At 44.8% G+C, this 57335-nt stretch carries 63 protein-coding genes, 1 pseudogene and 1 riboswitch (1 of these 65 running past the window's edge); of the genes and pseudogenes, 46 read left to right on the plus strand and 18 right to left on the minus strand.

Translation table 11 applies throughout. The features are described 5' to 3' along the window. The first annotated feature begins 198 nt into the window (after positions 1-198). The 9 genes and pseudogenes from ERX40_RS00005 (at position 199) to ERX40_RS00045 (ending at position 7415) form a co-directional block, all read left to right on the plus strand. Positions 199-912 carry a YebC/PmpR family DNA-binding transcriptional regulator gene (locus ERX40_RS00005; protein WP_133416453.1) on the plus strand — a complete coding sequence of 238 codons (714 nt, stop codon included), beginning with the start codon at positions 199-201 and terminating at the stop codon, positions 910-912. 35 nt (positions 913-947) lie between these two features. Beyond that, positions 948-1454: a cupin domain-containing protein gene (locus tag ERX40_RS00010; RefSeq protein ID WP_208001634.1), complete on the plus strand. Its 507-nt coding sequence runs from the start codon at positions 948-950 to the stop codon at positions 1452-1454. A gap of 63 nt (positions 1455-1517) precedes the next feature. Continuing rightward, a complete protein-coding gene (locus tag ERX40_RS00015; RefSeq protein WP_133416454.1) occupies positions 1518-1922 on the plus strand; it encodes a VOC family protein in 405 nt (134 codons plus the stop codon). After that, positions 1919-2335 (plus strand): GNAT family N-acetyltransferase, encoded by a 417-nt coding sequence (locus tag ERX40_RS00020; protein WP_133416455.1) that lies wholly within the window; start codon positions 1919-1921, stop codon positions 2333-2335. The genes ERX40_RS00015 and ERX40_RS00020 overlap by 4 nt, the downstream gene beginning before the upstream one ends. 26 nt (positions 2336-2361) lie before the next feature. Beyond that, positions 2362-2463 (plus strand): annotated as a pseudogene (locus ERX40_RS00025) (SDR family oxidoreductase); the annotation flags it as partial. Positions 2464-2676: 213 nt separating this feature from the next. Continuing rightward, on the plus strand, positions 2677-3057 hold the full coding sequence (locus tag ERX40_RS00030) for a GntR family transcriptional regulator (protein WP_133416456.1): 381 nt from the start codon (positions 2677-2679) through the stop codon (positions 3055-3057). Beyond that, on the plus strand, positions 3047-3952 hold the full coding sequence (locus ERX40_RS00035) for an ABC transporter ATP-binding protein (protein WP_133416457.1): 906 nt from the start codon (positions 3047-3049) through the stop codon (positions 3950-3952). The genes ERX40_RS00030 and ERX40_RS00035 overlap by 11 nt, the downstream gene beginning before the upstream one ends. Continuing rightward, positions 3924-5816, plus strand: coding sequence for an ABC transporter permease (locus tag ERX40_RS00040; protein ID WP_133416458.1), 1893 nt, complete (start codon positions 3924-3926; stop codon positions 5814-5816). The genes ERX40_RS00035 and ERX40_RS00040 overlap by 29 nt, the downstream gene beginning before the upstream one ends. A 51-nt stretch (positions 5817-5867) precedes the next feature. After that, entirely contained in the window at positions 5868-7415 is a 1548-nt protein-coding gene (locus ERX40_RS00045) for a phospholipase D family protein (protein WP_133416459.1), read from the plus strand. Between the two features lie 32 nt (positions 7416-7447). On the opposite strand, the gene ERX40_RS00050 is transcribed toward ERX40_RS00045, so the two are convergent. Next, a complete protein-coding gene (locus tag ERX40_RS00050) occupies positions 7448-8773 on the minus strand; it encodes an N-acetylglucosaminidase (RefSeq protein WP_133416460.1) in 1326 nt (441 codons plus the stop codon). A 72-nt stretch (positions 8774-8845) separates the two neighbouring features. Beyond that, positions 8846-9388, minus strand: a complete 543-nt coding sequence (locus ERX40_RS00055; protein WP_133416461.1) for a TetR/AcrR family transcriptional regulator — start codon at positions 9386-9388, stop codon at positions 8846-8848. A gap of 122 nt (positions 9389-9510) precedes the next feature. Then, positions 9511-9615: riboswitch (SAM riboswitch) on the plus strand. Between the two features lie 67 nt (positions 9616-9682). Between ERX40_RS00055 and ERX40_RS00060 the strand changes: the two genes are divergently transcribed. From ERX40_RS00060 to ERX40_RS00085, 6 genes are all read left to right on the plus strand, one after another. Next, complete coding sequence (locus tag ERX40_RS00060) at positions 9683-10699, plus strand: methionine ABC transporter ATP-binding protein (protein ID WP_133417559.1); 1017 nt, start codon at positions 9683-9685, stop codon at positions 10697-10699. After that, complete coding sequence (locus ERX40_RS00065; RefSeq protein WP_133416462.1) at positions 10689-11354, plus strand: methionine ABC transporter permease; 666 nt, start codon at positions 10689-10691, stop codon at positions 11352-11354. Before ERX40_RS00060 ends, ERX40_RS00065 begins: the two co-directional genes overlap by 11 nt. A gap of 12 nt (positions 11355-11366) precedes the next feature. Further along, complete coding sequence (locus ERX40_RS00070; protein ID WP_133416463.1) at positions 11367-12209, plus strand: MetQ/NlpA family ABC transporter substrate-binding protein; 843 nt, start codon at positions 11367-11369, stop codon at positions 12207-12209. A 534-nt stretch (positions 12210-12743) separates the two neighbouring features. Then, the gene (locus tag ERX40_RS00075) at positions 12744-13394 is read left to right on the plus strand and encodes a biotin/lipoyl-containing protein (protein ID WP_133416464.1); all 651 of its coding nucleotides are present in this window, start codon (positions 12744-12746) and stop codon (positions 13392-13394) included. A 12-nt stretch (positions 13395-13406) separates the two neighbouring features. Beyond that, a complete protein-coding gene (locus tag ERX40_RS00080; RefSeq protein ID WP_133416465.1) occupies positions 13407-15284 on the plus strand; it encodes a DHA2 family efflux MFS transporter permease subunit in 1878 nt (625 codons plus the stop codon). A 79-nt stretch (positions 15285-15363) separates the two neighbouring features. Beyond that, positions 15364-15900: a ribonuclease FAU-1 family protein gene (locus tag ERX40_RS00085; RefSeq protein WP_133416466.1), complete on the plus strand. Its 537-nt coding sequence runs from the start codon at positions 15364-15366 to the stop codon at positions 15898-15900. An 86-nt stretch (positions 15901-15986) separates the two neighbouring features. On the opposite strand, the gene ERX40_RS11515 is transcribed toward ERX40_RS00085, so the two are convergent. Then, the gene (locus ERX40_RS11515) at positions 15987-16109 is read right to left on the minus strand and encodes a hypothetical protein (protein WP_279487612.1); all 123 of its coding nucleotides are present in this window, start codon (positions 16107-16109) and stop codon (positions 15987-15989) included. 95 nt (positions 16110-16204) lie between these two features. After that, positions 16205-17074, minus strand: a complete 870-nt coding sequence (locus tag ERX40_RS00090; protein WP_133416467.1) for an SDR family oxidoreductase — start codon at positions 17072-17074, stop codon at positions 16205-16207. A gap of 369 nt (positions 17075-17443) precedes the next feature. Between ERX40_RS00090 and ERX40_RS00095 the strand changes: the two genes are divergently transcribed. The 3 genes from ERX40_RS00095 to ERX40_RS00105 all read left to right on the plus strand — a co-directional run bounded on the left by ERX40_RS00095 (position 17444) and on the right by ERX40_RS00105 (position 19516). Further along, positions 17444-18295 (plus strand): LysR family transcriptional regulator, encoded by an 852-nt coding sequence (locus ERX40_RS00095; RefSeq protein ID WP_133416468.1) that lies wholly within the window; start codon positions 17444-17446, stop codon positions 18293-18295. Between the two features lie 11 nt (positions 18296-18306). After that, positions 18307-18963 carry a GTP pyrophosphokinase gene (locus tag ERX40_RS00100; RefSeq protein ID WP_133416469.1) on the plus strand — a complete coding sequence of 219 codons (657 nt, stop codon included), beginning with the start codon at positions 18307-18309 and terminating at the stop codon, positions 18961-18963. A 406-nt stretch (positions 18964-19369) separates the two neighbouring features. Beyond that, positions 19370-19516 (plus strand): hypothetical protein, encoded by a 147-nt coding sequence (locus tag ERX40_RS00105; RefSeq protein WP_165980604.1) that lies wholly within the window; start codon positions 19370-19372, stop codon positions 19514-19516. Here the strand turns inward: ERX40_RS00105 and ERX40_RS00110 are convergent. Next, complete coding sequence (locus ERX40_RS00110; RefSeq protein ID WP_133416471.1) at positions 19499-20152, minus strand: MOSC domain-containing protein; 654 nt, start codon at positions 20150-20152, stop codon at positions 19499-19501. The genes ERX40_RS00105 and ERX40_RS00110 overlap by 18 nt on opposite strands. A 57-nt stretch (positions 20153-20209) precedes the next feature. Here ERX40_RS00110 and ERX40_RS00115 point away from each other — a divergent pair, with 57 nt between their 5' ends. From ERX40_RS00115 to corA, 4 genes are all read left to right on the plus strand, one after another. Beyond that, positions 20210-21412, plus strand: coding sequence for a sugar efflux transporter (locus ERX40_RS00115; RefSeq protein ID WP_133416472.1), 1203 nt, complete (start codon positions 20210-20212; stop codon positions 21410-21412). Further along, the gene (locus ERX40_RS00120) at positions 21409-21894 is read left to right on the plus strand and encodes a DUF456 domain-containing protein (protein WP_133416473.1); all 486 of its coding nucleotides are present in this window, start codon (positions 21409-21411) and stop codon (positions 21892-21894) included. Before ERX40_RS00115 ends, ERX40_RS00120 begins: the two co-directional genes overlap by 4 nt. Before the next feature lie 309 nt (positions 21895-22203). After that, positions 22204-22632, plus strand: coding sequence for a GNAT family N-acetyltransferase (locus ERX40_RS00125; RefSeq protein ID WP_133416474.1), 429 nt, complete (start codon positions 22204-22206; stop codon positions 22630-22632). A 9-nt stretch (positions 22633-22641) separates the two neighbouring features. After that, positions 22642-23589 (plus strand): magnesium/cobalt transporter CorA, encoded by a 948-nt coding sequence (gene corA, locus ERX40_RS00130; RefSeq protein WP_133416475.1) that lies wholly within the window; start codon positions 22642-22644, stop codon positions 23587-23589. Between the two features lie 33 nt (positions 23590-23622). Here corA and ERX40_RS00135 read toward each other — a convergent pair whose 3' ends face one another. Further along, a complete protein-coding gene (locus tag ERX40_RS00135; RefSeq protein WP_133416476.1) occupies positions 23623-24129 on the minus strand; it encodes a cupin domain-containing protein in 507 nt (168 codons plus the stop codon). A gap of 76 nt (positions 24130-24205) precedes the next feature. Between ERX40_RS00135 and ERX40_RS00140 the strand changes: the two genes are divergently transcribed. The 6 genes from ERX40_RS00140 (at position 24206) to ERX40_RS00165 (ending at position 31953) form a co-directional block, all read left to right on the plus strand. Further along, positions 24206-26239 (plus strand): cation:proton antiporter, encoded by a 2034-nt coding sequence (locus ERX40_RS00140; RefSeq protein ID WP_133416477.1) that lies wholly within the window; start codon positions 24206-24208, stop codon positions 26237-26239. Between the two features lie 53 nt (positions 26240-26292). After that, positions 26293-26595 carry a hypothetical protein gene (locus ERX40_RS00145; RefSeq protein WP_133416478.1) on the plus strand — a complete coding sequence of 101 codons (303 nt, stop codon included), beginning with the start codon at positions 26293-26295 and terminating at the stop codon, positions 26593-26595. Positions 26596-26703: 108 nt separating this feature from the next. Next, positions 26704-28368 carry an immune inhibitor A domain-containing protein gene (locus ERX40_RS00150; RefSeq protein WP_133416479.1) on the plus strand — a complete coding sequence of 555 codons (1665 nt, stop codon included), beginning with the start codon at positions 26704-26706 and terminating at the stop codon, positions 28366-28368. 159 nt (positions 28369-28527) lie between these two features. Beyond that, on the plus strand, positions 28528-30888 hold the full coding sequence (locus ERX40_RS00155; protein WP_133416480.1) for an immune inhibitor A domain-containing protein: 2361 nt from the start codon (positions 28528-28530) through the stop codon (positions 30886-30888). Positions 30889-30947: 59 nt separating this feature from the next. Further along, on the plus strand, positions 30948-31496 hold the full coding sequence (locus ERX40_RS00160; RefSeq protein ID WP_133416481.1) for a GNAT family N-acetyltransferase: 549 nt from the start codon (positions 30948-30950) through the stop codon (positions 31494-31496). Beyond that, positions 31480-31953 (plus strand): 2-thiouracil desulfurase family protein, encoded by a 474-nt coding sequence (locus ERX40_RS00165; protein ID WP_133416482.1) that lies wholly within the window; start codon positions 31480-31482, stop codon positions 31951-31953. The genes ERX40_RS00160 and ERX40_RS00165 overlap by 17 nt, the downstream gene beginning before the upstream one ends. On the opposite strand, the gene ERX40_RS00170 is transcribed toward ERX40_RS00165, so the two are convergent. Further along, positions 31921-32460: an LOG family protein gene (locus ERX40_RS00170; protein WP_133416483.1), complete on the minus strand. Its 540-nt coding sequence runs from the start codon at positions 32458-32460 to the stop codon at positions 31921-31923. The two genes, ERX40_RS00165 and ERX40_RS00170, sit on opposite strands and share 33 nt — an antisense overlap. Positions 32461-32514: 54 nt before the next feature. Between ERX40_RS00170 and ERX40_RS00175 the strand changes: the two genes are divergently transcribed. Continuing rightward, positions 32515-32982, plus strand: coding sequence for a GNAT family N-acetyltransferase (locus ERX40_RS00175; RefSeq protein WP_133416484.1), 468 nt, complete (start codon positions 32515-32517; stop codon positions 32980-32982). On the opposite strand, the gene ERX40_RS00180 is transcribed toward ERX40_RS00175, so the two are convergent. From ERX40_RS00180 to ERX40_RS00195, 4 genes are all read right to left on the minus strand, one after another. Continuing rightward, positions 32976-33416, minus strand: a complete 441-nt coding sequence (locus ERX40_RS00180; RefSeq protein ID WP_133416485.1) for a YaiI/YqxD family protein — start codon at positions 33414-33416, stop codon at positions 32976-32978. The two genes, ERX40_RS00175 and ERX40_RS00180, sit on opposite strands and share 7 nt — an antisense overlap. Continuing rightward, positions 33417-34046 carry a hypothetical protein gene (locus ERX40_RS00185; protein ID WP_133416486.1) on the minus strand — a complete coding sequence of 210 codons (630 nt, stop codon included), beginning with the start codon at positions 34044-34046 and terminating at the stop codon, positions 33417-33419. An 87-nt stretch (positions 34047-34133) separates the two neighbouring features. Further along, the gene (locus tag ERX40_RS00190; RefSeq protein ID WP_133416487.1) at positions 34134-34553 is read right to left on the minus strand and encodes a MarR family winged helix-turn-helix transcriptional regulator; all 420 of its coding nucleotides are present in this window, start codon (positions 34551-34553) and stop codon (positions 34134-34136) included. Positions 34554-34580: 27 nt separating this feature from the next. Then, on the minus strand, positions 34581-35423 hold the full coding sequence (locus ERX40_RS00195; RefSeq protein WP_133416488.1) for an undecaprenyl-diphosphate phosphatase: 843 nt from the start codon (positions 35421-35423) through the stop codon (positions 34581-34583). Between the two features lie 136 nt (positions 35424-35559). Between ERX40_RS00195 and ERX40_RS00200 the strand changes: the two genes are divergently transcribed. The 3 genes from ERX40_RS00200 to ERX40_RS11150 all read left to right on the plus strand — a co-directional run bounded on the left by ERX40_RS00200 (position 35560) and on the right by ERX40_RS11150 (position 39148). Further along, positions 35560-37152, plus strand: coding sequence for an ABC transporter ATP-binding protein/permease (locus ERX40_RS00200; RefSeq protein ID WP_133416489.1), 1593 nt, complete (start codon positions 35560-35562; stop codon positions 37150-37152). Next, positions 37145-38770 carry an amino acid ABC transporter ATP-binding/permease protein gene (locus ERX40_RS00205; RefSeq protein WP_133416490.1) on the plus strand — a complete coding sequence of 542 codons (1626 nt, stop codon included), beginning with the start codon at positions 37145-37147 and terminating at the stop codon, positions 38768-38770. The genes ERX40_RS00200 and ERX40_RS00205 overlap by 8 nt, the downstream gene beginning before the upstream one ends. Positions 38771-38968: 198 nt before the next feature. Then, the gene (locus ERX40_RS11150; protein ID WP_133444689.1) at positions 38969-39148 is read left to right on the plus strand and encodes a hypothetical protein; all 180 of its coding nucleotides are present in this window, start codon (positions 38969-38971) and stop codon (positions 39146-39148) included. Between the two features lie 59 nt (positions 39149-39207). Here ERX40_RS11150 and ERX40_RS00210 read toward each other — a convergent pair whose 3' ends face one another. Further along, positions 39208-39648 carry a MarR family winged helix-turn-helix transcriptional regulator gene (locus tag ERX40_RS00210; protein ID WP_133416491.1) on the minus strand — a complete coding sequence of 147 codons (441 nt, stop codon included), beginning with the start codon at positions 39646-39648 and terminating at the stop codon, positions 39208-39210. 157 nt (positions 39649-39805) lie between these two features. Between ERX40_RS00210 and ERX40_RS00215 the strand changes: the two genes are divergently transcribed. The 8 genes from ERX40_RS00215 to ERX40_RS00250 all read left to right on the plus strand — a co-directional run bounded on the left by ERX40_RS00215 (position 39806) and on the right by ERX40_RS00250 (position 47804). Next, a complete protein-coding gene (locus ERX40_RS00215; RefSeq protein ID WP_243712872.1) occupies positions 39806-40705 on the plus strand; it encodes a CobW family GTP-binding protein in 900 nt (299 codons plus the stop codon). 135 nt (positions 40706-40840) lie between these two features. Further along, the gene (locus ERX40_RS00220; RefSeq protein ID WP_133416492.1) at positions 40841-41575 is read left to right on the plus strand and encodes a DeoR/GlpR family DNA-binding transcription regulator; all 735 of its coding nucleotides are present in this window, start codon (positions 40841-40843) and stop codon (positions 41573-41575) included. A gap of 1 nt (position 41576) precedes the next feature. Continuing rightward, a complete protein-coding gene (gene pfkB, locus ERX40_RS00225) occupies positions 41577-42476 on the plus strand; it encodes a 1-phosphofructokinase (RefSeq protein ID WP_133416493.1) in 900 nt (299 codons plus the stop codon). 18 nt (positions 42477-42494) lie between these two features. Continuing rightward, positions 42495-44393, plus strand: coding sequence for a PTS fructose transporter subunit IIABC (locus ERX40_RS00230; protein WP_133416494.1), 1899 nt, complete (start codon positions 42495-42497; stop codon positions 44391-44393). 116 nt (positions 44394-44509) lie between these two features. Continuing rightward, positions 44510-45283 (plus strand): alpha/beta fold hydrolase, encoded by a 774-nt coding sequence (locus ERX40_RS00235; RefSeq protein WP_133416495.1) that lies wholly within the window; start codon positions 44510-44512, stop codon positions 45281-45283. Between the two features lie 133 nt (positions 45284-45416). Further along, entirely contained in the window at positions 45417-46754 is a 1338-nt protein-coding gene (locus ERX40_RS00240; RefSeq protein WP_133416496.1) for a hemolysin family protein, read from the plus strand. After that, entirely contained in the window at positions 46754-47059 is a 306-nt protein-coding gene (locus ERX40_RS00245) for a DUF3817 domain-containing protein (protein WP_133416497.1), read from the plus strand. The genes ERX40_RS00240 and ERX40_RS00245 overlap by 1 nt, the downstream gene beginning before the upstream one ends. A 40-nt stretch (positions 47060-47099) precedes the next feature. Continuing rightward, on the plus strand, positions 47100-47804 hold the full coding sequence (locus ERX40_RS00250; protein ID WP_133416498.1) for a pseudouridine synthase: 705 nt from the start codon (positions 47100-47102) through the stop codon (positions 47802-47804). Positions 47805-47832: 28 nt separating this feature from the next. Here the strand turns inward: ERX40_RS00250 and ERX40_RS00255 are convergent, their stop codons facing one another. Further along, positions 47833-48618 (minus strand): TIGR00266 family protein, encoded by a 786-nt coding sequence (locus ERX40_RS00255; RefSeq protein WP_133416499.1) that lies wholly within the window; start codon positions 48616-48618, stop codon positions 47833-47835. Positions 48619-48717: 99 nt separating this feature from the next. On the opposite strand from ERX40_RS00255, the gene ERX40_RS00260 reads away from it, so the two are divergent. Next, positions 48718-49008 carry a hypothetical protein gene (locus tag ERX40_RS00260; protein ID WP_165980605.1) on the plus strand — a complete coding sequence of 97 codons (291 nt, stop codon included), beginning with the start codon at positions 48718-48720 and terminating at the stop codon, positions 49006-49008. A 20-nt stretch (positions 49009-49028) separates the two neighbouring features. Here ERX40_RS00260 and ERX40_RS00265 read toward each other — a convergent pair whose 3' ends face one another. The 5 genes from ERX40_RS00265 to queC all read right to left on the minus strand — a co-directional run bounded on the left by ERX40_RS00265 (position 49029) and on the right by queC (position 51686). Then, complete coding sequence (locus tag ERX40_RS00265; RefSeq protein WP_133416501.1) at positions 49029-49487, minus strand: DUF4385 domain-containing protein; 459 nt, start codon at positions 49485-49487, stop codon at positions 49029-49031. A gap of 54 nt (positions 49488-49541) precedes the next feature. Beyond that, positions 49542-49805 carry a GlsB/YeaQ/YmgE family stress response membrane protein gene (locus tag ERX40_RS00270; protein WP_133416502.1) on the minus strand — a complete coding sequence of 88 codons (264 nt, stop codon included), beginning with the start codon at positions 49803-49805 and terminating at the stop codon, positions 49542-49544. 101 nt (positions 49806-49906) lie between these two features. After that, a complete protein-coding gene (queE, locus tag ERX40_RS00275; RefSeq protein WP_133416503.1) occupies positions 49907-50614 on the minus strand; it encodes a 7-carboxy-7-deazaguanine synthase QueE in 708 nt (235 codons plus the stop codon). After that, positions 50611-51024 carry a 6-pyruvoyl trahydropterin synthase family protein gene (locus ERX40_RS00280; RefSeq protein WP_133416504.1) on the minus strand — a complete coding sequence of 138 codons (414 nt, stop codon included), beginning with the start codon at positions 51022-51024 and terminating at the stop codon, positions 50611-50613. The genes queE and ERX40_RS00280 overlap by 4 nt, the downstream gene beginning before the upstream one ends. Next, positions 51021-51686 (minus strand): 7-cyano-7-deazaguanine synthase QueC, encoded by a 666-nt coding sequence (gene queC, locus ERX40_RS00285; RefSeq protein ID WP_208001635.1) that lies wholly within the window; start codon positions 51684-51686, stop codon positions 51021-51023. Before queC ends, ERX40_RS00280 begins: the two co-directional genes overlap by 4 nt. Before the next feature lie 164 nt (positions 51687-51850). Here queC and ERX40_RS00290 point away from each other — a divergent pair, with 164 nt between their 5' ends. From ERX40_RS00290 to ltaS, 5 genes are all read left to right on the plus strand, one after another. Continuing rightward, positions 51851-52405: an anthranilate synthase component II gene (locus ERX40_RS00290; RefSeq protein WP_341777474.1), complete on the plus strand. Its 555-nt coding sequence runs from the start codon at positions 51851-51853 to the stop codon at positions 52403-52405. After that, entirely contained in the window at positions 52402-54075 is a 1674-nt protein-coding gene (gene pabB, locus ERX40_RS00295; protein ID WP_133416507.1) for an aminodeoxychorismate synthase component I, read from the plus strand. The genes ERX40_RS00290 and pabB overlap by 4 nt, the downstream gene beginning before the upstream one ends. Positions 54076-54130: 55 nt before the next feature. Further along, positions 54131-54343, plus strand: a complete 213-nt coding sequence (locus ERX40_RS00300) for a hypothetical protein (protein ID WP_133416508.1) — start codon at positions 54131-54133, stop codon at positions 54341-54343. Between the two features lie 71 nt (positions 54344-54414). Continuing rightward, positions 54415-55278 (plus strand): 5-oxoprolinase subunit C family protein, encoded by an 864-nt coding sequence (locus ERX40_RS00305; RefSeq protein ID WP_133416509.1) that lies wholly within the window; start codon positions 54415-54417, stop codon positions 55276-55278. 184 nt (positions 55279-55462) lie between these two features. Then, a protein-coding gene (gene ltaS / locus ERX40_RS00310; protein WP_133416510.1) for a polyglycerol-phosphate lipoteichoic acid synthase LtaS crosses the window boundary here: on the plus strand, positions 55463-57335 show its 5' portion. Its footprint extends 65 nt past the window's final position; only the first 1873 of its 1938 coding nucleotides appear in the window; it begins with the start codon at positions 55463-55465; its stop codon lies off the right edge, out of view.

The raw sequence follows: 57335 nt of genomic DNA on the forward strand, positions 1-57335 counted from the left end.
GTCTTATATCCTCCCGGACCATTGATATATTCATTTACTACTTTCATCTTGAATTCCAGATCATATTTAGCCAAATAAAAGCACCCCAAACGTTAGATTTTAGGTCTAACTTTTGGGGTGCAGTACATCAAGTCGCTCTTTTTTTTATGAGAAATAGTGTATAATATAGTTATCTTAATTCGAAAGAGAGATGTCATTATGGGTCGTAAATGGAATAATATTAAAGATAAAAAGGCAGCAAAAGATAAAAACACGAGCCGGATCTATGCGAAATTCGGTCGTGAGATATATGTAGCTGCGAAGTCTGGAGAACCGGACCCAGAATCCAACCAGAATCTGAAGTTCACCCTTGAACGTGCGAAGACATACTCAGTACCGAAACACATCATTGACCGGGCGATTGAGAAAGCAAAGGGTGGCGGCGAGGAGAACTACGACGAGCTGCGCTACGAAGGCTTCGGGCCGGCGGGTTCAATGCTGATTGTGGATGCACTGACGAATAACGTCAACCGTACAGCGAGTGATGTGCGTGCTGCATTCGGTAAGAACGGCGGTAACATGGGGGTCTCCGGTTCAGTTGCCTATATGTTCGATAATACTGCGGTATTCGGCTTTGAAGGCAAGTCAGCTGACGAGACTTTAGAGCTCTTGATGGAAGAGGACATCGACGTACGTGACGTGACTGAAGAAGAAGGACAGACTATTGTCTATGCAGAGCCCGATCAGTTCGCAGCTGTACAGCATGCGCTGAATGAAGCGGGAATCACTGAGTTCACAGTGGCTGAGTTATCGATGCTTGCCCAGAATGAACTGGAGTTATCTGAGGCGGATCTGGAGACATTCGAGAAATTAGTGGATGCCATTGAAGACCTGGAGGACGTGCAGAGCGTCTATCATAACGTAGAACTGTAAGCCGAGAGAAGCTTGGTTTTTGGTAGGAGGATTGTATGGAGAAAAAGATTCTGAAAGCGCAGCTGATTGAACGTCTGAAGCTGATGCCACACCCTGAAGGCGGCTATTATCACGAGACATATCGCTCTAAGCTGAAGGACAGGGAGGAGAAGGCTCTGTTCTCGAGTATTTATTTTCTGCTTGAGACCGGTAATATCTCACATTTCCACCGGATTGAATCAGATGAACTCTGGTATTTTCAGGGCGGGGATGCATTGACGATTCATATGATAGATGCTGCAGGCAGCTATCAGACGGTTAAGCTGGGACTTGACGTGGCGAACGGTGAAGTGCCGCAGTTCCTGGTGCCGAAGCAGACTATATTTGCTTCAAGTGTGGAAGGTGAAAGTGAATGGAGTCTTGTGGGGTGCATGGTGTCACCGGCATTTACATTTGAAGAATTCAAGCTGTTCAGTCAGGATGAGCTGCTGAGCAAGTATCCGGAACACGAAGAAGTCATCAGGAAATATGCACTGTCATCGGTAGAGCGTCCATCTGAATAGATGGATGTTTTTTTTCGCGTTTCATCAGGTTTTTCATTACAATAGGATTGAGGAGATGATGAGATGATACAGCAGAAAATAGTACCTTTCCTGATGTTCAACGGCCGGGCAGAGGAAGCGGTCGATTTCTATACGACTATTTTTAATGACAGTGAAATTGCGGCAATGAACCGCTACGGAACAGAAGGACCCGGTGCAGAAGGGACAATCAACCATAGTAAGTTCACACTGAACGGCCAGCAGTTCATGGCGATTGATAATGCGAACGGGACAGATGTGCCTTTTACGCCGGCCGTATCATTGGTCGTCAACTGCGACAGTGAAGAGGAAATCAGACACCTGTATGACCGTTTGAAAACTGACGGAGAAGTGCTGATGGAGCTTATGCCGATGCCACCTGTTGCCAGGCAGTTCGCCTGGGTGGCGGATAGATTCGGGCTTAGCTGGCAGCTGAACCTGTCCGTATGATCCGACCGTTTGAAAACTATGATATCGATGCCATTCAAAAGATGAACCGGGAAGAAGGCTGGGATAATCTTGTGGTCCGTCACGCGCAGACACTGAAAAGCTGGCAGAACAGTGTCGCATTTGTCATGGAAGAAAAGGGTGAAGTCATAGGCTGCGTGCGTGCATTGACGGATGGTTCTGTGTCACTCTATATCTGCGAACTGATTGTACGAAAAGATAAACGCGGTAGAGGCTGTGCAAGGCAGCTGTTAGAACATGTGCATGAACAATATCCCACGACGCGGATGGAACTTCTCGCCACGTCAGGTTCCAGGAGTTACTATGAACCATGGTTCAGACCCTTTTACGGCTTTAGAAGAACGTATCATGAAGACTTAAGGCGTGAATGGGATGGAACTCAGGCTGAAGAATAAAGTAGCGGTGATCACAGTGTCCAGTAAAGGAAGCGGCAAATGTCATCGCCTTTCTGGTGTCAGACGCTTCAAGTTATGTCACAGGAACAGCAGTCAATATTGACGGTGGCAGTATTGCAGCTTTATAGGTCGAGAATAGCTGGTCCATCCGCAGAAGCGGATGGACTATTTTTATGGAATCTTTCAGCAGTGAGTTGCCATTCAGCAGGAGCAGAATATCTGGCTGGGGGAACTCATCATAGATATTTTCTGAATGTCTTGATTAATTCTTGCTAAATATCTGTACTAACTGTATTATATTCATTAATACAATTAGTACGACTATAAAAGGAGGTCATCTATTGATTTCAATTGATAACCGAAGCCGTATTCCTCTTTATGAGCAGTTGAGTGAGAACATCAAACTGCAGATCATCAAAGGGGTCATGCAACCAGATGAGCAGCTGCCGTCAGTCAGACAGCTTGCCCAGGAACTGACGATTAATCCGAACACGATTCAAAAAGCATACAGGGAGCTGGAGCGTGAAGGATTCACCTATTCTATTCCAGGGCGTGGTAGTTTTGTTCAGTATACTGAAAATGACATCAATAAGGAGCGGGTGAATGCGTTGACTACAGAACTTGAAAGAATTATTGAAGAGCTTTTATTTCTTGGTCTGACAAAAGAGGAAATTCAGCAGAAAATCGAAGCGATAGCAGGAGGGGAACAGCATGAACGTTAAAGCACAGGCAGTCACAAAATACTTTGACCACCATAAAGCCGTTAGCAGTGCTTCTCTTGAGCTTGAACCAGGGACCATCCATGGGCTGCTCGGCTCTAATGGTGCAGGGAAGACGACATTCCTGAAGCTGATGGCGGGTATTTACCGGCCGGAAGCGGGACAGATTCTCTATGATGGTCAGTCCGTCTATGAAAATACTCAGATTAAAGAACAGATCATTTTTATGCCGGACATTCCTTATTTCTTCAACTATTCCAACCTGATTGAGATGGCAGGCTTCTATAAGGCGTCTTATCCACACTTCAGCAGTACACGTTTCAATCAGCTGGTCAAGCTGATGCAGCTGAATAAAAAGCAGCGGTTCAATCGCATGTCAAAAGGGATGAAACGTCAGGCGGCCTTTATTCTGTCATTATCCTGTTATCCGGATGTGCTTCTGCTTGATGAACCGTTTGACGGCCTGGATCCTGTCATCAGACATACCGTCAAGAACTTATTGATACAGGATGTATCGAACCATCAGATGTCCATCCTGGTGTCGAGCCATAACCTGCGTGAGATGGAGGATTTCTGTGACAGCATTTCTATCATGCATGAGGGCCGGATGCTGATCACCCGTGAACTGGATACACTGAAACGCGAGCACAGCAAAGTTCAGGTCGCATTTGAGACACTGCCACCTGAATCCTTCTACCGCGAACTGAAAGCACTGGACCGCAAGATCAAAGGTCGTGTCGTCACCTGCATCACTGCAGGCAGTGATATGGAGATTGAAGAAGTCATCACGCGGTACAATCCGCTGATGTATGATATTCTGCCGCTGACTCTGGAAGAGATTTTCACTTATGAGATGGGAGGCCATGGTTATGCTATCGAAAACATTATCGTTGAATAAAGGACTATTTCAGCATTTCTTCTTCAATAACCTGATTTTTATGGTGATCAATATTGTTGCAACATTTTTCCTGATTCCGTTTGCCTATATCATCCTGAAATACAACGGACAGGAATATATGCCGACCTCCCATCTGCTGGGAGTGGATCCTGCTGTGATGTCGATCTTTTTCACCGGTGCGTTATTCTACAGTATTCTAAGTGCACTGGGTATGACTTACTTCTGGAAGAATGAAGAGGCATCTGATTTCATGCACAGCCTGCCCTTCACAAGAAGCCGGATTCTTGCTCATATGGTTGGAGCATTTCTGACAGCAGTCTCAGTCAATCTGCTGATTAACGGGACGCTCATCAGTATTTTCTCCATGTATTTTAAGAATATTACACCGGAGAAAATCGGTACATGGATCATACTGACACTGATCATTTCACTCTTCACTTTCATTTTCACATTATTCGTCGGTCAGCTGATCAATCACTACTTCGGCCACCTTCTGCTGACAGGCCTGCTCCTTCTGCTGCCATTGATGTTCCATGACCTGGCGACAGGGTTATACCGTAATCTGTTCCGCGGTGCTGCAGTATCTGACTATGGCATGAATGAGGAAAAGATCTATACGGTAGCCGAGAGACTGACATTCCCGCTCGCGATGATCAATAATATTATGGATGGTATCAACTGGCTGTACTTCGGCTATATCATGGTAGCCACATGTCTCCTGCTTGCAGCGACTTATTATCTCTATCAGCGACGTCGTAACGAAAGAATTGTTCATTCATTTCGAAATCGATGGTTGGAGTGGGCAGTCATCACACTGGTCGTACTGCTCGGTGTTATGGTGGCGGGTGCAGCCTTTACTGCAGGTCTGAAGAATATATGGGTTATCGGTATCATCTATCTGCTGGCATTTATCATCATCTATCTGCTGGCACAGGCGATGAACCAGCGCAGTCCGCGTGTCAAGCTGGATATGAAAGCCCTGATGCTGACTTTTACGGTTGTTGCAATGATTATGATGGCTACATACCTCTACGGTAAATGGCAGGAGGGATATGTACCTGATGTGGATGATATTGAAGCCGTCAGCATGCAGACTGCAGATATGTATGACGGGGCACCGAAGATGACGAGTAGGGTAAGAGATCCGAAATTTATCAGCGAAGTAGTTAAGATGCACCAGGAAATCGTAGATAACGATCAAAAGGGCTCTGCCGGTGCTTTTAAAGTATATTATAAGCTGAAAAATGGTCTGGAGCAGCAACGCTTCTATAATGACCTCGATGAGGAACAGCTGGAAAAAGCAGCTGCTTTACTGACTTCTGCTCAGTTCGGTAAAGCAATAGCTGATGGCTATAACTGGGATGAACTGAAGAAAAGAAATATCTATATCCAGCTGGTGGATTCTGAAAGAATATTGGAGCCTCGGGAAAATGAGGCATTTATCGATGCTTTCAGAAAGGACACAAAATACGCTATTATCGACGACCCGACAGTCAGATTGTCGGCTAATTCAGCAGTTTATATCGATCTGCAGAGAGCGGACGGCATATACGAAGGGTTTAATCTTTCACCTTATCAGAAAAATATAATCGCCTACATGATTGATAAGAACATGATTAATAGACCGAGTGATATTTTCCAGGCCGAGCAGTTTTACCGCCTTGATGTCGCACCCGACTATTTTAGAGGGCAGCTGGTTTTTGAGCAGTCAGACTTCGATAAAATAAGCACAACAAAAATCTCGGGAAAAGCGTTCAACCATGCACTTGACGCAGGACATGCAGATTATAATGGACGCTATATCTATGCTGTTGGCACAGAGGATATATTTGCTATAATTAAGATGAATAAGGAAGTGAAATAAGAAGATGCCTGCATCTTCTTATTCTCTATAACCCGGGAAATGGAGGCGCGTATGACAGAGAAAAAACCAGCGGCAGCAGCGAAGAAGAAAAAACAGAAGAAAGCAGTACCGAAGAAGACACAAAAGAAAACCCTTGCCAGAAAGACTACTTCCAAAAAAGCTGGAGGAAAGAAAAAGAAGCAAAGGAATACAGGCAAGCTGATTCTGGGCGGAATTGTGCTGATTATGGCTGCGGTCACGGTCTGGAATGTCATCAAACCGATGCCTGCAGGACTATCCAAACGTTCTGAACCCAGTCGGACGAACCAGGCTGAGCTTCTTCTGGATAACACGTATGGCAAAAAATATGACCACGAAATCTTCACTCATGTGTTCCAGACGATTGACGAGGCTGAGGATTTCATCATTCTGGATATGTTCCTTTTCAATAAGGCCTATGACGGTAAGGAACAGTTTCCGGACCTGACAGGTGAACTGACCCGTCACCTTGTGAACAAGAAGAAAGAGAATCCTGATGTCCGGATCTATGTACTGACGGACCCGATCAATTCAGTATACGGCAGTTATACACCGCAGCATTATAAAGAGCTGCGTGCCCATGACATCTTTCTATATGAAACGGATTTAACGAAACTCCGTGACTCCAATCCGCTCTATTCAGGTCTATGGCGTTCGACTTTCCGGTTCCTCGGTAACAGTGAGAACGGGCATATCACCAATATCTTCTCAAAGAAAGCACCTGATGTGACGGTCAGAGGAATAGCAGACCTTATCAATTTCAAGGCGAATCATCGTAAGACGCTGGTCACAGAGAAAGCGGCGATTATTGCGAGCAGTAACCCGCATAATCCGAGCGGCCATCATCAGAATATCGCTGTTAAATTGTCCGGGCGTATTCAGGAGGATCTGATCAAGAGTGAATTAGCAGCCATCAATATGAGCGGGGGGCATCTTGAGCGGCGAGACTTCACGATTCAGCACCGTGCATTTGATAATACGATGGACTATGAGACGACGCTGGTCACAGAAGGGAAAATCAAGGAGGCACTGCTTGAGTATCTCGCTAAGACAAATGACCATGATACAGTGAAAATCGGTATGTTCTATCTCTCAGACCGTGACGTCATCGATGCGTTGCTCCGTGCAGCGGACCGGGGTGTCGAGATCAAACTTATTCTGGACGTCAACAAAGAGGCGTTCGGCAAGAAAAAGCCGGGTATTCCGAATAAACCCGTCGCACATGAACTTGTATCTAAGAGTGATGACCGCATCCAGATTAAATGGGCAGTGTCACACGGCGAGCAGTTCCATAACAAATACGTCCTGATCGAGAATAATCAGCAGCATCTCTCGTCCTTATTTGTCGGCAGCGCTAACCTCACAAGACGCAATATTGCAGATTATAATATGGAGACAGATGTGATTCTGACAGGAAGGTCAGAGCTTCCTGTCTTCAAGGAGCTGGATGCCGACTTTGATGCGAAATGGAACAATACGAAGGGTCATGTCACAGACAGCTATGATGTCAAAAAAGAACCATCGTTCTGGAAAACGGTTCTCTATAGAATACAGGAATTCACAGGATTATCGAGCTTCTGAAAAAAGCAGACTTTCAACTGAAAGTCTGCTTTTTACTGTCTATATTGAACGAACTGATAATGCGTTCCGTTGATACCGAGCTGCTGATAGAACTGCGCTAAATAGCGCGCATTGGCAGCTGCCCAGTGAATATCTGTCGCATATTGCGTCTGTCCTGGCGCATCGGGATTCCAGCGCATCTGGTAAAGCGTGTTCTGAGATTCGCTGAGGTAACCTGTCGAGATGAATTCTGCGCCGCCGATAATGGCCTTATCCGGGCTATCCCAGCCTACATTTGCTGCATACTGAGCGCCGTATTTTAAAGCATTCTTATCGAAAGCCCCGATACCGAACATGTTGTAGTAATTCTTCTGACCGGCACCTTTCACTTTCTGGCCTTTGGCGAGCTTACTTGTACCTTCACCCGTCTCAAGAAATGCATGTGAGATGAGATAAATCTCATTGATACCATAACGTTCACTTGCGGTCTTAAACGCCTGACCCCGTCCTTCTAAAATGCCTTTTCCTTGCAGCAGGTAATTAAGCTGATTAACAGATAATCCCTGAGGCTCCGTTAACGTGAGAAACTGATAACGGTTCACTGGATCATTCGCTATTTTACCTGGATTCATGGCGTCAATGACAGCCTGTCTAGGTGCATTTGACCATTTGATACCGTTGGAAACTTGAGGTCTTGGCGTCAGTTTCATCTGCGCGGCCAGTGCTGCCCTGAATGTCGCATTCACTGTGCGAGCACCCGGGACAGGCGTCGTGATGACGGCAGGTTCTGCTTCGGTTTTAGCCACTGCTTTTCGTTCAGGCTGAACAGGGGCTGCGCGTTCAACTGTTTTTTTAGCAGGTGCTGGGGCAGGCTGATCAGCTTTCATCCAGCCGGTTAACCCGGTCGCACGTGTGACCTCATAGTAGAGTGTGCTGCCTACTTTAAGCGCCTGCCTGATTGTAACGGTTTCATTCTTCGGTGCACGGTCAATGACCTGTGATTCAGTTCCGTCAGGCACACTGTAAAGCTTAGTGCTTGAAGTCAGCTGCAGTGTGTCTGTGGAAGGACTGACAGACTTTGAGGACTCAATCGACAGCTCATCTGCCCGCACGTAGCCGATCGCATGATTGATATCAGGGGACGTCTGCACACGGTAGTACGGCTGATTTTCAATCATCACTTTGTCGTTGACATAGAGTGTGTAGTTGACATAGTCACCCGCCACTTTTTTAGTCATCGCATTCATGCTGGTGACGATGATGGAATTCGCATCTTTAATATGACCCATTTTGAGAGGCTTTTCACTTGCCTCAGTCGTAGCATTGAACGCAAGAGACGTTAATAAAGTTAAGGATAATGCTCGCTTGAGATATTTCATAGGTGACCTCCGAAAGATTATTGCCTTTATTATACCGAAAATGAGAATGAAGGAGACTCTCTTTACAAGAACTTAACGATTTGTCTTCAGAATGTTACGATAAACGATATCTGCTACTTCTTCTGAGGACTCAGGACAATCATTCTGCAGCCAGAAGAAAATAATACCGAACTGACCTCCCAGTGTGTAGTTGACGAAATACTCGGCATACTGAATATTCTGGTTCTCAATCATCCGAAGATAATTCACACGCAGCATCTGAATGAATTTCTGAGTGAAATTCTGTGCCGGGTGCACTGTCATCAACGTCTTAAAAAAGACTTTGTTATCATAAATATATTGAAACTGGTCTTTTAGAAATGCCTTGGAAAGTTCATGGCGGTCGCCTTGCTCTTCTAGACCGGTTAAAAATTGAGTGCTCATTTCATTGAGTGCAGATAAATGATGGTCAATCAGACGGTCGAGCAGATCATATTTATCGAGAAAATAGGAATAAAAGGTCGAACGGTTGATATGAGCTTCCTCACAGATCATTTTGATGGTGATCTCTCTGAAACGATGCGCTTCAAGAAGCTTTAAAAAGTGCTGTTCTATTAATGACTGTTTTTCTTTCATAACCACTCGCTTATTCAGTATGACATACTTCAGTATTTTATCACGAATTGCAAAGTTGTGAAAATTAAAAAAATAGATTGACACTTATAGAGTTGAGCTGTAAGATGGCATTAACTTAATAAAACTTATCAAGAGAGATTGAGGGATATGGCCCGATGACATCTCAGCAGCGGACTCGGCAACGAGAACTGTGCTAATTCCATCAAGCTTAGCTTGGCAGATAAAAGGACGTAAAAGACTTTTTGGCTTACAGCTAAAGGGTCTTTTTTTATATTCTAGGAGGTTATGATGGCAATTATCGAGATTGAAGATGTAACGAAACGGTTCGAAACGAAAAAAGGTTCAGTGGAGGCTCTCAGCAATGTCTCACTATCCGTGGAGAAAGGACAGATTTACGGCATAGTCGGTTATTCCGGGGCCGGGAAGTCCACGCTGATCAGGCTCATCAACAAACTGGAGAAGCCGACGTCGGGGAGCATTAGAGTGGAAGGTGAAGATATCACGAAGCTGAAGCCGCAGCTGCTCAGAAAGAGAAGACAGAATATAGGCATGATTTTTCAGCAGTTCAACTTGTTCAAGGCGAAGACGGTCGCTGATAATATCAAATATCCGCTGAAGCTGACTAAGAAGTATACGAAAGAACAGCTCGATGCCCGTGTGGATGAACTGCTGAACTTCGTGGGACTAATCGATAAGAAGCATGATTATCCCGCCCAGCTATCAGGCGGACAGAAACAGCGTATCGGTATTGCGAGAGCGCTCGCCACTAATCCTGAGATATTGTTATGTGACGAAGCCACATCAGCGCTTGACCCGGAGACGACGGACGAAATCCTGAAGTTGTTGAAACGGATCAACCGGGAACTGAATATCACTATTGTACTGATTACACATGAGATGGAAGTGGTCAAGACGATTTGTGATGAAGTCGCTGTGATGGAAAAAGGACGGATTGTTGAACAGAATAAGGTGTTCGATCTCTTTACCAATCCAGTCCATCCGACGACAAAACGGTTCGTCCATTCGGTGCTGAATGATGATATCCCGAACGAAGTGGATACGGCATCCCGTAAGCTGTATCGTTTTATTTTCAATCATCAGCAGATTCTGCAGCCGGTGCTCAGTCAGATCGGGCGCAAGTATGAGGTCGATTTCAATATTTTATACGGCAGTATAACCGAGTTAACTGACCGGTTATTCGGTAATTTGCTGATTGAAGCGGCAGGGCCGGATTACAGAGTACAGCTTGCGCTGATTGAACTGAATCAGTATGGCATTGAAATCAAGGAGGTAGAAGGTTTTGAAGGCTAATTTATCTGAGTTTTATCCCGTTATCTTGCAGGAATTACTGAATACGCTCATCATGGTAGGCATCACGCTGGTGCTGGCAGCCACTATCGGTATTCCACTAGGGATACTGCTGTATGCGACAGGACGCGGTAATGTGCTTGAGAATAAGGCGGTCAATCTTGTACTGAACTTTCTGATCAATACCATCAGACCGATTCCCTTTATCATTTTTCTGGTGGCACTGATTCCAGTGACGCGTTTTCTGATTGGCACGACAATCGGTATATGGGCGGCCATATTCCCGATGACACTTGCGGCATCACTGACGATTGCACGTGTCGTTGAAAACAATATCATCTCAGTTGATAAAGGTGTGATTGAAGCGGCTGAAGCGATGGGTTCAACGAAATTTGAAATCCTGTTCAAGATTCTGGTACCAGAAGCGGCGGGTGCATTGATATTAGGTCTGACCTTCACGACTGTTTCACTGATCGAATTCTCAGCAGTGGCCGGACTTGTCGGAGCCGGAGGGATCGGTTACCTGGCATTTACATATGGTTACCAGCGATTTGATGTCGCGGTGATGTTCATTACGGTTCTGATTCTGATCATACTGGTTCAGATCGTCCAATTTATCGGCAATAAGATTGCAAATATATATACAGGAAGATTATAAGGAGAGATTAAAATGAAAAGATTATTATTTGTTGTATTGAGTTTAGTGGTGTTTTTAGCAGCGTGCGGTAACAGTAAAGACGAGAAGACAGTGAAAATCGGTGTGACCGGTGAGGATAAGACCGTCTGGAACATCATCAAAGAAAAAGCGGCGAAAGATGGCATCAATGTGGAACTGGTGGAATTCCAGGACTATACCATTCCGAACAATGCACTGAATGAAGGAGAAATTGACCTGAATGCATTCCAGCATTTCGCCTTCCTGGAGGAATTCAAAAAAGCGCATAATCTGGATATCACTCCGATCGGGACGACTGTCTTTGCGCCGATGGGTATCTATTCAGAGAAGATTAAAGATATTAAAGAGCTGAAGCAAGGTGATACAGTAGCCATCCCGAATGATCCGACCAACCAGGCACGTGCGCTCCGTTTACTGGAAACAGCTGGTGTTCTTAAGCTGAAAGATAATTTCGGTCTACTGGGAGATCCTTCGAAAATAGCAGAGAATAAATTAGGTCTTAAAATCAGAGCGATTGATGCACAGCAGACACCACGTGTACTGCCTGATGTTGCCGCATCTATTATCAATAACGGTGTGGCAGGTAAAGCAGGATTTGATACGAAGAATGACCCGATCTATCTGGAAGATGCTGATGCAGAAAATGCTAAACCTTACATCAATGTCATTGCAGCAAAAACAGAGAATAAAGATAACCCTGAATATAAAAAAATCGTTGAATACTATCAGACACCAGAAGTGACAAAAGCAATCGAGAAAAATTCAAATGGTGGCGAATTCGTGCATAAACTGACTGCTGACGAAATTAAGGAAGTAGAAAAAGAAGTTCAGAAATAAGAGATGATAGAGGAGTATTTCCGCTTGAGGCGGGGATGCTCTTTTTTTGGAGTCTGCCATCCAAGATACTGAGAACGTGACTGTCAAACAGTCTCACAAATAATAGACGGTTGCTTTATTCTGTCCTTTTTTCTAAAACTCACTATTCAAATATCTGTCTAAGGAGGAGCGACTCACACACTGACGCCTTTCTGGGGCTCCCTGAATATTAAAGGGTAAGACTTTTAAGATGAACAGACCCCTTATTGAATTGTCCTTGAAGCCACAGCCATATCTTAAGCCCTTCATTTTCATTGTAAACTCTGTTCGTATTGAAGGATTGATAGTGAGTGGGAGACACTTTCCTTCATATAGCATCTCACCATTATTATAGAAACTAAATATCAAGTACATACAAATTTTATGTAAGTGTAATCGTTTTCTATTGCTTTCACACTCTGCAATCCGACATTTCTCCTGAAAATGTTGGTTGATAGTAGATTGAAAGAGATTATAATAATATCTATGTGAAAAATATCAGATGGAGGAATCACAATGAAGAAAATAGTTTTAATCAATATCTTAACGTTACTTATTCTCGGAATTGCCGGTGTTGCAGCATTTCATTTCTACGATGAAGCAACGAACTATGTTAAAACAGATAACGCGAAAGTAGACGGTACTCAGCTGACTATTGCAAGTCCTGCTGCCGGTAAATTGACATCATTCGATAAAAAAATCGGTGATGAAATCAACAAAGACGACTCTATCGGTGAAGTGATGGCTCAAGGCCAGGACGGTCAACCGACTAAAATGGCAATCAAAATGCCGCAGGACGGTACAATCGTTAAAACGCAGGCCACTGAAAATGGATTCGTCGGCGCAGGGACACCCATTGCCTATGCTTATGACATGAATGATTTATTCGTTACAGCAAATATCAAAGAAACTGAGCTTGAAGGCATTAAGGAAGGTCAGGACGTTGACATCTATGTCGATGGCTACAAAGATACAACGCTTGACGGTGAAGTAGACCAGATCGGTCTTGCGACAGCATCAAGTTTCTCATTATTACCATCTTCTAATGGTAACGCGAACTTCACTAAAGTCACTCAAGTTGTTCCGGTGAAAATCAGTCTTTCTAAAGACAAATCATTAGACATCTTACCAGGGATGAATGTAACAATACGCATTCATAAAAACTAAGGAGGTTTTCGTATGACCTCATTTATCATTGCATATGTCTTGATTTCATTGGCCGTATTTTTTGTGATCAATCGATTGATTCTGACAAGAGGAAACAGCAGCGCTGATCCTATTGAAGAGACAGTGACAGCTGAGGACAAACCAGCACCTGTCTACCATCACGAAACTGAAAAAGTCACTTATGAACAGCCCGTCAAAACACAGGTTGAACAATATAAACCCGAAGTGATATACAATAGCGCAGCACAGCAGGACGAAAACAGGACTGGTTTCAAAGAAGAAATAGCTGATGAACATGAAGCTATCTACAACAGTGAGGCTCAGAAAGAAGAGGCGGCAGAGTCTCCAAGGGAAGCTGCAGCAGCTTATGGTCCTAAACTTAAATTCGGTAAAAATATCACGATTCCTAAGATCATCACAGTACTGATGATCGGGATGTTTATCGCCATTCTCAATCAGACATTGATCAACGTCGCGTTACCTGTACTGATCAATGATTTCGGCATTTCAACTTCAACAGCTCAGTGGCTGACTACAGGATTCATGCTGGTCAATGGTATTCTTGTACCAATTAGTGCATTTCTGATTCAGCGCTTTACGTATCGCCAGTTATTCCTGACTGCGATGATGTTTTTTACTATCGGTTCACTGATCTGTGCTGTCTCAGCTAATTTCCCGGTGATGATGGCAGGACGTCTGATTCAGGCGGTCGGTGCCGGAATTTTAATGCCACTTGGTACTAATATCTTCATGACTATCTTCCCGCCGGACAAACGCGGTGCGGCGATGGGGATGATGGGGGTTGCCTTTATTTTAGCACCTGCCATCGGGCCGACATTAACAGGTTGGGTCATTCAGAACTATCACTGGAACGTGATGTTCTATGGTATGTTCATTACCGGTGTCCTCGCAGTTCTGATCGGACTGGTCTGGTTTAGAATCGCACAGCCGACAACGAATGCAAAGCTGGATGTCCCGGGAGTCATCTTCAGTACACTTGGTTTCGGTAGTCTGTTGTATGGTTTCAGTGAAGCCGGTAATAAAGGCTGGGATTCTGCAGAAGTTCTGATGACGATGGCAATAGGTCTTATCTTCATCGCTTTATTCGTATATAGAGAATTATCCATGAAAAATCCGATGATGGATTTATCGACACTCAAATATTCAGGTTTCTCCTTCACCACATTCATCAATATCATCGTCACCATGGCGTTATTCGGCGGGATGATTCTGTTGCCGATCTATCTGCAGTCTATACGAGGCTTCTCGCCGCTGGACTCAGGGTTACTGCTCTTACCTGGCTCCCTTCTGATGGGGTTGATGGGCCCTATAGCGGGGCGTCTGTTTGACAAAATCGGGATTAAACCACTCGCTATTTTCGGTCTTGCAGTTATGACTTATGCAACGTGGGAACTGACTAAACTGAATATGGATACACCGTATAGTCAGATTCTCGGTATCTACGTTCTTCGTTCATTCGGTATGTCATTCATCATGATGCCGATCATGACAGCAGGGATGAACTCATTGCCAGGCCGACTGATTCCACATGGTAATGCATTCAGTAATACCATTCGTCAGCTTGCGGGTTCAATCGGAACAGCGATTCTTGTCACAGTGATGACCCAGCAGACCACTGCACATATGGGTGACATCGCTAACTCACTGGACAAAACGAATCCAGCGATCGTGAATCAGATGCAGCAGGCAGGTCAGGCTATAGGAAATGATGTAGCAGGCACGCAGATGATCATGGGTCGCATGCAGCAGCTTGCTACAATCAATGGTATCAACGACGCCTTCTGGGTGGCGACTGTTCTCAGTGCGCTCGCCTTCGTTCTGTCACTCTTCCTGAAAGGGAAGGACCATTATCGTTCCGACGAAGCATAACTAAATCATGAACAAGTTGAAAAAGTATTTCCTTCAACTTGTTTATTTTTATATAATGGAATGTAAGGAGTTGTGCGACTTGAAAACGAAATACATAGATAAACGGTTCTGGCGCAGATTGCAGAAGAAGGAATATAAGGAACTCAGAATAGAAGACGACATCTTTGACGGTATCATCGGCCTTGTAACGATGAAGAAAGTGAAGTCACCGCTGCAGGTTGAAGTGGTAGGCAGACCCATTACAGTAGCAGAAGTAGGCTACCAGTGGCTGCAGCTGTTACCGAAAGATAAACACTACAGCATCACTGCGATGTACAACAAGGCAGGTAAGCCGGTCCAGTACTATATCGACATCAATGAAAGCAACATTTTAGAGATGGGCGAAGCGAGAACGAACGATATGTTCCTCGATATTCTGGTCCTGCCGACAGGGGAATATGAGCTGGTGGACGAAACGGATATCAAACGTGCGCTCAGTAAAGGAGATATCACTCAGGCGCAGTTTGATGCAGCTTACGAAACAGCGAATGAACTGATGCAGTGCATCAGCAGTGATTTCGTATCCTTTGCGGAAAAAGTGGAATATTGCAGACAAAAAATAGCCCCTATCATATAGAAGCCACTGAAAATCTCATGATTTTCATATGAACTCATTCTTTCCAGCAACTTAATAGTGTAAAAAACCCGTCAATTTCCTCGTTATCAGGAAATGACGGGTTCTTTTATCTTATTAACGGAAAATGGCATAGTCGGATGCTGTGCTGCAAAGTACAGGACTGTCATCAGCTTTTTCATCTGACGTGCCCGTTGTTTAAGATGATGCATGATATTCCTTTTTCATGTGGTTATTTGCTCTATCTTATATATAGAAACCAGTAAATAGATATCAAAAAAAGCCCCGATTAAAGGGCTTCAAATGATTAACTGGTAATATAGTCGCCACCATTGATATGGATTGCTTCTCCTGTGATATATGTTGAATCCTGCGAAGCGAGGAAGACATAAGCCGGTGCATTTTCACTAGGCTGTCCACGTCGTTCCATCGCTGTCTCCTGACCGTGTTTCTCTACTTTTTCCGCCGGGAAAGTAGCAGGAATCAGCGGCGTATAGATAGGACCTGGCGCTACACTGTTCACACGAATCCCTTTCGGTGCTAACTGCTGCGATAACGAACGGGTGAAGGCAGTGATCGCGCCTTTAGTTGCCGAGTAGTCAATCAGTGTCTTAGAACCGCGGTAAGCCGTTACACTGCTGGTGTTGATGATGGAGTCCCCTTTAGACATATGAGGCAGAACCGCCTGCGTTAAATACATCATACCGAAGATATTTGTTGCGAATGTCTCATGAATCTGTTCAGGAGTGATATCAAGGAAATCTTCCTGTGGATACTGGACACCACCGTTATTGACGAGAATATTGATTGTCCCAAAGTCAGTGATGACGTCGCTCGCGAGTTTCTTACACTGCTCCACATCTTTTAAATCGAATGGATAGGCTTTCGCTTTAGCACCCAGCTCTTCAAGTCGTTTCACTGTATCATCAGCATCCTGTTTTTCATCGTAGTAACCGATCGCAACGTCAGCACCTTCTTTAGCATACAGAATCGCGACAGCACGACCGATACCTGAGTCCCCACCTGTGATAAGTGCGACTTTACCTTTTAATTTACCGCCTGCTTTATAATCTTCATCCTCAGCAATCGGTTTAGGATCCATTTCATATTCACGACCTGGTTGACCTTCCTGCGTGTAGCCTTTAATTTCTTTATCAATTTTTTCAAACTTATCCATGAGAATACCTCCTGAAATTTGTGATTAACTAGTTATACCTGTATTTGGGTATTTTAAAACATTGTAGCCCCTCTACAGGGAAATGGAGAGTCATCTAATTTGTGATGTGCTATGGACACGTTCAGCATGGGAATAGATAAATATAGGGGACATCCTATTTATGACAGCCATATTCACCTTAGACACGCCGGGTAATTGAACTAACGCCACTTAAGCAGCTGATGGTTGAGACGGATACAGAATTTGACACCAGGGACATTCGACATCAGCTTTCTGCTATAATAGATGTGATTGCAGATATTAAAGGGACGAATGTCAGTCGTCAGCGGCATTTAAATACGCAGTCGTTCTATCAGTTGGAGGTCCAGAATGAAAATAGATGATTACCGTCTGATTGTAACACTAGCAGACGCAGAGACACTTAGAAAGGCGGCTGCCATGCTCTATATCTCACAGCCCGCCGTCAGTCAGCGCCTGAAGTCCATCGAACAGGAATGGGGAACCCCTATCTTCATCCGTACAAAGAAGAAGCTGATTGTGACTACGAATGGTGAAAGTATTATTCAGCATGCCCGCAAGATGCTGAAAGAAGAAGAAACGCTGAAAGAACTGATTCATTCCTCCGAAGGAATTATCAACGGTAAGCTGTCCATTGGCTCCTCATCACTTATCGGCCAGACCATTCTGCCGAGAGTGCTCGGTCAATATATCGAACTGTATCCGGAAGTGAAGATTCAGCTGCAGGTCGGCTCGAGCTCGCAGATCATCAGTAATCATCATGATTTTCATGTATCGATTATCCGTGGTTCTGAAATCATGAATATGACGAATGAAGTCCTGCTGCAGGATAAGCATTATTTCATCTATCCGAAAGCAAAAGCTGATATGCTGGATAAACTCCCCGTTATTGAGTTCCAGGCGGACGCGGCCTATTTGAAGGAAATCGAATTCTGGTACACAGAGCAGTTCAATCAGCTCTATCAGCCACAGATACGGACGGACCAGATTGCAACGTGTAAGGAACTGCTGCTGAATGGTGTAGGCATGACTGTGCTGCCGGAGATTGTAATCGGTGACATCGATCAGGACCGGTTTGCGGTTGAACTCCTCAACGTCGGCCGGCAGAATCTGCTGCGCAGAACATATATGAGCTATGATAGCGACGTCCTTGGACTGCCGCAGGTTGAAGCTTTTATTAAATTAATGAAACAGTATCAGTAGAAGGGGATAGTATGGATTTAAGAACAATATTGAATAGTTTCGGCGCACATGAAGATTACAGACAGATCATTCTTGACTTCAATGATTTTATCAAACTGTATGAGATGGCATTGCTTGAGCTGCGGAGTGATATCGAAATCATTGAGCTTGAATGGCAGACACGCTATGAATATTCACCGTTTGAACATGTGAAGACACGTATGAAGACACCGCAGTCGCTGCAGAGGAAGATAGAACGAAAAGGGGTGCCGTTCACGATTGAAGGCATCAAAGAAAATATCTTTGATATTGTAGGCGTCAGAATTGTCACGAGTTTTGAGGATGACGTCTATAAGATCTATGAGTTATTAAAAAGACGGGATGACCTTAAAATCAGAAGAGTGAAAGATTACATTAACAATCCGAAGCCGAGCGGCTATAAAAGTCTCCATCTTATCGTCGAAACCGAACTGATTCTATCCGAAGGCAGCGTATGGGTACCCGCTGAAATCCAGATTCGTACGCTGGCCATGGATTTCTTCGCTTCGACGGAACATAAGCTGCAGTACAAGTACAACACAAAAGAACTGAGTCAGGATATCAAGGATGAGTTATATGAAGTAGCGCTGGCATCAAGCAGACTGGATGAAAAGATGACGCAGGTCAGAAATACGATACTGATTGATTAAGGAGGGTCTGATGAAGAAGCGCTCATCAGGCAGAAGTAATCAACGGGGTGACTTCACAGTCAGGCCGCGGTGAAACTATGCCATGACAGTATTGAATGGACCCGTTCAGCTGAGTGTGCCAAGTTATAAGGCCGGCGAACAGGTGAAGCGGATTGCCCCGGCCTATAACAAGAAGAAGGACAGTGACCGGATGGCATACTAGATGAAACGGTATCCGGATATGACTGAACGACCGCAGGAAATGAGAGATGGATAAAGCAAAAGAGATGGCCAATCAGCCATTCGGTTACAGCGTGATGAACGGTGTCTATTCCATGCAGCTGATCATCATGGTACACTTGACTATACAGGATTAACACATATACTCGTGACCACTGATGGGTTTTACGATATCAAAAATCTTGGTATGGAACGGTTTGTCAGAGAGGGTATCCAGGATCTGGACCAGTTTCCTGAGAGTATGATGGCATATGAACTGGAGGATAAAGACAAGCGTCTTTACCCCCGCTACAAAGTACATGATGATAAAGCAGCGTTACTGATTATCTTGTAATCTATCCAGCCGCTGCTGAAAAGTCTGACGTTGATCTTCACTCAACGCTGTTACACTGACAGCATGCTTTAGAAGGTCAACGTTTTTCTTGTCGGTATAAAGTAGCGTATTGAACGCCTCTAGCGTAAAATTTGCGGGATCACGTTCTAAAAGGATAAGGTTGCTGTCAGGTTGTACATATCCTTCTTGCAGGACACGGAAATAACAGCCTGTCGCATGACTCATACTCATCATCTTGACGAGTGACGGTACCTTGTATTTCTTCGCGATGGTATTACAAGGACCACGACCTTCAGTGACTTGAATGACAGCTTCACCAAGCTTGAAAATGTCACCGATGGCAATCCGGTCTTTTGTCAGACCGATTGTCGTGATATTTTCTCCGAACATCGCATAGTCAGGCATATCGTGAATATAATCCTGCCATAACGTATAATCAAGCTTATCGTATAGGCAGACCGCTTTATTGATACCCCCGTGACCTTTGTATTCATGTTCATCACCTTCAAATCCCATTTTCGATAAATAGTTCGTTTCAGTGATCGGATATTTATTGACACCTGTTTTTTTCGGCTTACCGTTCAGCATGACTTTTTCGACTTTACCCGTACATATCTTGACGATTTCATAGTTCACAGGCTTCACCTCAAGTTTTATTCCATCATACAATAATATAAGAAAGTGTGTGAGAAAATGTTTCGAGATTTATTGAAAATTAAGAATTATAAACTGTTTCTGCTGGATATGATGCTGCTCGGGATGGCACTTGCGATCACGGTACCGTTCTTTATTCTGTATGCAACCCAGGAACTCGGTATGACGCGTGGGATGTATGGAATTATGATGGCATTATTCGCACTGGCAGGCTTTATGGTCAATACGTTTGTAGCGCGCTTCTCAGATAAAGCAGGCTTCAAGCGGAAGTATATGATCATGTTCAGTCTGACGATGTCCAGTATCGCCTTCAGCAGCTACTTCTTCGTGCATACACCGCACATCTTCATCATGATGTATGTCTTCTTCGCAGGCCTCGGTGCCCCGGCAATGCCGCAGATGTATGCCTCTGCAAGAGAGAGTATCGACGCTTCTACTTCAAGTAAGAACGCTGTATTTGCCAATACCGTTCTGCGGTCCATGTTCAGTTTCGGCTTTCTGTTCGGACCGTTAGTCGGCACTGTGCTGCTGAAAAGCTTTGGTTTCGCAGGCCTCTTCGGCGGAACAATTCTTTGTTATGTAGTCGCCTTACTGACGATACTGCTCTTCTACAAGGATATCGAAAAACCAGTCATTGTAAGAGAAGAAGGTTACGTCGAACCTGCTATACCGAATCTACTGCGTGATATGTATCTGCTTGTGCCATTCCTTGCGTTCGTCTTCTTACATATCGGCCAGTGGATGTATACGCTCAATATGCCGCTCTTTGTCACAGAATACTTAGGTGAATCGGAGTCGAATGTCGGTTATCTTGCAAGTTTATGCGCGGGCCTTGAGGTGCCGTTCATGATAATTCTCGGGATTATGGCATCAAAAATGCAGACGAGAACGCTGCTGATGATTGGTGCTGTCCTCGGTGGCGGCTATTACTTCTCAATCGGTGTCTTTGACAGCGTTATTGCCATGCTGATCGGCCAGCTTGCACTCGCATTCTTTCTGGCCATACTGCTCGGACTCGGTATCAGTTATTTCCAGGATATTCTGCCGGATTTCCCGGGTTATGCTTCAACTCTGTTTTCCAATGCGATGATTGTCGGTCAGCTGCTCGGAAACCTGCTCGGTGGCTTTATGAGCGGCATAGTCGGACTCGGCAATGTCTTCTTCGTCTCAGCAATGTTCATCGCTATCGCATTTGTGTTACTTATTTTCACCAAACCGGTTAAGATGGAGGATATCGTATGATTTTAGGATGGCTGATTATTATAGCAGCTTTTATATTCGCTTTCGTCGGACTTGTGATGCCGATGATTCCAGGCGTTTTAATGATGTGGGTCGGCTTTCTTGTCTATCATTTTCTGATTGATTCCGGCACACTGTCCTGGTTCTTCTGGGTCGTGATGGCGGTGCTGACGATTTTCAGTCTGGTCAGTGATTATATTGCAGGCAGTTACTTCGTGAAACGCTACGGTGGCAGCAGGACAGGGGAGATTACGGCAGCAGTCGGCGTTGTGGTCGGCAGCTTTCTTTTCCCGCCGTTCGGGATCATATTAGTCCCGTTAATTGCTGTACTGATTGTGGAACTGATAGTGTTACGTGACACGATGCGAGCGGTGAAAGCAAGCATCGGCTCACTGTTCGGCTTCCTGACAAGCACGTTCGCGAAGTTTCTGCTTCTGGTCATCATGGTCGTGTGGTTCTTTGTAGACGTGAACTTGAATCTATAAGAAGTGGCCAGTTTGATATAGAAAAGGGACTTTCGAAGTGAAAGTCCCTCTATTTTTATTTATCTGCCTTTTTCGCGCGGTTCTGTCGTCCGATTGCCGAGTTCTTCAGCATAATGTGATTAATTTCACAATTAATTATAAGCATATACGTGAATAGAATCACATTAACAACAATATTGTGCTATTTTCTTAAGAACTCACATATATCAAGCGTTTGACTGTATCAATACAGCTTAAATAATCATAGCTGTTACTATAACAGGTGTAACACATCTGATAAAATCATACATAACATGATAAAATCTAAGCATGCTTAAACCTATCAGCCATAAAGACCCGTTACTACATAAAATCGCTGAAATACATGAAACGATCCCGTCTCATTATAAGGACTGGCCGGTGACAGAATTGGATAAAACGCTGCGTTACGAATCCATGCAGCTGCTGATGCAGCATGAGGGTGACCGTATGCTGGTCATAACTGAGAAGGAGGCGCTTGCTGCATTCATCTGGTACAGTCTCTCTGACCACACGCATATTAAATCACTGTGGGTGCATCCTGCTTATAGAGGGAGAGGTTATGCGGTCATGCTGAAAAATGAAGTGAAAGCTATCAGCGTCATGCATCATATGCCTTATATCGCCGGAACTGTACATCCTGACAACACCAACATGATCGCTATCAATGAAAAACTAGGCTATAATTGGGAAGGGAAAAAGATGATTCTGAATCTATAGAGGTGGAATATGATTAGAACGCTGTATATTGATATTAATAATGAGCTTAAGATATGTGAGTCGCCGTATGAGATGACATCAGAGCCCCGGCTTCTATGGGTGGATATGTCAGAGCCGACGCTGCACGAGAACCTGCTGCTCAGTCAGTTCTTTCACTTCCATCCTCTCTCAATTGAAGATGCGGTGTCAGTCAGACAAAGACCGAAATATAAGGAGTATGATGATTATCTCTTCTACGTCTTTCATGCTATTGACTTGACGACGATGAAACCAGAAGAGATTGATGTCTTCATCAATGATAGACTGATTGTCACTTATCACAAGGAGCATTCAGAAGAAGTGGACAGAGCGTGGAATTCAATCATACAGAAGCCTGACAATTCGAAAGTATCGACTTCTGACATCATGTTTCTGACTTTGGACTCTATCGTTGACAACTATTTTCCTTTCGTCTACGACCTCGAGGATAAGGTGTTCTCATTTGAAGATCGTCATTCCGTTGATATATCGACTGAAGTGCTGATTGAGGAGACATTCGATCTTCGTGAGGACCTACTGCTCATCAGACGGACGGTCTTACCGATGAAAGAACTCGTCTATCGTCTGCTGGAAGGCCGGGTGATGACCTTATCAAAGAAACAGAAAATCTTTCTTCATCATATCAACGATCATTTGGTCAAGCAGGTTGAAATGATCGAGTCATCCCGAGAGATGACGGCAGATATCAGAGATAATTACATTTCACTCAATTCATTCAAGATGAACAATATCATGAAGATTCTGACGATCTACTCAGTGATTTTCATGCCCCTGACTTTGATCGCGGGAATCTACGGTATGAACTTCGATATGATGCCTGAACTTCACTGGCAGTATGGTTACGTTGCTGTCTGGCTCGTGATGATTCTGATTACTTTTGGCATGATTGCTTACTTTAAAAAGAAGAACTGGTTCTAAAAAAGGTCATGTTTCGGTTAGGAAACATGACCTTTACTGATGAGCTGTATTACAATGATAGATATTATGCCATTCCTTGAAGACAGGACCAGTTGCACCTTCGACTGGATCTGTCTCAGGTAGTGCAACATGATTGATGGCACTATTCACTTCTTTAATATCTGCATAACCTGTTTCTGTATCCACTTTATCTTCAGCCGGATAAGCACCGACAATCTTGAAATCAGCTGACTGAGAAAGTCTTTTATGGCCGTAGCCGGCAGGAAGAAGCAGCACATTTCCTTTGCTGACGGTAAGGGTCTGGCCATTCTCACCGCCAATCAGAAGCTCAGCTTCACCTGATTTGACACCGAGCACTTCGTGCGCATTCGGGTGAAAATGATGATAATCAAAGACACCGTTTTCCCAGACCTGATGCCAGTTATTGCGCTTGAACAGGTCTGCCGGGTTTTCCGTTACATCTGAATAGACAATGACCGGTAGAATCATATGGTTAGGTGCAGAGGGAGAAGCAGGCGCATGTATCAGGGAATATCTCATTATTATCCTCCTAAGAGATAGAATAGTGAGTTATTCCCGAAAATAGAAGCTATCAATCATAGAAAGGAAAGTCCGGATGGAAATATTCACGATGCTGTCAAGTTTTATTATCGCCACTATCTTATCAACTATTATTCACTATAAATATCCCAGACTGCCACTTGCCTTTATTCAGATATTTTTAGGGATGCTTATTTTCACGACGCCGCTGCCGATTGTGATGGATTTTGAGCCCGAGATGTTCCTGATCGGTATTATCGCCCCCTTACTGTTTCTGGAGGGCAACCATGTCTCCAGGATCAAACTTGTGAAATATATCAAGCCGGTCTTCCTGATGGCTATCGGTCTTGTCTTCACGACTGTCATCGGTCTCGGCTACATCGTGCATTTGCTCATGCCGGTTATTCCTATTGCAGCCTGCTTTGCCCTGGCAGCCATTATCTGTCCGACAGATGCCGTCGCTGTGCAGGCTATCGCCAAAGGAAAGAAACTGCCGAAAGGGCTGATGACTATTCTGGAAGGAGAATCTCTTCTGAACGATGCAGCTGGGATCCTCAGCTTCAATATCGCTGTTGTCGCACTGACCTCACATATCTTCACAGTCCAGGGCGCGATGCTGCAGTTCTTCACCTCATCAGTCGGCGGTATTATCGTCGGTCTTATTATCGGTACGCTTTTTGTGCAGATCAGAATTCGCCTGCTTGACGGTGGTTTTGAAGAGGAGTATATCTTCAGTCTGATTCAGCTCCTGACGCCCTTTGTGATTTATATGGCTGCAGAAGCTGTCCATGTATCGGGTGTTATTGCTGCTGTTGTTGGCGGGCTTATCCACGGGATAGAACGCGATCGTTTCAGCCAGGCGACAACGAAACTGCAGATGGGCTATAACTATACATGGGGTCTTCTCTCCACCATCCTGAATGGTATGGTGTTCACGATACTCGGTTACATCGTGCCGGAGGTCACACTTGATATCATCGAGAACGAGCCGCAGAATATAGGGAATCTGCTTATCCTGACAGTCGTGATCTCACTTCTGGTCTATCTGTTCCGTTTTATCTGGGTTTTCATCCTATATGATATGTTCTACCTGCCTGAGAACCCGTTTATCAGAATGCTCAATCAACAGAATGCACAAGCACTTGAAGAACGGCCATCCCGTTTCAAGTATGCGTTCATCACGACAGTATGCGGGGTCCACGGCACTATCTCGATGGCGATCGCACTGACACTGCCGCATGAAATATTCAACCACGAACCATTCATCTATAGAAACGATCTGCTGTTCATTGCAGCGGGCGTCGTCATCCTCAGCTTGATCGTTGCACAAGTACTGCTGCCTCTGCTGACCGATACTGAAGCGGATGAACCGACCTCCAAATATTCCTTTAAGGAGGCGCGGGTATACATCATTGAAAAGGGAATCGATTACCTGCAGCGTCATACGACAGAAGATAACATGGCAATCACTGGAAACCTCATCCGTGAGAATACGATGCGTATCAATTTCTATAACCGTATCGCTGATCAGGATGAGAACCCGAAGGAATTAATCAAATTGCAGAATAAAGCACTTGATATCGAAGCAGACGTTTTAGAGGAACTAACTGAAAGCGGGAAAATATCAGAGACCGCATACAAAAACTATGTCGCTTATATCGAACGCACCCGTTTATTTTCCCGTGCTTCCTTCCTGAAGCGTATATACTTTATACTGAAAGTTCGTCATAACCATCGTAGACAGCGTTCACATTTCAATGGAATGAGTCCTGTGACGTTCCGGAGTCACCTGATGGAACTTGAAAAAGTGGCAAGAAAAGTCCACTATGCAGTACTGAAGGGACTGCTGAAGGAGGAGAATGGCCGAAATGGCATGGAGATTGCGATGGTCACCGATATCTATCTGAATCGGGTGGAACAGTTGAAACGTAATATCATAAATGAGAAACTGGAAGACGCTGAGGCATTGATGGCAATCAACGTGATCAGCTTTGAACGTGAAGTGGTGCAGGAACTTGTCATGAAGGGTAAGATATCATCTGAAATTGCCATTGAATTACGTCAGTCTCTGAATTATGATGAAATGATTTTACTTGATAATCACAGCTGATGTTTCCCGTGCCATTTATATGGGAAAAAGGAGTAAGAATATGAGAGTAAAGGATGATGACCATGCACGAAGAGAAGTTTGTACTGATTGAGAATAAAGAGATGACATTGAGAGAGCTCGCAAGTGAGCTTGAAGCCATTACCGGCTATACGGTGCTGGACACTTTTGGTGATATCAGCCGCATCGTTGCGCAGAAGCCGAATTTTGATGATGGCTTCGAATCTTTTCTAGTCACATATGAATTCAATGAGGTTGCTGATATCGTGGATGCGACTGTAACGACGCCCCGAAATCAGAAAGTAGATTTCAAGAAGGATGCAGTGAAAGTGCGCCTCCTGTCATATAAAACAAGATAAAAACAGGCATCTGATTTCCTTTGTGAATCAGATGCTTTTTATATTAATCTGCTGCTTCTGATGATATGATGAAGGACAAAGAATGGTATCTGAAATAGAGGGATAAATATGAAAAAAATGATGATGACACTTGCTGCTATACTTCTTGCCAGCCAGACATACGGGGCGGATGCTGCTGAAAAAGTGAAACCGAACGAGGACATCGTCCATAAAAAGAACCTGCTGCCGACATTTGGTATTCCGGCGTTTAAAGCCCGAGACTATAATGGCAAAGTGATGAAGGAAAATGTTCTTATTGTCATGATGGATTTCACAGACAGCAGAAGGTCGACTTTAAAGCCGGGTAATGGCCAGTTCCTGCCAGGTACAGATGCCAGCAGAAACTATTACAAAACATATAATCAGAGTTATTATCGTGATTTGTTCTTTGCAGACCACTTCAAAGGTTCGGACGGTCGTCAGTATCGTTCAGTCAAAAAATATTTTGAGGAATCATCGGGAAACAGCTTCACTTTAAGTGGCCAGGTATCCGGATGGTACCGGGCGAAGAAGCCACTCAGTTACTACGGGGCTGATGATGACAGCCGGGTCCATGAACTGATTATGGAAGCGGCATATCAGGCGTCAAAGGATCCGAAGATTAATCTGAGCCGTTATGACCGCTTTGATTATTATGACCGGGACAATGACGGCAAAATCAACGAGCCTGATGGGATCATCGATAAAATAGTTGTGGTTTTCAGCGGCATCGGTGAGAGTGAAGGAGGTGGTAGACTCGGGGAGAACTCCATCTGGGAACACGTCAGTCAGGTCGGCTCAAGACCGAAAGCAATTCCCGGGACATATAGCCGCTACTCAAAATATCCTAAACACCGCATGATGATCGGAGAATACGGGGTGATGGCTGAAGATAGTACAGTGGGGACATTCACGCATGAATTCGGACACCTGCTGGGGCTGATTGATGAATACGATACAGCGAGTTCAGCTGCCGGCCACGCAGGTGAACCTGTCCGTTTCTGGTCGTTGATGAGTTACGGCGCAGATGCCGGGAAGAAGACTGGATCAAAGCCGGTCGGTATGAGTCCCTTCGCCAAGTCTGACCTGCAGATGATGTACGGCGGCAACTGGTTGAGAGGTGCAGAAATCAGTTCGACGGCACTCTCTGAACGCGGGAAGACGTATCTGGTGGACCAGGCAAGCATGAAGGGACACAATAATGACGTCATCAAGATCAACTTACCTTCTGTCACCAAGAAACTGAAGAATGGACGTTACAAGAAATGTGAACGCTATTATCTTGTGGAATGGCGTTCACATAAGGGGATAGATGCAGGCCTCAGTGAAATATATGATCCGTTCGGACGTAATTATTACGGTAAAGGCATGCTGATCTGGTACGTCAATGAATATTATGATGACAACTCTAATCTCGTCCGCCATCCAGGCAGGAGTCTTGTCGGGGTCATCGATGCGTCACCGAAGATAATGACATCTCAAACAGGCAATGCCCCGACAACTGATATCCAGGTCTATGATGCGCCGTTCAATACGAAAAGTTATGGTAACTATAATAAGGGTGATAATTACTTCTTTAAGAAAGCGGATACTAAGCCTATCACGACATTTCACGACCGGAACTATACTCAGGCCAGATTGAATCAATCGATGCTGCCGGAGGCGGGTCGCGTGCTGCCTCAGGAAGGCATCAAGATTAAAGTGGTCGGCCAGAATAAAGAAGGTACAGTGGCGAAGATCAAAGTTTATAAATAAGAAAGGAGGCTGCAGTGGCAGTCCCCTTTTTTTATAAATATACATAATTATCATGAAAAATATTATTAAAATAAATAAATCAGAAAATTAAAAATTCTTGTTTACAAATTGTCCAAAATTGGACATAATATATTTAATCAATAAATAGGGGGCTATCATTTGAAAAAGAAGGTTATTTCATCTGTACTGACATTGGGACTCGGCTTATCGTTGACTTCTGGGACAACGTTTGCGCACGAGGGTGATTACTATAAGGGGTCGAACTTCGATGGTGTGATCGCCAATGAAGAGCGGTTGATCAAGATGCTGAAGAAAGAAGGCATTATTTCCAAGGAAGCATCCCGTGCTGAAGCAGAAAAAGCAGTCAAGGCTTATGTGAAAGGTAAGGGCGAGGCGGCTGTCCATAAAGTGAAAAACGAAGGCAAGTTCATCAAAAAACATAAAACAGTAACGGATAAAAAGGAAAATGCAGGTGACAACCGTTATACGAAAGGAAATGGGAATAAGAAAGGGCATTCGAAGGTCCTGAAGCCGTTAACACCAGAAATCTATACGGGAGAAGAACGCACGGATAAAGTTCTCTTACTGGCGATTGATTTCCCGGATTATAAAAACTCAACGATCACCAAGGAAGAAAGTGATATGTTCTACGAGGATTATCCAGTGGACCATTTCCAGCAGATGGTCTTCGGTGAGAAGGGCTTCGAAGGCCCGAACGGTGAGAATCTGGTAAGTATGAAGCAGTTCTATCAGAATCAATCAGGCGGCAGCTATGATATTGAAGGAGAGGTACACGGCTGGTATACGGCGGACCATCCTGCAGCTTATTATGGTGGGAACTATCCGGATGCTGACGGCAGTGATATCCGCCCTAAAGAACTGATCAAAGAAGCACTGGAGAAAGCAGCGAAAGATCCTTCTCTTAACATGGCGGACTATGATCAGTGGGATCGCTATGACCTGGATGGTGATGGTGTATTGAACGAAAAAGATGGTATCGTTGACCACGTCATGATCATCCACTCAGGTCCGGGTGAAGATGCAGGCGGCGGGCGGTTAGGACCGGATGCTATCTGGTCGCACAGATGGAGTCTCGACTTCACTGCTCAAGGTGAACCTCACACAATTCCAGGCACAGCGTCAGGGCAGGATCGTTTCGGCGGGAAGCTTGCAGTCATTGACTATACTATTCAGCCTGAAGACGGCGCAACGGGCGTCTTCGCTCACGAATTCGGTCATGACTTAGGACTTCCTGATGAATATGACACCATCTATTCAGGTAAAGGTGAACCGGTCTCATTCTGGTCAATTATGTCCAGCGGTAGCTGGGCCGGCAAGATTCCAGGTACAGAACCGACTGGGTTTGATGCTTATATGAAAGAGCTGTTACAGAATTATCACGGCGGCAACTGGCAGACAGGCAGCGAGATTGATATCAAGGATGTGACGTCTGCTCCTGCCATATTCACACTTGATGAAGCATCAAGTAAAGGGACCAATGATGATGCCGTGAAAATCACTTTACCTGATAAAGTGACCCAGATTGTGACACCGGCACAGGGTGCTAAGACTTACTTCAGTGGCTCTGGTGACGATATGCTGAACACGATGACTGCGTCTGTTGATCTGACGGGCAAGCAGGCAGTAGAACTCACATTCAAAGCCTGGTATGATATCGAAAAAGGTTATGACTATGCTTATGTTCAGGCCTCAACTGATGGCAAGAAATGGACAAACTTAAAAGGTAATATTACAAACAACGATAACCCTGAGGGCACAGGTGCGAATGCCGGCAATGGCATCGACGGGTCAAGCAACGGCTGGGTGGATGCGAAATTCGATCTGTCAGCCTATGCAGGACAGAAAGTTCAGCTGCGCTATCAGTATGTCACAGATTCCGGCTACACAGCACCAGGTCTCTATGTAGATAATATTAAAGTGACTGCAGATGGTTCTGTCGTACTTACTGATGACGCTGAAGGCACATCCAAGTTCGAAATGAATGGCTTTTCAGTAACTGATGGTAAGAAATACAGTAAGAACTACTACTTGTTACAATGGAGAAGCCACAATAAAGTAGACCAAGGTCTTGCACATATCAAACGTGCCGGCAATCTGATGAGCTATAATCAGGGACTTAACGTCTTCTACGTGGATGAAAGCTATTCAGATAACCACGTCGGTAAACACCCGGGCTATGGTTATATCGGCATTGTTGATGCCGATCAGAATGCCCTTAAATGGACGGGCGCAACCCCTTCATTTGCATCGACTCAGTATCAGGTGCGCGATGCTGCGTTCAGTATGATTCCGCAGGATTCACTCAGACTGCAGCTGGAAGATGGGTCGGTTCTGGTCGACAGTAACTTGAAATCAAATGCTCTTTTCAGCGATATGGATGACTACTCTAATCCATCACAGCCACATGCAGGTAAAATCTTGCCGAAATACGGTCTGAAAGTGAAAGTAGTAGCTGAATCCAAAGACAAGTCAGTCGGAAAAATTATAGTCTATAAATAAAATGAAAAATGCCACTTTGGTGGCATTTTTCTTTGTTATAATAGGACTGAGGTGAAGAGATGAACTATATTGAGACAGAACGACTGATATTGAGAGACTGGCAGGCAGACGACCTGCTCTTGTTCCAGCAGATGAATGTGGATTCAGAAGTCCGGCGCTATTTTCCTGATCGTCTGAGCTACAGAAGGTCTGAAATTGTCTTTCATCATATGCAGCAGGAGATCAAGACGAATGCTATCGGTCTTTTTGCGACAGAAGTGAAGACATCCGGTGAATTCATCGGATTTATCGGCATGCAGAAAATGGAGAAGAATAAATGGTTCGAACTAGATGAGATGCCGTTCTATGAAATCGGCTGGCGACTGAGAGCTGAAGCATGGGGACAAGGTTATGCGACAGAAGGTGCGAAGGCTGTACTTGATTATGGCCGAAAGCATGTGGACCTGCCCATCTATAGTCTGACAAGCATGAAGAACAAGCCGAGCATCAATGTTATGCAGAAAATCGGTTTAACCGAATATCGTACTTTCAATCATCCCATGATACGCTCAGGTCATCCACTTGAAAAGCATGTGCTCTATAAGGATAATCATGATACTGATCAGTAGCTGCCTGATAGGTGAGAAAGTACGGTATGACGGTAGAGATCAGCTGGATGAGCGGCTCAGACAGATGGTTGAGACAGGTAAAGCGATTGCAGCATGTCCTGAACTGATGGGAGGACTGACAGTGCCACGTGAACCTGCTGAGATAGTAGGTGGAACCGGTGAAGATGTCTGGCAGGGGGATGCCCATGTCCTGACTATATCCGGCCGGGATGTGACAGCTGCCTTTAAAAAAGGTGCACACAGCACGCTCTCCTTATGTCGGGAACTGAATATATCACTTGTCATATTAAAGGAGAACAGTCCAAGCTGCGGCAGTCGGATGATTTATAGCGGTGACTTCAACGGCAGTAGACAGACAGGAATGGGTGTGACCACTGCACTGCTCGAAAGACATGGGATTAAAGTGATCAATGAAAAAGACCCTCTACTGACAGAGGGTCATGGACTCAATCAATAAGTCTGGCTGGTCTTCAAAAGTAGCAAGTGTCAGATAGCGTTCATCAAGAAAGCCCTTATCATGCATCTCAGTCAGCATCTGACGCAATGTCTGATAATAGCCCTCGATATTATAGACGCCGATCGGCTTATTGTGGAGGTTCAGCTGTGCCCAGGTGAAAATCTCGAAGAATTCCTCGAGAGTACCCGCACCACCTGGCATCATAATGAAGCCATCTGACAGATCAGCCATCATTTTCTTACGGTCATGCATAGTACCGACGATATGCAGTTCAGTGAGGCGGTCATGAGCCACCTCTTTATCACAGAGGAACTGAGGGATGACACCGATGACTTCGCCGCCATGCTCGAGTACGCTGTCAGCGATTGTGCCCATCAGCCCGACATTGCCCCCTCCGTAGATGAGCCGGATATGATTTTCTGCGAGGTAACGACCCAGCGACTGAGCCTGATGCGTATAAATTTCTGCGCCAGAACGAGAACCGCAGAATACTGCAACTGATTTCATGGGAAAATTCCTTTCTTTATATGTTATGATTATCTATTGAAAAGAGGTGACTGTATGATCAGAATTATGAAAGTAAGTGACGGAATGGGTATTCCTTTAGGTCACTATTCATTGTCATTTGCTGAGATGAGATTCTCGGGTCATCCGAGTTACATCATCAACAGAAAGAAAGCAGATTATCAGCCTTTCGTTATTTTAAAGGATGATCAGGTAATTGGTGTCTTCGCCCTGGAGACGGGCGCTATTTTGAATAAAATGGGTGCATCAGAGCATGCTATCTACTTAAGAGGGTTATCCATCTCAGCTGAACATCAGGGCAAAGGTTATTTCAGACAGGCGCTTCGTGCCATTGAAAACCAGTGCAGTATGCTCGGGAAAAGTGAACTCTACTTAATGGTCAATGTCAAAAACGATAACGGATACTTTGCCTTTATTAAAACGGGTTTCATTGATCGTAAGCGTATTATTCGTCAAGGCCTGCTGAAACTGAAAGTGTTATCAAAAACCATCCATAATCACTGATTACGGATGGTTTTTTTGAGCTGATTCTTAAAATGCTGTCTGTCAGCCTGAGAAAATGCTTTAGGTCCTTTCGTTCTAAGGCCTGATTTACGCATCTGCTGGGAGATATGCCGCATTTCAAGGAGAAGGTCAATATTAGCATCAGAATAGAGTTTACCGCTCTGATGCAGCACAGTCACATGTTTTTTAAGCAGCAGGCTCGCGAGCCCGTAATCCTGAGTGATGACAATATCATCATGCTTCACAAGCGCTACTATTCTATAGTCTGCACTATCAAGACCGTCATCAACATAGGTGATGCTGACGAAAGGGGGATAATCCCTGCTTGTGAAATGATTGAAGTTCCGGACCAGTCTTACTTCTATCTGATAATGACCTGCCACTTCAATGATTTCTTCAATGACCGGACAGGCATCCGCATCAACCAGGATCATTTAAAATTTTCCACGTTGCGCGATCTGCTCTGCCATCTCTTCGCGCTGCTTTTCGAATAACGGTGCATTGTCATAATCATATTCATCATCAAAAATAGTTTCTGTAGCCGGTGCTGCCATTACTCTAGGAACGTGGACAAAAGGATTGACCGTGTCAGCAAGTGTCGGATGATTGAATCTTTCCGCTTTCTGCTCTTCCGCTAAGTCAGTTCTTCGTTTGTCTTTCGCTTCTTTATCAGCCTGCAGTAACTTCGCCTTCATTTCTTTCTGGCGCTCTTTCAGCAGTTTCTCTTCTTCTTTCTGACGCTGATTGATATCTTTATCAAGCCTTTTGCTCATGTGCTTTGTCTGCTTCGATTTTCTGTTTTCAGCCAGATTCTCCTGAAGGTTCTGAGCAGTAGAGGCAACGAACTGAGAGGCTTCCACGGTTTTATCTTTGACGTTCCTGGAAGTGCTGATGACTTTCTGAGTTGTACCTGCAGTAACATCTTTTGCTTTTTCTGCTGTATGGATTGTTTTATTTCTTATCGCCACATAATCCTGATTCTCTTTCAGACGATGGCGTTCATTGATAAGTGGCACAAGAATCAGTGCACCTACATTGACAGCTGTTTTGATTTTGTCGTTCATCTCAATCTCCCCTTAAGTTCCTATTTTGAATACTTTGATTTACCCTCTATTCTTTCTAAATAAACGGTTGTCAGAATGACAACCGTTCTACTCTTCTAAATTATGGGTGATTTTGTGCGTCAGAAACATCAGACGTCTATATTCTTCCATCGTAAGGGCTGTGTTGCTGAGCATTTTTTCGGGAATATGCTGTATTTCCTTGATCAGGGCAAGGCCTTTATCCGCCATGCTGACCAGTACAATCCGTTCATCTTCAGCCTTACGGTTTCGTTTCACTAGACCTGCCGCCTCCATTTTCTTGATGATAGGCGTAATAGTGCCTGACTGGAAGGCCAGCCTTTCACCGAGTTTCAGGACCGGCATATGATCTGCCTCATTCAGCACCATCAATACAAGATACTGCTGGTAGCTGATATTATAGAGATGCAGAAGGGTCCGGTTGTAATGCCTGATCACTTCACGCTGCGCATGATAGAGCTGATAATTAGTTGTCCGTAACATTTTCATAATAACTCCTTCATGGAAACAAACTGCTTAGATACCCTTGCCGATACCGAAGCCGAAATATAGTACGGCGATGATAGCGACAAGGACAAGGCGATAAATTGCGAACGGGATTAACTTCACACGGTTAATCAATTCCAGGAACAATTTGATTGATAATAAACCAAAAATGAATGCTGCAATAAAACCGGCCACGTAGAACCAGAGTTGGTCAGCATGAATGTACTGGTAGTTACTTAACAAGCTCTTGGCGCTGGCGGCAGCCATAATCGGCACGGCCATGATGAACGTGAAGTCAGATGCTGCCTTATGATCAAGTTTTGACAGAACACCTGCTGAAATAGTTGAACCGGAACGAGAGAAGCCCGGCCATAACGCGAGCACCTGCACCAGACCGATAAAGAGGGCCTGCTTGTAGGAGATGCTGTCCACTGTTTCTGGATGCTTCACTTTTTTAGCATATAAATCCGCAGCTATCATCAGAATGGCACCAAGCGCAAGACCGATCAGCACGGTCGGTACAGAGAACAGATGCTCATCAATGAAATCGTCGAAGAGCAGTCCTGCGATACCTGCAGGGAGTAACCCCAGAATCACATGCGAGAGTTTCAGGCGACGTTCATGACGGTCCGCTTTAAAGCTCAGCATATCAATGAAGCGACGTCTGAAAATCCATGCTGCCGCTAAAATAGAGCCGAGCTGAATAACAATTTTAAACGTATTGGCAGATTCCCTGGAGTTCAGGACATCAACGGAATGCAGCCACATATCATCAACAAGAATCTGGTGACCCGTTGAAGAGACAGGCGCAAATTCTGTCAGGCCTTCCACAATGCCTAATATAATCGCTTTTATAAGTTCGAAAAATTCCATCTATTTACCACCTTAAAGTCTAATTATTACATTTGAAAGTATAACATAAATAATCATTGAAATAATATTCAAAAGTGGAGCGTATCATTTTTGTTTTATGCCACTTTCATTATAATAGAATGGAGGATGTGATAATGTGAAGTATTTAACAAGTCTGACAAGACGTTATTTTTATATACACGTTTTATTACTGATGACTGCAGCGTCACTCGCGGTGATCATCATTCTGCAGAGCATCAATATCGGCCGCCTGATAGACGGAGTCATTCAGCAGCAGATTCCTTATCAGCTGCTGGGCCTGATACTTGCTATATTGATCGGCCGCAGTATACTGCAGTTCCTGCTTAAGTGTCTGGGTGCCGGACTGAGTAATCGCATTAAACATGACATGCGGACCAGTTTGATGAAGGAAAGAAGAGACACTGCTTCAACGCTGAATCTTTCAACAGAAGGAATAGAGGGAATTGACAGCTTCTATGCGGATTATATACCGCAGCTTTATCGTTCAAGCCTGATTCCGCTTGCTATCATTCTGTTTCTGCTCTTCTTCCATCGTAATGCGGCCTTTATCATGATGATCACAGCACCGTTCATTCCCCTTTTCTATATTATCATCGGCATCAATACGGCAAATAAAGCGACTGCTCAGATGACTGCGCTTAATCAGTTCTCCGGTTACTTTCTGGACGCGATCAGAGGAATCGTGACCATTAAACTGTTCAATAATGAGAAACGCGTCAGAAAAGGAATCGCAGACAAATCAGAAGGTTTCAGAGAGAAGACGATGATTATTCTGAAGACTGCCTTTCTGTCTACACTGATGATTGAATTCATCGCCATGCTGTCCATCGGTATTATAGCCCTTGAAGTAGGGCTGGGCCTCATCGTCTTCAAGACTGTCACGTTTTATACGGCTATCGTCGTACTGATGCTTGCGCCTGAATTCTACAACGCCCTGAAAGATCTCGGTGCTGCCTTTCACACTGGCAAGCAGGCAGAAGGTTATGCTGAGCTGCTTGACAACAGCGAAGAGGAAATCATTGACAGACAATACGATACGCAGGCATATATCGATCTGGATTTCACGAAGACATATGAGAACTTCAGCATGAGGGTTCACGACAGACTGCCGCTTCGTCATACAGTGATATTCGGGCCGAGCGGAGCGGGCAAGACGACGTTCACGAAAATACTGGCTGGTATAGACCGGCAAGGTCACGGTAAGCTGGTCATCCCGGCACAGCTCGAGAACAATATCATCTATATGTCTCAGCAACCTTTCGTCATGAGCGATACAATCCGCAATAATATTACGATGTTTGGCGATATAGAGGAGAGTAAGCTGATGGCTGCGGCAAGAAAAGTAGATATGCTGGACCGTATTCAGGCGCTGCCTGACGGTTTCGAAACGATGATTGGGAGTGCCGGTGAACAGCTATCAGGCGGAGAACTGCATCGCATCATGCTGATGCGCGCCATTCTGCATCCCGCTGCACTTGTCATTCTTGATGAACCGACAGCGATGCTTGATGCGAAGACAGCCTCAATTGTCAAAGAAACAATCGCTGAACTGAGTAGAGAGTCAGTGATTTTCACAATCGCACATCAGCGGTCTACAATTTTATCTGCTGACTATCTCATTCTGATGGGCGACGGTCAGCTCAAGCATGGTACAGATGAGGACTTCAGGGAGAATGAATTCTATCAGGCGGTGATGACACATGTTTAACTGGATTGATAAAAAAACATACTGGGCATTAATCATAGCGATTCTGATCGGCACTTTGGGTGGACTCACAGCGATAGGGATGTTCAGCCTGAGCGGGCTGATGCTGTCAAAAAGTGCCTTCGGAGCACCTCTGTATTCGCTGATGATTCTTGTCGTCTCCATAAAGCTGCTAGGTGTCATCAGAGCGATTGCACGTTACTATGAACGTCTGATCAGCCATGATGCAACGTTTCGGATGCTGAAGGAAGTGCGGGTGAATGCATTCGATCAGCTGATGCTGGATTTCGTCAACCTGCCTAGCAAATGGCGGCTGTCAGATCTGCTGCAGCGGACGGTGAACGATATAGAGAAACTGCAGAACGTCTTACTGCGCGTTATCTATCCACCGGTAGTTGTGCTGCTTACGGCACTCGCTGTCTGCCTGATCTATACGGTCTATGATGTTAGGGCTGTTCTCGTGATTGCAGGTGCTATGTTGATCATTCTATTCGTATTACCTGTCGTGACGAGCAGAGTACTGAGCAGACTGACCAGAATTACCAGAGAGAATCAGAAGCAGTTTATGGATAGACTGAGCGACTACACCATGGGACGTGAAGATCTGGCTGTTTTTGATGACCAGCATCATTATGAGACACTGCTGCTCAACGCACAGCTTGATTACGAGAAAAGTATGCTGAGACAGAAACAGCTGATTGCCTTCTATGACTGGCTGCTCAATTTATTCAGTATGCTGGCCATCTGGGGTGTGCTCTATGTCATGCTGGAGGGTACTGTACTGATGTATGCAAGTATCGTTATGGTCACTATCACGCTCTTTGAGATGGCGATTCCGATGACAAACTTTCCTTTCTATTATCAGGAGACGAAACGGGCAGCTGAGCAGTTGCTGTCCTTTGATGTGCCTGAACATGGTAAGAAAGTGATGACTATTCTGCCACTTGAGCTGCAGCACCTGAGCTTTACTTATCCTGGTCAGCAGCGTCCTGTACTGAAAGATATTGATTTAACTATTCAGGAAGGCGACAAAATAGCTATCGTCGGTAACAGCGGTTCAGGTAAATCAACATTGCTGCATTTACTGACCGGTCTCTATCCGAGTGATATCAAAGTAAGCGGACAGCCGATGACAGAGCTTGACCGTGAAAGTTACTTCAGTGACCTGAATATCATGCAGCAGTATAATCATTTCTTTCTGGGTACTGTCCAGGAAAACCTCTTCAGTGAGGACCGTGAGAAAATCAGATTCTATCTGAACGAATTTAATCTGCCGTTTGAGCCGGATAGTATGATCAGCGAATTCGGTAACAACTTGTCCGGAGGTGAGCGCCAGCGCCTGCACTTTATCAGAATGCTGCTACGTAAAAAATCACTCTGGCTGCTTGATGAGCCGTTCAACGGGGTAGATGTCATCAACAGAGAGAAAATGCTCAAATACATGCTGGAACAGCGGACATCCGTTCTTATCAGTCACGAGCTTGAAATATTACGCGACTTTGATATGATTTATATGATGGAAGATGGAAATCTGGTGGAAGCAGGCAATTTTTCTTCATTGATGGATAGAAAAGGGTTCTTCTATGAGAGGTTGATGCTGGAACGCCAGATGGTTAATTAGGAGGTTGTTATGACACGAATTGGATGGTCAGTGGATACTGCAGCAGGAGAAGAGATCGATGACCATGCCCTCTTCGTGGTACCGATGGGGTCATCTTAAAGGGCAGAAGTTATATGGACCAAGTCCTCGTCAGAATTTTATCAGCCGCTTGAAAAATACGGTGAAGGAGTAAAGTCCTCTTAACCTAATTTCCAGGCCGTGCTGGATACATATCAGAGAATCAAGGATGCCGGCTATTGTGCGGTCATCGCCGTGCACCCGACCAGTGAACTGACCGGTTCGTACCAGAACTCATTGACTGCAATCAGGTCAGAAGAAGCGGGCGGCTCAGTGCTTTCTTGCAGGTCGGCTCAGCATTCAGCTGATCTTAAGTCTTGAAGACGTCAGAATTATTCCTTTGGATGAACGAACAAAAATAACCTGAGTACAGGCTCAGGTTATTTTTGTTCGTCGTTCATATTGTGGATGAGTTTGTCGAGGAGCCTTTGCAGGTCATCCGCTTCCTCCTCAGTCAGGACAGCAGCTTCCTGTAAGACTGAATGACTATCCTTAAGGTCTTGCTCCATGTCGCGACTTTTGTCAGTCAGATGGATGAACACTTCACGTTGATCCAGTTCTGATCGTTCACGTCTGATCAGCTCGTTTCCTTCCATACGTTTAAGTAGGGGTGAAATCGTCCCTGTATCAAGCGCAAGTTCATCGACAAGTGTCTTGACATTGACTGGTGAGTTCTGCCAGAGTATGCACAGGACAAGATATTGAGGATAGGTCAGATTATGCTGTTTGAATACTTTATTCGTATAAAAGCGATTCATCTTGCGCTGGGCATTATATAGACTGAAACATAGTTGTTTGTCGAGCTTGAAAATTTCTGACATTCAATTCCCCGCCTTAAGTAATGATCTATATGATGTTGCATTGGAAAGTCATCATTAATACTTAATAACTTTATTACAGATAGGAATTTTATTCAAGGTATTATGAGTTGAAACATATATAAAATAAATGTGAAAGTGCATGATTGTGGAGGTATCTATGACGAAGATAAAATTATATATCATCAGCGGATTTCTTGGAAGCGGCAAAACAACATTACTGAGGGAAATGCTGTCGAAGTGGCAGGACAAGAAAGTGGCAATTCTGATGAATGAATTAGGAGAATTCAATGTAGATTCAACTATTCTCGGAGAAGACACACCGATGAATGAACTGCTGAACGGCTGTATATGCTGTGATCTTAAAAGTGATGTCGAAGTTCAGCTGCATGACCTGAAACATCGGTATCAGCCGGATATCATTATTATCGAGGCCACGGGTGTGGCGCATCCTGTTGAAATATACGATGCCTGTCTTGCGCCGTCTCTCACTTCCTTCATTCAGATTCAGTCCATTATAACGCTCGTGGATGGTCCGCGTTTTCTGGCGCGTTCAAGATATAGCGCCACTACAGTGCAGTTAATGGAAGAACAGGTGCGCTATGCGCATACGATTATTTTCAATAAAACAGACCTGATGCACTCAGAAGAAGTCATGAATGTTCAGCAGCAGATAGAAGCGCTCAATCCAGCAGGGGAAATCATCGCGACGACTCATTCACAGGTAACGGACGATATATTTGATCGGGAAGGCGCTAAACGTAGTGCCCACCTGCACATGCACCACGGCATTCAGTCGATGGTCTACAGTTTCACGTCCCCGGTTGACAGTCGTCAGTTCGTAAGCTGGTTGAGACAGCTGCCGGAATCTGTTCTAAGGATCAAGGGCTACATCAAATTCAAGGAGAATCCGGAGCAGGTCGTGCTCTTCCAGTACTCATACGGTATACCGCAGTATGAGCCGGAAGATATGAAACTGCCGCTGAAACTTGTCATCATAGGAGAACAGCTTGATAAGAACAGACTGCTGGATCAGCTTGATCTGCTGGAGTTCAGTTGAATAATAAAAGGGGTAAGTTCTATGGTCATAGCGCTTACGCCTTTTTTTTGAATGAATTTGAATGTTTTTGATAGAAAATGATTGATTACTGCAAACGGTAACATTATACTAAAAGAGAGATAAGGAGAAGATAGAATGCTGACGATCAAAAGACACGAGAAAATAGTTGAGATGCTTGAGCACCATGAAATAGTGACGTTGCAGCAGCTGACTGAAGTGACCGGCAGCAGTGAATCGACCATCAGACGTGACTTATCGGCCTTGGAAGAAGCGGGACGATTACAGCGGATACACGGCGGGGCGACATGCACACATAATAGACAGGATACAAAGCTTGCCATCAAGAAGACTCAGTTCGTCCGTGAAAAAGACCTGATGGCTCAGCAGGCTGCTGCACTCGTTGATGACAATGATTTCATCTTTCTCGATGCCGGCAGTTCTACACTGGCAATGATTCCTTACATGACTCAGCGCAATCTGACGGTCGTCACGAATGGTCTTACTCATGTACAGCCGTTGATTGAAAATAATATCAGCGTATTTATGGCGGGCGGTTACGTCAAGAATAATACGTATGCAAGTATCGGTGACCAGGCACAGCAGATGGTCAGAAACTTTAACTTCGATAAAGCATTTATTGGGGTGAATGGAGTGGATCTTGATAAAGGGTTGACGACACCGGATCCTGAGGAAGCAGCGCTGAAACGGATGGCTCTCGCGCAGAGTGATCACTGTTATTTCCTTGCGGATGAATCCAAGTTCAGCAGCGTGACTTTCGCCTGTATTACGTCGCTGAGGGAAGACAGCATCATTACACATGCGGACAATCATCATATAGAAGCATATAAAAAATATATAAAGGTGGGATAATATGATTTATACAGTGACACTCAATCCGTCCGTTGATTACGTCGTGTTCAGTTCAGTGGCATTAGGAACGCTGAACCGTGCAGAAAAGACATTCAAATTTGCAGGCGGTAAAGGGATCAATGTCTCGCGCGTCCTGAAAGCACACCAAGTCCCTTCAACTACCCTGGGCTTTATCGGAGGTTTTCCGGGAGACTTCATTAAAGAAGCGTTACTTGAATCAAAGATTGAAAATGACTTGATTGAAATAGAAGATGATACTCGGATTAACATTAAACTGAAAGGAAGTTCGGAGACAGAAATAAATGCCCCTGGACCTGTTATCAAGCAGCAAGATACAGAGAAGTTACTCGAGCAGATTAAACAATTTAAGACTGAGGATACACTTGTGCTGGCAGGCAGTATTCCCGCTTCGATGGAACCTTCCGTCTATCAGCAGATCGCTGAAATCTGTCCGTGCAAACTGGTGGTGGATGCCGAAAAAGAGCTGCTCATGTCAGTGCTGGCAAGTGGTCCTGTTTTCATCAAACCGAATAAAACGGAGCTGGAAGAGATAGTTGACCGTAAACTGGAATCTGATGAAGATATCAAACATGCGGCCCGTGAACTCATTAAACAGGGCGCAAAGAACGTCATGGTCTCTCTTGGGGGAGACGGCGCGATGCTCATCAGTGAAAGTCTGGTCTACAAAGCGGAAGTTCCGGCAGGTAAGGTGGTCAATACAGTCGGTGCAGGTGATTCAACGGTAGCGGGCATGCTCGCCGGGTGCGAACAAGGACTTTCTCTTGCTGATAGTTTCAAGCTGGCTGTCGCGTCAGGGACGGCCACTGCATTCACTGAAGATCTAGCGACTTACGAACAGATTCAGAATATACTACCGGACGTCCGAGTGACGATCGTCTAATATAAGGAGGGTAATAAGATGAGAATTACAGACTTACTTACAAGATCCACCATTGCGATGGATTTAAATGCAGAGACAAAAGACCAGGTCATCGATGAATTAGTTGAGACACTATGGAACGCCGGCAAGCTGAATGACCGCGAGGCATATCGTACTGCGATTCATGCCCGTGAGGCACAGAGCACAACAGGTATCGGTGAAGGTATTGCGATTCCACACGCGAAAACAGATGCAGTGAAAATACCTGCCATCGCTTTCGGTAAATCAAAGCCAGGAGTGGATTACGAATCTCTTGACGGTACACCCGCTCATCTTTTCTTCATGATCGCAGCACCAGCAGGCGGCGCACAGACGCATCTTGATGCTCTGGCTAAATTATCAGGTATCCTGATGAATGAAGCTGTGAGAGCTGAACTGCTGAATGCGAAGTCTAAGGAAGAAGTCCTGTCGATCATCGATCAGCATGATGAGCCGGAAGAAGTGCAGGAAGATGTGGTATCAGCAGCACCTGCTGATGAAGGTCTGATCTTAGCGGTCACAGCTTGTCCGACAGGCATCGCGCACACTTATATGGCAGCAGATGCGCTGAAAAATAAAGCGGCTAAAATGGGTGTACCGTTTAAAGTCGAGACAAACGGCTCCGGTGGGGTCAAAAACAAGTTGACTGATGATGAAATCAGACGTGCTAAAGGCATCATTGTCGCAGCAGATGTCAATGTGGATACAGCTCGTTTCGATGGCAAGAACGTGGTCATGGTCCCTGTGGCTGACGGCATCAAACGCCCTGAAGAACTAATCCATATGGCACAGGACGACTCACGTCCGAAATTCACGGCGACTACAAAAGTGTCGTCAACATCAGGCGAGAAAAAAGGCCTCTACAAACATCTTATGAGCGGTGTATCCAATATGCTGCCGTTTGTTATCGCAGGGGGTATCTTAATTGCCCTCAGCTTCTTCTGGGGTATTAAGTCGGCAGATCCCACTAATGCTCAGTATAACGAATTTGCTGCTGCACTGAATACAATCGGTGGCGGAAACGGTGCATTCGGTCTGATGATTCCAATCTTAGCTGGCTTCATTGCATACAGTATCGCAGATAGACCGGGTCTTGCACCGGGTATGGTCGGCGGTCTGATGGCTGTCCACGGGGGCTCCGGTTTCCTTGGTGGTCTTGTGGCCGGTTTCCTGGCCGGTTACTTGATGGAAGGACTCAAGAAATTATTCAGCGTCTTACCGCAGGCACTTGATGGTATTAAGCCGACACTTCTTTATCCAGTGCTCGGTGTAGGTCTGACGGGATTGATCATGTATTACCTGATCAATCCACCTGCCAGCTGGCTGAACAATTTACTGACGACAACACTGAACAATATGAGCGGCACTAACATCGTTCTGCTCGGTCTTGTCGTCGGTGGTATGATGGCGATTGATATGGGGGGGCCATTCAATAAAGCAGCCTATGCTTTCGGTCTTGCCGCAATTGACGCGGGTAACTACGCACCGATCACAGCAGCGATGGTCGGTGGTATGGTGCCGCCCCTTGCTATCGCACTGGCGATGATTCTCTTCAAACGTAAATTCACAAAAGTGCAGCGTGGATCAACAGTATCAAACGCTGTGATGGGCGCATCGTTCATCACTGAAGGTGCTATTCCGTTTGCAGCAGCGGATCCACTCCGTGTTATCCCTGCGATGATTGCAGGTAGTGCAACTGCAGGCGCGCTCGCTATGGCATTCGGCTGTCGCGTTCCTGCTCCTCATGGCGGCATGTTTGTTATCTGGCTTGATAAAACACACTGGCCGATGTTCTTGCTCGCGCTGGCAGCCGGCACAGTCGTCTCAGCTGTAATCTATGGCCTGATTAAACCGAAACTGACTGAAGAAGAATTGCAAGCTGAAGCTATAACTGAATAATGTGAACGAAAAACATCTGAATGTTCGGATGTTTTTTATCTTTATAACGTTATTTATTGTATTAAAGGGGTAAATTTTATAACATTATAGTTAATGTAAAAAAGAAGGATGAGTCTATGTTATATTACAAAACTTATATAAAGGACGAAACAGCGCCATGGGTCACTTTTATCCATGGCATAGGTGGAAGTTCGACTATCTGGTTTAAACAGATTCGTTACTTCAGACGACATTTCAATATTCTTCTCGTCGATTTAAGAGGTCACGGAAAATCAGTTGAAGATCAGTGGAAAAAAGGAGATTCATTCAACCACCTGGCCACAGAAGTGATTGAAGTCTGTGATTATCTCGATATTCAGGAGACACATGTCATCGGCATGAGTCTTGGCACTATCGTAGCGCAGACATTAGCTGATGTCTATCCGGAACGTGTAAAGTCTCTTGTTCTAGGCGGTGCCATCATAGGTCTCGATATCCGTACGAAGTTCCTGCTGTTTATCGGCCGTTCAATCAAGCGCCTGGTGCCTTTTATGTTTCTCTACAATCTGTTTGCTTATATCATCATGCCCCGTAAAGCACATGAAGAGTCACGTCTTGCATTTGTCAATGAAGCAAAGAAAATGAGCCAGAAGCATTTCATCAAATATTTCAGTCTGACGAGGCTGATTGAACCTTATCTGAATCATCTGCAGGTCTCAACGAAGCAGATTCCCACCATCTTTATTATGGGAGCGGAGGATTACCTCTTCATACCGCCAGTGAAAAAAGTGGCTGAGGAGAACAGTAATTTCAAGGTGGAGATTATCGAAGACTGTGGTCATGTCTGTAATATCGATCAGCCGGAACGGTTCAATGAACTCTCAAGCCAGTTTATTATGCAGCATGCGTAACTTTATGGTGAATTTATGGTAAAATAAAACTATCTATTTGCAGACAGAAGTGACTGTTCAGATGAAGTCGTCTTAGGATCAACTGGCAGTCACACAATTTTTCGGAGGTGAATCCCTAATTCCAGGGAATTAATTGGACATATCAACCTTAATCAAGCTTTTAATTTTTGCATTCTTAATTTTAATGACCGCACTTTTCGTCGGATCGGAGTTCAGTTTAGTCAAAGTAAGACTTTCTCGTATTGATCAACTTGTGTCTGAGGGAAATAAATCGGCCAAAATTGTTCAGCATATGGTCCATGAACTGGATTATTATCTCTCCGCCTGTCAGCTGGGTATCACTGTCACAGCACTGGGACTCGGCTGGGTCGGAGAGTCCACATTTGAAGCGGTAATCCATCCGGTATTACATCTTCTGCACGTGCCGGTGGATCTGGCTAAACCGATTACGATTGCGCTCAGTTTCTTCATCGTGACCTTCCTGCACGTCGTTCTAGGTGAGTTGGCACCGAAGTCACTGGCAATCCAGTATGCAGAACGGATGACCCTGATTTTTGCAAGACCGCTTTACTATTTCGGAATTCTGATGAAACCTCTCATCTGGTCAATGAACGGCACCGCACGTACAATCCTTAGAATCTTCGGTGTGCAGCCGGCCGGGCATGAACAGGCGATGAGTGAGGACGAACTGAAAATCATTATGACTCAAAGTTACCAGAGCGGGGAGATCAACCGCACGGAGCTTGCCTATATGCAGAATATCTTCTCATTCGATGAAAGACTGGCAAAAGACATCATGGTGCCTCGGACACAGATGGTGTCACTGACTCAGCCATTTGACATCAATGAGTTGCTTGAAGTGGTTAATGAACATCAGTTCACCCGCTATCCGATTACTGAGGACGGAGATAAGGATCATATCACCGGCTTTATCAATGTCAAAGAGTTTTTAACTAAATATGCATCAGGAGACCCGGTTCGCATCAAGGAACACATTCATGAGCTGCCACTGATTCACGAAGTCACACGAATCAGTGATGCGTTGATCAAGATGCAGCGTGAACGTGTTCATATCGCCCTCGTTATCGATGAGTACGGGGGTACAGCCGGTATTCTGACTATGGAAGATATATTGGAGGAAATCGTCGGAGAGATCCGCGATGAGTTCGATGATGACGAAGTGAATGATATCATCAGGACCGGTAACGATACTTATCAGATCAATGGCCGTGTGCTGCTCGCTGATATCGAGGAACAGTTCGGCATTGTCTTTCAGGAATCAGATGATATCGATACAATCGGCGGCTGGATGCAGGCGCAGAACCCGGACATCGATAAGGATGATTACGTTGATACTCACTTCGATAAATGGATTGTACTTGATGCGGAGAATCATCAGATCAAGTCCGTTGCGCTGCACAAGAACTTCAATGCCTCGCGTGATGAGCTGGAAGCGGAGGAACTCGACTGATGCAGACCACAACACTCAACAGTCTGTTTCGTTTCTTCGGTTACCTTGAAGGAGGTTCACTCGTGATTCTGTTCTTCATTGCTATGCCGATGAAATATCTGGCTGGTCAACCTGAGGTGGTGACCGTATTCGGTGCTATTCACGGCGCTCTTTTCACCCTTTATATCCTGCTGCTTATCTGGGTGACAATCAGGATGAAATGGAAATGGAAATGGCTCGCTGCCGCTTTTATCGTAGCCTTTATTCCGTTCGGTACCTTTATATTCGATCATTATTATAAACGTTCGCTATACTATAGAAGCTAATAAGGGAGACGCGTGTCTCTCTTTTTTTGGAGGTCAATCAATGAGAATCAATAAATATCTGTCTGAGTCAGGTATCACCTCAAGAAGAGGTGCTGATAAATATATTAATGCAGGTCGTGTGACGATCAACGGCAAGCTTGCTGAACTCGGCAGTCAAGTGGAAGAAGGAGATGTGGTCAAAGTTGATAACAAACCTGTCACACTCGAAAAAAGTTATGTCTACCTGAAGCTGAATAAGCCGCGTGGTATCACTTCAACGACGGAACGACATATTAAAGGCAATATCGTCGATTTTGTCGGTCATGCTGAGCGGATCTTCCATATCGGCCGACTGGACAAGGATTCAGAAGGGTTGATTCTGCTGACGAATGACGGGGATATCGTCAACGAGATCCTGCGGGTAGAGAATAAGCACGAAAAAGAATATGTGGTATCCGTCGATAAGAAGATAACGGATGACTTCATCAGGCAGATGAGTGAAGGGGTGGAGATCCTGGACACGAAGACATTGCCCGCTAAAGTCAGACGTCTGAGCGACCGGACATTCAACATTGTGCTGATGCAGGGCCTGAACCGCCAGATCAGACGGATGTGCGAGGCATTAGGGTATGAAGTCAGACAGCTGAGAAGAATTCGTGTGATGAATATCGTAGTGGATGATCTGAAGCTTGGCGAGTGGAAGGATCTGTCGAAGTCTGAAAGAGAAGAATTATTCAAACAGCTGGATTATACACCTAAAAGATAAAAGGCATGGTCAGAGGACCATGCCTTATTTATTCACCGCCGAGCATATCGAAGAGGCCGCCGAGTGCACTGCCTTCACCATGTCCCGTGTTACGTGCCGGTGCAGCAGCGAAAACGCGGCTTGCCATTCTGGAGAAAGGAAGCGATTGTATGAAGACCGTTCCCGGCCCTTCCAGTCGTGCGAACCAGAGTCCCTCACCACCGAAAAGTTTCGTCTTGATACCTGGAATCGGTTCAATGTCATAACGCACGCTGGACGTCATTCCGACAAGACAGCCGGTATCAACCTGCAGGACCTCGCCAGGCTGCAGGTGACGTTCAATGATTGCACCTCCTGCATGAATGAAGGCCATACCGTCACCTGTCAGACGCTGCATAATGAAACCTTCACCGCCGAAGAAGCCGACACCGATTTTTTTCTGGAAGGCGATATCAACAGCGACACCTTTCGCTGAAGCGAGGAAGGCATCTTTCTGACAGATGAACTCTCCGTTCAGACGGCTTAGGTCAAGCGGAATGATTTTTCCCGGATAAGGTGCAGCCAGGTAGACATGTTCTTTCTGATGTCCGCGGTTCGTGAAAGTCGTCATAAAGAGGCTCTCGCCTGTCAGTGTCCGCTTGCCGGCAGAGAAAAGTTTATCCATGAAGCCGCCTTTAGATGAACCATCACCGAATATAGTCGCAAGTTCAATATTCGGATTGACCATCATCATACTGCCTGCTTCAGATACCACCGTTTCATTCGGATCAAGTTCAATTTCAACGTACTGAATATCATCTCCGTAAATTTTGTAATCAATTTCATGATTGTTCATCCTGTCATTCATCTCCCTTTTTTCTCAAGTATAACGATTCAACTATCACTTTGCCACAAAGTTGTGAAAAAACTCTGTTATCAATACCTCTTTGAGCTAGTGACAGTCTGTATGTTCAGCTTACTCTATTTTCCAGGGACCATTTTCTATGTCAAGACGCGGATACGTGAGAAGAACAGGGACTATAAATGGCTGTCTTTCAGTTACCCTCTGTCACTGGTAATAGCTGACTTCAGTATTCACTGGCTGCTGGGGTTCGCCGTGATACCCAGTTTGATCTGTGTAATCATGTTCTATGGCAAGAACTATAAACCGATGAAAATAGGTATCGTTGAAATAGAGAATGCATGCTTTATCACACTGGGTGTAGTCATTTACTTTATACACTGATAACTTAAAAAAAGATGACGTCAGCCATCTTTTTTTGTATATTTCTCTTTATGTGCTTTTTTCATGGCGAGGTAGTCCTGGTCAGCGCGAATCTTATCCCAGTATGCTTTAAAGATAAGTGCGGACTCTCTTTTTTCCGGTGCCTCGTCATTGAGATAGACTGAACCGTTTTCGGCGTATTTTCTGCCGCTCTTATGATGAGCATAACGCATTGCCCGTGTGTAACCCATCTGAATGAATTTACGTGACATGTCCATACCGACGAAGTCACCTTCTTTTTTATAGTTCAGATACAGGTCATAGATTTTTTCAGCGGAATCCTTGGCGATTTCCGGGGTTTTAAAGCGCCAGTGAGGGAGTATCTCACCTTTATAAGGCTGCACCAGCAGCACACCTTGCTCACCGCGACCTATCTGATAAAGTTCGGGATGTTCACGGAAATCAATCGAATCAAAATCCTGGTCATAGTTAAACTTCATGATTAAAACCTCCTCATCAAAAAAGAGCCGTATAAACGGCCCTATGATTAGTGATTAGACACGACGATTCTTTTTCTTCATCATGTTTAAGATGATTGATGTAAGTGCGATTAAAAGGATAGTACCTACTAAAGCCGGTAAGATATGTACGTTCCAGATTTCCGGACCCCAATTACCAAGTAAAAGACTACCTAACCAGGCCCCGAGTAAACCAGCGATGATGTTACCAAGTTTTCCTCCTGGAATATCAGTACCCATGATCATACCAGCTACCCAGCCGATAAGACCACCCATGATTATCATTAAAATAGTACCCATATGTGTTTCCTCCTGAAAATATAGTTTAAGATATTAAGACTGTATCTCTTATGCTGTATATATACCCAGGGCGGAATGACGTAAACATTTCTAGGTAATTTTCAGACACCTTTTTTGTTGCTCCATATCAGCGTGTGCAGCTGAGGGGTCACATAGACATTATTCATAGTGTCATCAGTCATCACACGGTCAATCAGCTGTTCATAGCGGCTGAGCAGTTTCTCCGTATGCTTGTCAACGGTGTCGTCAAGATAGGGATTGCCGACCTGGACGTAGAATGCAATCGCTGGATACCGGTGATGTATCTGCCGTGCAAACTGATAGTCTGCCTCATCAAAGACCACGACCTTCAGATTGATTTTCTGTGGCATCAGTTCTGCGATTACCGTATCCAGAATATCGAGGTTCTGATTCATATGAGAGGACGGGGGTTTCGGACTGATAGTCAGCTGATCGATGTCGCGCATCCAGTTCTGAAACTTCGAGCCTTGCGTTTCCATTGCTACCTGACAGTTCTCTTTGTGCAGCAGATCGACTAGCACGCCCATATCTTTAATCAATGCGGGATTGCCGCCTGATATTGTCACATGATTGAACGACTGACCACCGATTTCTCTTAATTCATGATAGATTTCTGCCGCACTCATCATGCGGATGTCATCCTTCATCGTGCCGTCCCACGTGAACCTGGAATCACACCAGCTGCAACGGAAGTCACAGCCGGCAGTACGGACAAACATGGTCTTACGGCCGATGACGATGCCTTCACCTTGTATGGTCGGTCCAAATATTTCCATTACCGGAATCATAGCTCACCTCTATAGATGACATAACTTGTCGGTGTCTCACGCAGAAAGACCTGCAGGCATTTCGGTTGATTAGCGAGCGTGTCCAGATGGTCCTGGACAATTGTATGGATAAGTTCTGCCATCTTTTCAGTTGATGGGATAATTCCATCAAGTTCAGGCAGTTCATTCAGCAGCTGATGATCGAAACGACCGTGAATCAGTTTCTTCAGCTCACTGAAGTTGATTAGGAATCCGAGCTCATCCAGTTCGTTGCCGCCGATGGTCAGATTGAGAAAGTAAGTATGACCATGTACACGTGCGCAGGCCCCTGCACGTGCGTCAGGAATATAATGAGCACTCGAGAAGTTCATATCTTTATTCAGTTCAAAACGGTAGGAGTGAGTAACTTGCGGATAGATTTGACCGATCATTTTGTCCCTCTTTCTGCGAGATAGGCTTCTAGGCCCGTCTTTCTTAATTGACAGCTCGGACATTCACCGCAGCCATCTGCGATTATTCCTTTGTAGCACGTCAGCGTATTGTTTCTGATATAATCGAGCTGACCGAGTTCGTCGGCAAGCTGCCAGGTTTCCTTTTTATCCAGCCACATGAGTGGTGTATGGATAACAAAATTCTGATCCATCGCTAGGTTCACGGTCACATTGAGTGACTTGATGAAGATGTCACGACAGTCAGGATAACCTGAGAAATCTGTCTCACAGACGCCCGTGATGATATGTTTCGCTTCAATCTGATAGGCCAGAGCAGCAGCGAAACTCATGAAGAGCAGATTACGTGCAGGTACGAATGTATTAGGGATATCGCCGCCTTCAATTTCCAGCGTATGGTCAGTCAATGCATTCGGGGCGAGCTGAGAGAGCAGGGACATATCAAGAATGTGATGCTTCAATCCTTGCTCGTCTGCGATTTTTTTTGCGACTTCAATCTCCAGCGCATGACGCTGACCGTAGTTGAATGTGACGACCTCCACTTCTTTATAATGCTTCAGTGCATGGAACATGCAGGTTGTACTGTCCTGTCCACCGCTGAAGACAACGAGTGCTTTATCGGGATTTAAATTCATATTGACCACCTTTTCAATAAAAAAAGACACCTTTACCCTAGCAAGATGTCTGACTAGTTTTTTATAGAGGGTGTGTGCTAGGAACCTCTTATTAAATTCGTTACTCATTGTAGCAGAAAAAAGACTATACTGAAAGAGAGAATTTGACGCAGTGGAGTGAGACCATGTTTTTGATGATAGATAATTACGATTCTTTTACTTATAATATTGTTCATTATATAGAGGGAATGGAGGAAGAAATAAAGGTCCGCCAGCCCCACGAGATCACTATAGATGATATCAGTGAGATGAGGCCGGAGGGTATCATCCTGTCACCGGGTCCTGGTCATCCTGAAGAAGCTGTCCTGACGTTACAAGTCATCAGAACTTTTGCGGGTGCTATTCCTCTTCTTGGTATCTGTCTCGGATTCCAGGCAATCGTCACAGCATTTGGCGGCAAGATCGATAAGCGCACGCCAGTACACGGTCATAGTGCTGAAATGGACCATGATGGTAAAGGGCTTTATTCCGGCCTCTTATCACCGATACAAGTGGCACGTTACCACTCATTACAGGCGACCGAGCTGCCCGACTGTCTTGAAGTAACGGCGAGAACTGCTGATGGTGTGATTATGGGTGTCAGACATCGGGACTTTCTGATAGAAGGCGTTCAGTATCATCCGGAGTCCATTCTGACGGACTTCGGTCGTGAGCAGCTTAAACAATTTATTGGGATGTGCAGAAAATGAGAGCATGTATACAGTTCAACGACATGAATGACCTCTATTTTACGGAACCGGTCCATGTTCTGACAGCTGACGCACTTGAAGATGTGAAGTCTGTCATTGAACAGGCGGAAAGATGGAGTATGACCCATTACGTAGTCGGTTATCTGAACTATGAGGCAGCGGAAGCCTTCTCAGCATTTATGGCTGTAAAAGAGACAGACTGCTATGCGAAGTTCTATGTATTTGAAAGTACAGTCTTACCCTTCGATAAGCCCATGCACCAACCTGTCAAATTTGCTTTCACTGAAACAAGGGAGACGATAGAAGAGAATATCCGGGCTATCAAGGAGAGAATCCGGCAGGGTGACACTTATCAGGTGAATTATACGACGAGACTGACAGCACATGCTGATGTTGACGCCTATGCTCTGTACTGTCAGCTGACCGCTCGCAGTAACGGTGGCTACTGTGCCTTTATTGAGGACGGTGAGCATGCGATCATCAGTATTTCGCCGGAGCTGTTCTTTAAGTACGACCGCGATTCACGTATGATAACGACTAAGCCGATGAAAGGAACGCTCGCCCGCCATCATGATACCGCTCAAGATAGAATGAACTTCGAGCAGCTGAGACACTCCGGAAAGGACCAGGCCGAAAATGTAATGATTGTGGATCTGCTTCGGAATGACCTGAGCCGGATTGCTGAGAAGAACTCTGTCCATGTGCCGGCCCTGTTTTCCATCGAAACTTATCCGACAGTCTACCAGATGACCTCAGTCGTTGAAGCGGTGGTTGAGCATGCGAAGTCATTATACGATATGCTGGCCGCTCTGTTTCCATGCGGATCGATCACAGGTGCACCTAAAATCAGCACGATGTCCATCATTGAGTCACTTGAAAAGAGGCGCGGTATTTACTGCGGTACAATCGGCATCCTGACGTCGGACTCGGCAATATTCAATGTGCCGATCCGGACGATTGAAAAACGAGGGAGCGACATGGTGTACGGAGTCGGTGGGGGGATAACGATTGATTCTGATCCGGCGCTTGAATTTGAGGAGATGGTGATGAAGACCCGTATTTTACATCAGCTTGCACCCTACCGTGATTTTCATCTGATTGAGACGATGCGGCTGGATCCGTCCGGCATCCGGCGTGCGTCTTATCATCAGCAGCGTCTGATGCGCAGTCTGCAGCATTTTGGGTTTGTCTATGACCAGACATTGATCGACGCTTTGTTCAGGGAAAAGGGGGAGGGGTGTTACAGGCTGGCGGTACACGATGGTTATATTTCTGCTATGAAGATACCTCTGTCTGCCGTCGCTCAGGCTCAGGCGGTACTGCTCCCTATGGAAGAAACTGAACTGGACTGGCTGCAGCACAAGACATCACACCGCTCTCAGTACCAAACGGCTGACGGTTTTCTCGCTTTATATTATAATAGAGACAATCTTCTTACTGAGTTCAATATCGGTAATTTAGTCTACAGCTATAACGATGCACTGTACACACCTGCTGTCCTGGGGCAGTTACCAGGCTGCATGCAGCAGGAACTCCTCGCAGCCAATCAAGTGACAAGACGCGATCTGCATATTGATGAACTGGCACATGTCGATCAGTTATGGATGATTAATTCACTGCGGGAATGGGTATCGGTTGAAATTTGTAAACAAAACATGGAAATGTTTTGAATAAAAGCGTAAAATAGAAGTCAATCACCTTATTTGAGCGCGATAGGAGAACATTATGATTATCACCTTATTACTTATCATCGGTTTATGTGTCTTAGTTTACTACTGTAATCAGCGCATCATCGCCATGCTGGAAGCAGGTGATGACAAAAATGTCCTGATCTGGCTTTATTCAACTATGATATCTGCAGGACTGATTGTCGGTCTGATCGTTTATAGTATGAGAGAACAGTTAATCGATATTCTTAACGTGTTCTACCGTCAATAGGTAGGGCACTTTTTTGACTTTAAACCTGAGCGGTCATCACCTTATTTCAATTTATAGAGAGAGGTCTAGTTATGATATTTGAACAGGCAGGCTTATACACGACATTTCAGATAGCTAAAAACGATGAGTTATCACATACAATTGCTAATGCTCTCGTCGGCAATGCGCTTGATATGCCGACCTTTGAGATGGCAGTAGTACCCGCGGCCATCATCTTTGAGGAGGATACATTGATCTCACTGACTGGCGCGGATTATCAGGCCTATACATCGGACCGTGAAATTGAAATGTTCAAACCGCACCTGATATTAAAAGGGGAGACGCTTTATTTCAGACGTGCCGCAAAAGGCACAAGAGTCTATCTCGCAGTTGCCGGCGGAATAGAAGAAGATATACTGGGTGAGAAGATTGAGCCGGACACTGTAGTTAAACTGGCACATGATTATACGGATGTGCAGAAGAAACTCATACACAAACTGAGAGCTGACATAACCTGTCCATGGGGCGTTGATTATTATTCTCTTTCAAGAATTTACTATTCAGATATTTTCCACGTTTATCCGACAGCGGACATCAGGATTATAGATGACGAGGTCTACGAAGTCGCAAGCTATCTGAACCGACAGACGTTCACATTAGAGGGACCTGCTATCCATTATGTTGAAAGACCGGCTGAGATGCTGAGACCAGGTACTATACAGGTGACGGCTGATCAGAAACTGAGAATTATCCTTGCTGAAATGGAAGGTCAGCAGGGGATCGCTCAGATTGCGCCGTATCATTTTTCAAAATTGGTGCAGAAAAGACCCGGGTCAAAGCTTATCTTTAAAAATGTCTCTTCGGAAAAGTACGAAGAACGTCAGACTTCTTATGATAACTGGTTGAAAAGTCTGCTGATGCATCTGTCTTATCAGCTTAAAACATATATTGCCTGATTATAGACAAAAATTATTCACATATTACACATAAAATAGCTGATAAGCTATTTTTTGTTTGCTTATGAAGCATAAAAAGGTTAAATTTATATATTGAGGAATTAATTATTAATTTCATTTGAAGAACATAAATATTATGTAAAAAACATAAAGTACCTGCAAGAAGAATGGGGCTGGAATATGAATGTCTAATAAAAAAATATCAATCTTTGTCTTCTTCCTGATGACTGTACTCTCTGTCTCGTTGAAGACTTATTTTGCCTATTATGTCGATCTGTCATTAGGCGTAAAAGGACTCGTGCAGAACTTGATCCTGCTTATGAATCCTTATAGCCTGGTCGCACTGATTTTGAGTGCACTGCTTTTCTTCCAAGGGAAGAAGGCATACTGGCTGGTCTTTACTGGCGGCACACTGCTGACATTGCTTCTATACAGCAATGTCGTCTACTTCAGATTCTTCTCAGACTTTCTGACATTCAGTACACTGAATCAGGTCAGTAACGTGGAATCAATGTCTGGCGCGCTCTGGAGTTCCTTCCAGTGGTACGACTTCTTCTACTTCCTGGATACAATTCTTTATCTCGTACTGCTGACAGTCAAGCGTGAATGGTTATCGGTCAAAACAGTCAAGCGTAAGTTTGTTCCAGTACTGATGGGTGTCTCTATTGCACTCTTTTTCATCAACCTGGCATTTGCAGAGATGGACCGTCCTGAACTGCTGACAAGAACATTTGACCACAAATACTTAGTGAAATATTTAGGGCCATATAATTTCACGGTCTATGATGGTGTGAAGACGATTCAGAACAATCAGCAGAAAGCGATGGCAAGTGCTGATGATCTGACAAGACTTCAGTCCTATACGAAGACAAAATATGCTGAGCCGGATGAACAGTATTTCGGCATCGCTAAAGAAAAAAATATCATTAAGATTCATCTGGAGAGCTTCCAGACAGTCATGATCGGCAAGAAAGTGAACGGTCAGGAAGTGACACCGTTCCTGAACGAGCTGGCAACCGGTAATAACGATTTCATCTACTATAACAACTTCTTCCATTCAACAGGACAGGGCAAGACCTCTGATGCTGAATTGACAATGGATAACAGTATTTACGGTCTACAGCAAGGTTCAGCCTTTTCTCTGAAGAGCGATAACACATTCCAGTCGCTGCCCGCTATCCTGCATCAGAAACAGGGTTATTCTACTTCTGTCATGCATGGTGACTACAAAACATTCTGGAACCGCGATCAGATCTATAAACGATTTGGCATCGATAAGTTCTACGATGCGACTTATTATGACATGAGTGAGAAGAACCTGGAAAACTTAGGTTTAAAGGATAAAGAGTTCTTTAAAGAATCTATACCATATCTCAAAAAAGAGAAACAGCCTTTCTATTCTCATCTCATAACCCTGACCAACCACTATCCGTTTACAGTGACACCGCAGGATGCGACAATTGCATCTCCTGAGACAGGCGACAAAACAGTCGATGGTTACGTGCAGACAGCGCGTTACTTGGATGAATCAGTGAGACAGTTTATCACTGACCTGAAAAATGAAGGTCTTTACGAGGACTCGGTCATTATGATTTACGGTGACCACTATGGTATTTCTGAAAATCATAATGCCGCGATGGGGCAATTACTTGGCGAAGAAATCACACCTGCTAAATTCATGGATTTACAGCGTACGGGTCTCTTCCTGAAAGTGCCAGGCATAAAAGGTCATGTCGATTCCACCTATGCAAGTCAGGTGGATGTGATGCCGACTCTCCTGCATCTGACAGGAATTGATGCCAAGCCATACGTACTCTTCGGTACTGATCTGCTGTCCAAGAAGCATAATCAGACAATCGTCTTCCGTAACGGTGACTTCATTACACCTGAAATCAAATCAATCAACGGTGTCTTCTATGACAACAACACAAACCAGCCGCTCATAGATACTGAACTGACAGCCAAAGCGACACAGATCAAGAACACAGTAGCGACAGAGCTTGAAATGTCCGATAGCCTGCTGAATGGCGACTTGCTGCGCTTCTACAATAATAAGG

The sequence above is a fragment of the Macrococcus carouselicus genome (assembly GCF_004359515.1).
GTDB classification, from domain to species: Bacteria; Bacillota; Bacilli; order Staphylococcales; family Staphylococcaceae; genus Macrococcus; species Macrococcus carouselicus.

Excerpts from the sequence above, each read along its gene's own strand:
- ERX40_RS00045 (WP_133416459.1), top strand. The coding sequence starts at position 5,868 with ATGACAGAGAAAAAACCAGCGGCAGCAGCGAAGAAGAAAAAACAGAAG.
- queE (WP_133416503.1), bottom strand. The coding sequence starts at position 50,614 with ATGATTCCGGTAATGGAAATATTTGGACCGACCATACAAGGTGAAGGC.
- ERX40_RS00170 (WP_133416483.1), bottom strand. The coding sequence starts at position 32,460 with ATGAAATCAGTTGCAGTATTCTGCGGTTCTCGTTCTGGCGCAGAAATT.
- corA (WP_133416475.1), top strand. The coding sequence starts at position 22,642 with ATGATTAGAACGCTGTATATTGATATTAATAATGAGCTTAAGATATGT.
- ERX40_RS00245 (WP_133416497.1), top strand. The coding sequence starts at position 46,754 with ATGCAGACCACAACACTCAACAGTCTGTTTCGTTTCTTCGGTTACCTT.
- ERX40_RS00265 (WP_133416501.1), bottom strand. The coding sequence starts at position 49,487 with ATGAAGTTTAACTATGACCAGGATTTTGATTCGATTGATTTCCGTGAA.
- ERX40_RS00015 (WP_133416454.1), top strand. The coding sequence starts at position 1,518 with ATGATACAGCAGAAAATAGTACCTTTCCTGATGTTCAACGGCCGGGCA.
- ERX40_RS00250 (WP_133416498.1), top strand. The coding sequence starts at position 47,100 with ATGAGAATCAATAAATATCTGTCTGAGTCAGGTATCACCTCAAGAAGA.
- ERX40_RS00080 (WP_133416465.1), top strand. The coding sequence starts at position 13,407 with ATGACCTCATTTATCATTGCATATGTCTTGATTTCATTGGCCGTATTT.
- ERX40_RS00105 (WP_165980604.1), top strand. The coding sequence starts at position 19,370 with ATGGAACGGTTTGTCAGAGAGGGTATCCAGGATCTGGACCAGTTTCCT.
- ERX40_RS00180 (WP_133416485.1), bottom strand. The coding sequence starts at position 33,416 with ATGATCCTGGTTGATGCGGATGCCTGTCCGGTCATTGAAGAAATCATT.
- ERX40_RS00055 (WP_133416461.1), bottom strand. The coding sequence starts at position 9,388 with ATGAAAGAAAAACAGTCATTAATAGAACAGCACTTTTTAAAGCTTCTT.
- ERX40_RS00115 (WP_133416472.1), top strand. The coding sequence starts at position 20,210 with ATGTTTCGAGATTTATTGAAAATTAAGAATTATAAACTGTTTCTGCTG.
- ERX40_RS11515 (WP_279487612.1), bottom strand. The coding sequence starts at position 16,109 with ATGCATCATCTTAAACAACGGGCACGTCAGATGAAAAAGCTGATGACA.
- ERX40_RS00020 (WP_133416455.1), top strand. The coding sequence starts at position 1,919 with ATGATCCGACCGTTTGAAAACTATGATATCGATGCCATTCAAAAGATG.
- ERX40_RS00220 (WP_133416492.1), top strand. The coding sequence starts at position 40,841 with ATGCTGACGATCAAAAGACACGAGAAAATAGTTGAGATGCTTGAGCAC.
- ERX40_RS00290 (WP_341777474.1), top strand. The coding sequence starts at position 51,851 with ATGATAGATAATTACGATTCTTTTACTTATAATATTGTTCATTATATA.
- ERX40_RS00305 (WP_133416509.1), top strand. The coding sequence starts at position 54,415 with ATGATATTTGAACAGGCAGGCTTATACACGACATTTCAGATAGCTAAA.
- ERX40_RS00145 (WP_133416478.1), top strand. The coding sequence starts at position 26,293 with ATGATGACCATGCACGAAGAGAAGTTTGTACTGATTGAGAATAAAGAG.
- ERX40_RS00070 (WP_133416463.1), top strand. The coding sequence starts at position 11,367 with ATGAAAAGATTATTATTTGTTGTATTGAGTTTAGTGGTGTTTTTAGCA.
- ERX40_RS00185 (WP_133416486.1), bottom strand. The coding sequence starts at position 34,046 with ATGAACGACAAAATCAAAACAGCTGTCAATGTAGGTGCACTGATTCTT.
- ERX40_RS00160 (WP_133416481.1), top strand. The coding sequence starts at position 30,948 with ATGAACTATATTGAGACAGAACGACTGATATTGAGAGACTGGCAGGCA.
- ERX40_RS00075 (WP_133416464.1), top strand. The coding sequence starts at position 12,744 with ATGAAGAAAATAGTTTTAATCAATATCTTAACGTTACTTATTCTCGGA.
- ERX40_RS00205 (WP_133416490.1), top strand. The coding sequence starts at position 37,145 with ATGTTTAACTGGATTGATAAAAAAACATACTGGGCATTAATCATAGCG.
- ERX40_RS00005 (WP_133416453.1), top strand. The coding sequence starts at position 199 with ATGGGTCGTAAATGGAATAATATTAAAGATAAAAAGGCAGCAAAAGAT.
- ERX40_RS00010 (WP_208001634.1), top strand. The coding sequence starts at position 948 with ATGGAGAAAAAGATTCTGAAAGCGCAGCTGATTGAACGTCTGAAGCTG.
- ERX40_RS00215 (WP_243712872.1), top strand. The coding sequence starts at position 39,806 with ATGACGAAGATAAAATTATATATCATCAGCGGATTTCTTGGAAGCGGC.
- ERX40_RS00270 (WP_133416502.1), bottom strand. The coding sequence starts at position 49,805 with ATGGGTACTATTTTAATGATAATCATGGGTGGTCTTATCGGCTGGGTA.
- ERX40_RS00255 (WP_133416499.1), bottom strand. The coding sequence starts at position 48,618 with ATGAACAATCATGAAATTGATTACAAAATTTACGGAGATGATATTCAG.
- ERX40_RS00120 (WP_133416473.1), top strand. The coding sequence starts at position 21,409 with ATGATTTTAGGATGGCTGATTATTATAGCAGCTTTTATATTCGCTTTC.
- ERX40_RS00190 (WP_133416487.1), bottom strand. The coding sequence starts at position 34,553 with ATGAAAATGTTACGGACAACTAATTATCAGCTCTATCATGCGCAGCGT.
- ERX40_RS00095 (WP_133416468.1), top strand. The coding sequence starts at position 17,444 with ATGAAAATAGATGATTACCGTCTGATTGTAACACTAGCAGACGCAGAG.
- ERX40_RS00135 (WP_133416476.1), bottom strand. The coding sequence starts at position 24,129 with ATGAGATATTCCCTGATACATGCGCCTGCTTCTCCCTCTGCACCTAAC.
- pfkB (WP_133416493.1), top strand. The coding sequence starts at position 41,577 with ATGATTTATACAGTGACACTCAATCCGTCCGTTGATTACGTCGTGTTC.
- ERX40_RS00175 (WP_133416484.1), top strand. The coding sequence starts at position 32,515 with ATGATCAGAATTATGAAAGTAAGTGACGGAATGGGTATTCCTTTAGGT.
- ERX40_RS00090 (WP_133416467.1), bottom strand. The coding sequence starts at position 17,074 with ATGGATAAGTTTGAAAAAATTGATAAAGAAATTAAAGGCTACACGCAG.
- ERX40_RS00100 (WP_133416469.1), top strand. The coding sequence starts at position 18,307 with ATGGATTTAAGAACAATATTGAATAGTTTCGGCGCACATGAAGATTAC.
- ERX40_RS00165 (WP_133416482.1), top strand. The coding sequence starts at position 31,480 with ATGATACTGATCAGTAGCTGCCTGATAGGTGAGAAAGTACGGTATGAC.
- ERX40_RS00050 (WP_133416460.1), bottom strand. The coding sequence starts at position 8,773 with ATGAAATATCTCAAGCGAGCATTATCCTTAACTTTATTAACGTCTCTT.
- ERX40_RS00125 (WP_133416474.1), top strand. The coding sequence starts at position 22,204 with ATGCTTAAACCTATCAGCCATAAAGACCCGTTACTACATAAAATCGCT.
- pabB (WP_133416507.1), top strand. The coding sequence starts at position 52,402 with ATGAGAGCATGTATACAGTTCAACGACATGAATGACCTCTATTTTACG.
- ERX40_RS00040 (WP_133416458.1), top strand. The coding sequence starts at position 3,924 with ATGCTATCGAAAACATTATCGTTGAATAAAGGACTATTTCAGCATTTC.
- ERX40_RS00230 (WP_133416494.1), top strand. The coding sequence starts at position 42,495 with ATGAGAATTACAGACTTACTTACAAGATCCACCATTGCGATGGATTTA.
- ERX40_RS00140 (WP_133416477.1), top strand. The coding sequence starts at position 24,206 with ATGGAAATATTCACGATGCTGTCAAGTTTTATTATCGCCACTATCTTA.
- ERX40_RS00195 (WP_133416488.1), bottom strand. The coding sequence starts at position 35,423 with ATGGAATTTTTCGAACTTATAAAAGCGATTATATTAGGCATTGTGGAA.
- ERX40_RS00150 (WP_133416479.1), top strand. The coding sequence starts at position 26,704 with ATGAAAAAAATGATGATGACACTTGCTGCTATACTTCTTGCCAGCCAG.
- ERX40_RS00210 (WP_133416491.1), bottom strand. The coding sequence starts at position 39,648 with ATGTCAGAAATTTTCAAGCTCGACAAACAACTATGTTTCAGTCTATAT.
- ERX40_RS00035 (WP_133416457.1), top strand. The coding sequence starts at position 3,047 with ATGAACGTTAAAGCACAGGCAGTCACAAAATACTTTGACCACCATAAA.
- ERX40_RS00300 (WP_133416508.1), top strand. The coding sequence starts at position 54,131 with ATGATTATCACCTTATTACTTATCATCGGTTTATGTGTCTTAGTTTAC.
- ERX40_RS00280 (WP_133416504.1), bottom strand. The coding sequence starts at position 51,024 with ATGATCGGTCAAATCTATCCGCAAGTTACTCACTCCTACCGTTTTGAA.
- ERX40_RS00235 (WP_133416495.1), top strand. The coding sequence starts at position 44,510 with ATGTTATATTACAAAACTTATATAAAGGACGAAACAGCGCCATGGGTC.